Genomic DNA, 56,394 nt, shown 5'->3' with positions numbered 1-56,394 from the left:
CCGATCCGGCGTCGATCGATGCGGTCTTTGCCGAGGTGGAGAAGCGCTGGGGCAAGCTGGACTTCCTCGTTCACGCTGTAGCCTTTTCCGACAAGGACGAACTGACCGGCCGTTATGTCGAGACCACGCGGGAGAATTTCCTGCGCACAATGGATATTTCCGTTTATTCGCTGACCGCCGTCGCAAAGCGAGCCGAACCTCTCATGACGGATGGCGGGTCCATCATCACGCTCACCTATTATGGTGCGGAGAAGGTCATGCCGCACTACAACGTGATGGGTGTGGCGAAAGCCGCGCTTGAGGCAAGCGTCCGCTATCTGGCGGTTGACCTCGGCGGCAGCAACATTCGCGTCAATGCGATTTCGGCCGGGCCGATCAAGACACTCGCCGCCTCGGGCATCGGCGACTTCCGCTACATCCTGCGCTGGAACGAATACAATTCACCGTTGAAGCGCGTGGTGACTATCGAGGAGGTGGGCGATACCGCGCTTTACCTGCTGTCACATCTTTCGCGCGCCGTGACAGGTGAGGTGCTGCATGCCGATTCCGGTTATCACGTGGTTGGTATGAAGGCGGTGGATGCGCCCGATATCACGGTGAACGGTGACTAACGCATCGAAACCTGGGCGCTGGATTCAATAATTTACAACGCCCTTGGTGCGTTCTAAAGGACGCTCGGCGCTGTAGTCCGAATTTGGCGGGGCGCCCTATCGCGAGGGCAACTGTGCTTCCGCTGCTATATATCGTGCGTCACGGCGAGACCGATTGGAACGGCGAGGCGCGCCTGCAGGGTCAGGCGGATACGGATATCAACGAACGCGGCCGCCTCCAGGCCGACCGCAACGGCGAGCGTCTTGCGGAAATCGTGCCGAATCCCTCGTCATTCGATTTTGTTGCAAGCCCCCTCCGGCGTACCTGCGAGACCATGGAGCGCATTCGCGCCAGGCTTGGCCTTTCTCCTTCCGATTTCCGCGTCGACCCGCGCCTGATGGAAGTGCATTTCGGCGACTGGCAGGGCTTCACCTATGCCGAGCTTGAGGCGCGTTCGCCGGGCTGCACGGCGGAGCGCACGCGCAGCAAGTGGCGATTCGTGCCGCCGGGCGTGGATGCGGAAAGCTATGAGACGATGGCGCTGCGCATCCGCTCGTGGCTGGACGAGATTGAAAGACCCACGATCTGCGTGACGCATGGCGGGGTCATGCGTGCCATATTCCATTGGCTGGAAAACATGCCCGGTGATGAGGCCGCGAGGCTCGATATACCGCAGGACCGCATCCTGCGGGTGGAGAACAACAGGCTGGAGTGGCTTTAAGCCATATTCTCGCAAACGGCCGAAACAGCCAACCGTTGAGCAAATTATTCGGACAGGAACATGTCAGTGATCTGCCGCTCGCCGTTGTCGTCCACCTGATAGGCGATCACGACCTCGGCTCCATCGCTGATCGCTTCCACATCCGTTTCCGGCGGCAGCTTGTACGTGGCGCCGTCGTCCAGCGTTATCGTCATTGCCTTCGGATCGACCGAAGCGATCTTTCCTTCCGCATCCGCGGCCAGCGCAGGGGAGCCAAGGAGCCCGAGGACAAGAACTGCAATTGCGATTCGCATGATTCGAACCTCATCGAATAAGACGGGACAGAGCGTGACAGTATAAAAAGAGTATAAGTCGCAAATGTGTCCAAACTTGCGCAATGCGCGGTTTGACCGCATCGCTAAACCGACATAGAAGCATGGCCGGCCCCTTATGGGGAAGGAAGCTTTTTATGTCGCACAACACATTCGGGCATCTTTTTCGCGTCACCACATGGGGCGAGAGCCATGGCCCCGCCATCGGCTGCGTTGTGGATGGCTGCCCGCCCGGCATTCATTTCACGCAGGCCGAGATACAGGCAGATCTCGATCGCCGCAGGCCCGGCCAATCCCGCTTCGTCACTCAACGCCGCGAGCCAGACGAGGTAAAGATTCTCTCCGGCGTCATGCAGGACGGCGAAACGCTGGTGACCACCGGCACGCCCATCTCCATGCTGATCGAAAATGTCGACCAGCGCTCCAAGGATTACGGAGAAATCGCCGAACGGTACCGACCCGGTCACGCCGACTATACTTATGACGCGAAATACGGGGTCAGGGATTATCGTGGCGGCGGCCGTTCATCCGCGCGCGAAACAGCGACCCGCGTGGCGGCAGGCGCGCTCGCTCGCAAGATCGTGCCGGGCATGGTCGTTCGCGGCGCGCTCATTTCCATGGGTGAGAAGGAGATCGACCGCGCCAATTGGGATTGGGATTTCCTCCACGACCCGGAAAATCCATTCTTCACGCCCGACCCGAAATCCGTTTCCGAATTTGCTGATTATCTGGACGGTGTGCGAAAGGCGGGCTCCTCCGTAGGCGCGGTGATCGAGATCGTGGCCGAAGGAGTGCCGGCGGGCCTTGGCGCGCCCCTCTATGGCAAGCTCGATCAGGATATCTGCGCCAACCTGATGTCGATCAATGCGGTCAAGGGCGTCGAGATCGGCATCGGCTTCCAGGCTGCGCGCATCCACGGTGAGGAAAATGCCGACGAGATGCGCTCGGGCAATGATGGATATCCGCGCTTCCTCTCCAACAATGCCGGCGGGATTCTCGGCGGTATCTCGACAGGGCAGCCCATCATTGCGCGCTTCGCGGTAAAGCCGACGTCCTCGATCCTGACACCCCGCCGCTCGATCGACCGGAAAGGGGCGGAGGTCGAAGTTGTGACCAAGGGCAGGCACGATCCCTGCGTGGGCATTCGCGCCGTGCCGATTGGCGAGGCGATGGTCGCCTGCGCCATTGCCGATCATTATCTGCGCCACAGGGGGCAGACGGGGAAAGGATGAGCGAACGGGGAGGAGTAACCTTGCCGGACTTTCCATTCGCTGCTCCCTATTCGCTACTTGCTCAGAACGGAAACCTATATGCCTTATGATCAGAAACATGTCGTCGAGGCCCTGCGTGCTTTCGAGCGCGGCGAGATCGTCGTCGTCATGGACGATGATGGACGCGAGAATGAAGGCGACCTGATCGTTTCCGCGGTGCACTGCACGCCCGAGAAGATGGCCTTCATCGTCCGCCACACCTCCGGCATCGTCTGCGCGCCCATGCCGCGCGAGGAAGCACGCCGGCTGAACCTGGCGCCCATGGTTGCCGAGAACGATGCGCCTCATCAGACCGCCTTCACCGTCAGCGTTGACTTCAGGCACGGCACGACAACGGGCATTTCCGCGGAGGACCGGACGCTCACCGTGCGGAATCTCGCAAACCCCAATGTCGGCGCGCAGGATTTTGTGCGGCCGGGCCATATCTTCCCGCTGGTGGCGCGGGAGGGCGGCGTACTCATGCGCTCCGGCCATACGGAAGCGGCGGTGGATCTTTGCCGCCTGGCCGGTCTGCCGCCGGTCGGTGTCATCTGCGAGTTGGTGAACGACGACGGCACGGTGATGCGCGGCCCTCAGGTAACGGCCTTCGCCGAAAAGCACGGGCTCAAGCAGGTTTCCGTCGCCGATCTCATAGCCTATCGCCAGCGGAAGGAGACGCTTGTCGAGCGTGTAGCGTCTTTCCCGGTCAGCACTGCCGCGGGCCAGGCGACGGCCTATGCCTACACCCTGCCTTGGGAGGTGATGCAGCATCTGGCGATCGTCTTCGGCGACATCCGCGACGGGCAGGATGTGCCGGTCCGGCTGCATACCGAGAATGTCGTCCAGGATGTCTTCGGCATGGAAAGACGGTTGCAGCAGATCATGGAGCGCATGGGAAGCCGCGGAGTCCTGGTCTATTTGCGGGCGGGATCGGTTGGCGTGGCCCATCAGCAGCGCCGGCTGGCTGGCGGGGAAGATCACGAAGAGGCAGTGCGGCGTGAGAACGAATGGCGTGAAATTGGCCTGGGCGCCCAGATCCTGAAGGATCTCGGTATCACGTCGATCCGGCTGCTCGCTTCCCGTGAACGCCACTATGTGGGCCTCGAGGGTTTTGGGATCGAGATCGCATCCACCGAAATCCTCTGATGAGCCACGTGTCTGTCTAACGGTGCGGCTCGTCAGTTGATGGACGTACGGCGCTGCAGGCTCTTGAGGGCGCTTTGCTCAGCGTGGCCAAGCGCCGCTTAAGTACCTATATCGGGCTATGCCAACTAGATTATACACCCACCCCATTTTTCTGGAGCACTTGGTGCCGCCCGGCCATCCGGAGCGGCCGGATCGGCTGCGCGCGATTGAAAAAGTCCTCGCTCACGATGTCTTCAATCCGCTCGACCGCGTGTCGGCGCCCATGGCGGATTCGTCGGCCGCCCTTCTCGCGCATATGGACGCTTATATCCGCCGCATGGAGCGTGAGATTCCGGCCGAGGGCATGGTCCGCATCGATGTGGACACGGTGGTGAGTCCGATTAGCTGGGATGCGGCGCTTACGGCCGTTGGCGGGGCCCTTGCTGCGGTCGATGACGTCTTTACCGGCCGCGCGGACAACGCCTTCGTCGCCGCTCGCCCGCCTGGCCATCACGCGGAGAGGAACAGGGCGATGGGCTTCTGCCTGTTCAACAATGCGGCGATTGCGGCCCGCCACGCTCAGAAGGCGCACGGAGCCGAGCGTGTCGCCATCGTGGATTGGGATGTGCACCATGGCAACGGCACTCAGGACATATTCTGGGACGATCCTTCGGTTCTTTATTGCTCCACGCATCAGATGCCGCTCTATCCCGGTACGGGAACTGAATCCGAAACGGGAGCAGGCAACATCGTCAACGTTCCGCTCGCACCGGGCGCGGACGGTGGGGATTTTCGGGAAGCGCTGGAGGCGGTGATCCTTCCCCGCATCAACGAATTTCAGCCGGACCTCATCATCATTTCGGCGGGTTTCGATGCCCATTACCGCGATCCGCTGGCCCAGCTCAATTTCGACGAGCGGGATTTCGGCTGGGCAACCGCCATGCTGATGGAGCGCGCCGGGCGCTGGTCGTCCAACCGGCTTGTCAGCCTGCTGGAAGGCGGCTACGACCTGGAAGGGCTGGGCCTATCGGTAGCCGCTCATGTGGGACGCTTGATGAAAGGGTAAAGCATGACAACCGGAAACGACACCGCCGGGACGAATGACGACATCAAGGCCATGAGCTTCGAGCAGGCGCTGGAGGCACTTGAAAGCATCGTGAACGACCTGGAGCGGGGCGATGTGCCTCTGGAGCAATCGATCCGCATTTATGAGCGTGGAGAGGCTTTGAAGGCCCATTGCGACCGGCTGCTGAAAGCGGCCGAGGACAAGGTGGAAAAAATCCGGCTGTCCCGCGAAGGGGCGCCGGTCGGCACCGAGCCGCTTGACCCCAAGTGATCTTGATTCTCTGAAAAGTGGCTGTTCCGCTCCCCGGAAGAGGTCTAAGCTCCGCTGGCTCCCGGCGCGAGGTGTGTCCATGAGTTTCTTTCCCGGCAGGGATCCCGAAGCGGGCGATGCCTTTGCTTGCGACGCGATCGAGACCCTCATCGTTCCGCGCTCGGCCGATGTCGGCGAGTTTCAGGTGCGCCGTGCCTTGCCATCGGCCCGGCGGCGGCTGGTCGGGCCGTTCATCTTCTTCGATCGCATGGGGCCGGCCGTCCTGCGGCCTGGCCAGGCCGTGGATGTGAGGCCGCATCCGCATATCGGGCTTGCCACCGTCACCTATCTTTTCGACGGCTTCATCCGGCACCGCGACTCACTTGGAACGGAAATGGTCATCGAGCCGGGCGACCTGAACCTGATGACCGCGGGTCGAGGCATCGTCCATTCGGAGCGCAGCCCTGAAGAGATGCGCGGCGGTCCGCTGTCGATATCGGGCTTGCAGACATGGCTGGCGCTGCCGGATGGCGGCGAGGAGGTGGAGCCCGATTTTTCGCATGTCCTGCGGGGGGATCTTCCCCTGCTGGATGCGCAGGGTGTCTCCGGCCGTCTGATTATTGGCGCGCTTCATGGACTTCGCTCGCCGGTCAAGACCGCCGCGGAAACGCTCTATGCCGATATCAGGCTCGCGCCCGGCGCCGCCTTTCAAATTCCTGCGGATACCGAGGAACGCGCCATTTATGTTCTGGAAGGAACGGTCGAGATTTCGGGCGACAAGTTTCCCTCCGATCGGCTGTTGGTCTTCCGCCCCGGCGATGAAATTGTAGTGAGGGCGGAAACGGGAGCACATTTTATGCTGGTGGGTGGTGCGGCACTCGGCTCGCGGCGCTATATCTGGTGGAATTTCGTTTCTTCCTCTAAGGAACGCATTGAACAGGCGAAGGAGGAATGGCGCACGGGCCGCTTCGACACCGTTCCCGGTGACGAAGAGGAGTTCACCCCCTTGCCGGAGAAGTAAGGCAGAGCAAATAACGCGCCACGGCCGCACGCAGCGAACGAGATCTTATGTCCAAGATAAAAAACGATAAGCGAGAAACGGGCCATTTGAAGTCGCCGCCCGAAACGCCTCTGTTAAACCGTGTCCGGTTCCCTTCGGATCTGAAGCAGATTCCCGAGGAGGATCTGCCGCAGCTCGCCGAGGAGTTGCGGGCGGAGATGATCGATGCGGTTTCGCAGACGGGCGGGCATCTGGGCGCTGGCCTGGGCGTCGTCGAGCTTACGGTCGCGCTGCACTACATTTTTGATACGCCGCATGACCGGCTGATCTGGGATGTCGGCCATCAGGCCTACCCGCACAAGATTCTCACCGGCCGGCGCGACCGCATCCGCACCCTGCGTCAGGAGGACGGGCTTTCCGGCTTCACCAAGCGTTCGGAGAGCGAATACGATCCTTTCGGCGCAGCCCATTCCTCCACGTCGATCTCCGCCGGGCTCGGCATGGCCGTGGCGAGGGAGCTTTCCGGCGGCCAGCGCCACGTGATCGCCGTCATCGGCGATGGAGCGCTTTCGGCGGGCATGGCCTATGAGGCCATGAACAATGCCGGCGCGCTTGATGCGCGGCTGATCGTCATCCTGAACGACAACGATATGTCCATTGCGCCGCCCACGGGTGCGATGAGCACTTATCTGGCGCGCCTTGCCTCAGGCCGCGCTTATCGGGGAATCCGTGACGTCGGCAAAAAACTCACCTCCCATTTGGGCAAGTCGTTTGACCGCGCCATCACCCGCGCCGTGGAGCACGCGCGCGGTTTTGTGACGGGCGGCACTCTGTTCGAGGAGATGGGCTTCTTCCACATCGGCCCGATCGACGGCCACGATCTGGAGGCGCTCGTGCCGGTGCTCCGCAATGTGCGCGACAATGGCACGGGCCCGGTGCTGATCCACGTGGTTACCCAAAAGGGCAAGGGCTATCCGCCGGCGGAAGCTGCGGCGGATAAGTATCACGGCGTCGCAAAGTTCGACGTGATCACCGGCGCTCAGGCCAAATCACCTGCGGGCGCGCCGAGCTACACGAAAGTGTTCGCCCAGGCGCTTGTCCAGGAGGCGCGGGAGGATAAACGGATCGTGGCCATCACGGCGGCCATGCCCTCGGGCACGGGTCTTGATCTGTTCGAAAAGGAGTTTCCGGACCGCAGCTTCGATGTCGGCATTGCCGAGCAGCACGCGGTGACCTTCGCCGCCGGCCTCGCCACCGAGGGCTATCGGCCCTTTGCGGCGATCTATTCCACCTTTTTGCAGCGCGCCTATGACCAGGTGGTGCATGACGTGGCGATCCAAAACCTGCCCGTCCGCTTCGCCATCGATCGCGCGGGCTTCGTCGGCGCCGATGGCGCCACCCATTGCGGTGCTTTCGATGTCGCCTATCTCGCCACACTGCCCAATATGGTCGTCATGGCGGCCGCGGATGAGGCCGAGCTGAAGCACATGGTTCGCACCGCTGCTGACCATGACGAAGGTCCCATCGCATTCCGTTATCCCCGCGGAGAGGGCACAGGCGTTCCGCTGCCTCAGCGCGGCGAGATCCTGAAAATCGGCAAGGGCCGTATCGTCCGCGAGGGCAGCAAGATCGCGCTCCTCTCGCTCGGCACACGCCTTGCTGACTGCATGATTGCGGCCGAAGAGCTTGAGGCGGCGGGTCTTTCCACCACCGTTGCCGATGCTCGCTTTGCAAAGCCGCTCGATGCGGACCTTATCCGCCGGCTTGCGCGCGAGCATGAGGTTCTTGTCACCGTCGAGGAAGGCTCCATCGGCGGCTTCGGTGCGCATGTGCTGCACTTCCTGGCGCATGAGGGCCTTCTCGAAAATGGGCTCAAGGTTCGCCCGCTCGTAATGCCGGACATCTTCATGGATCAGGCGAAGCCGGAAAAGATGTATGCCAAGGCTGGGCTCGACGCGGCGGGCATCGTGAAGACGGTTTTCGCCGCGCTCGGCCAGGCGGAGCAGGCGGCAAGGGCTTGAGTGGGTTTGAATTGGCGGGATTAGGTGCCCTTTCGCGCCCTCCCTTTGGCCTCCCGGCCAGAGGGGGGGGCGTGAAGGGGCGCGGCATTTCCGGTTTCGTCCTTATAGATGCATTTAACAGAGCCGACGCTTGCCACGCCGCCCCTCATCCTTCACTGATCACCCATGACTGCCCAAGCCGTCCATGCCCGCCTTCGCCTAGACCAGCTTCTGGTGGAGCGCGGCTTTTTTGAAAGCCGTGCGCGCGCCCGCGATGCCGTACTGCGCGGTACGGTTCAGGTGGCAGGGCAGACAGTGAAAAAGCCTGGCCAGCTTTTCCCGGCCGATGCGCAGATCACGGTCGAGGACCCGGCCCGCCGCTATGTCTCGCGGGCGGCGCTGAAGCTCGTCCATGGGCTGGATGCGTTCGGCCTCGATCCCCACGGCGCCCTTGCGCTCGACATCGGCTCCTCGACCGGCGGCTTCACGCAGGTGCTTCTGGAGCGCGGTGCCGCCCATGTGACGGCGATCGACGTGGGCACCGGCCAGATGGACGCGAGGCTGCGAGAGGATCCGCGAGTCGCCTGCCTCGAAGGCATCAATGCCCGCTACCTAACACTCGGGATGATCGGCGGCCGCAGGCCGAATTTCCTCGTCTCCGATGTCAGCTTCATCTCGCTGAAACTCGCACTGCCGCCCGCGCTCGAAATGGCGGAGAAGGGCGCTTGGGGCCTTTTCCTCGTTAAGCCGCAATTCGAGGCGGGGCGCGAGGCGATCGGAAAGGGTGGCTTGTTGCGCGAGCCTGATAAGGCTGAAGAGATTGCCCGCAATATCGCGGAATGGCTCAGCATGAATGAAGGGTGGCGGGTGATTGGCCTTGAGCCATCGCCTATCGAAGGCGGCGACGGCGCACGCGAATTCCTGCTGGCGGGGCGGAAAGAATGAGCGAGCGGCTCACCATCGTTGAACTGGGCGCGCAAGGCGACGGCATCGCGCACACGCCGGCCGGGCCGGTCTATGTTCCTTTCGCGCTGCCCGGTGAGGAGGTCACCGCCCGCGTGGAGAAGCAGCGCGCGACGCTGCTGTCGGTGGAAAAGCCGTCTCCGCTGCGCGTCGAGCCGGCGAGTCCTTATTTTGGCATTTGCGGTGGCTGCTCTGTTCAGCACCTGGCGCCCCTGGCCTATGCGGAATGGAAGCGGGATAAGGTGGTGCGCGCGCTTCGGAGTCGCGGGCTGGAGGCGGAAGTCGCCCCCCTTGTCCTGTGTCCACCCGCGTCCCGCCGCCGCGTGACCCTGACGGCGCGCTCGGCGGGCGGCCGCACGCTGCTCGGCTTCAACGCCGCGCAATCGCACCAGATCGTCGAGATAGAAGAGTGCGCGATCGCCGTCCCGCAGATCGTTGCCGCACTCCCCGATCTGCGCTTGCTCGTCGGCCTGATCGCGGCGGGATCCAAGCCGTTCCACATCACCGTCACCGCCACCCGCACGGGGCTCGATATCGCCGCCGAGGAATCGGGCAGGCTGGGCGAGCAGAAACGCCAGAAAGCCCTGCAGTTCGCACTGGCCAAGGGTTTCGCGCGGCTCTCGGTCGGCGGCGAGGTGCTTGTGGAGCGGGAAAAGCCGGTGGTGATGTTCGGCGACGTGCCGGTGGCCATTCCACCGGGTGGTTTTCTCCAGGCGACCGAGCAGGCGGAAGAGGCCATGGCGGGCCTCGTGACCGCGCATTTTAAGGGTGCCAAGCATGTCGCGGATCTCTTTGCCGGCAGCGGCACGTTTGCGTTGCGACTAGCCCGCCAAGCCCGTGTACACGCGGTAGAAAGTGAGGGGGCGGCGCTTGCCGCGCTGGAAGATGCAGCCAAGGGCGCCTCGGGCCTGAAGCCGGTCTCCGTGGAACGGCGCGACCTGTTCAACCGCCCGATCCTGGCGAAAGAGCTTGCGCAATATGATGGGCTCGTCTTCGACCCCCCTCGGGTCGGCGCGGAGGCTCAATGCCGGCAGCTTGCCCGCTCGACGGTCAACCGGGTCGCCGCCGTCTCCTGCAATCCCGGCACGCTCGCCCGCGATCTCTCGATCCTGGTGGAAGGCGGTTACCGCATAGCGAAGGTCACGCCAATCGACCAGTTCCTCTGGTCGCCGCATGTGGAGGTGGTGGCGCTGTTGGAGCGGCCTGGTAAGCGAGGCTGAGGCCCCGCTACCAAACCGCTCCCCCCGACCTTAGGAAGCGAGCCGGTGCATTTCCTGCGCTCCCACAGGTTGGTTCAAGGCGGCACGCCCCGGAAAGAGCTCCTTTTGATGATAGTTCAGGCCGGCGGCGCGCCAGCGGGCAAGGAACTCGTCGATCACATCGTAATGGCTGCCAAGATGCAGCCGCACATAAGGCGCCGGGGCGGCCTGATTGAAGAGAGACGCACAGAGCAGGGTGCCGGTGGCATAGAATAAATCGTCACGGAATCGGTCGATTCCCGCCTCAGGCGTCTGGTAAATGGCTGGAACTTCAAAAAGCATGTAGGAAGTCGAGGGACCGACGCACACGCTTTCGCGAGGCCAGCCCATCGTTTCCACCAATTGCTGGCGCACATAGGCTTTCTGCCGTGCGTAAAAAAGACCTGTCTCCAAGGTCCACTCGGCGGCTTCCTTGGTTGCAAGCCAAGCGCACATCAGTTCGGCGTTATGCGTATTGCAATGGTAGCGATTGATCCACGATTCCCGTGCAAGCTGCCGCAGGAGCTTCGGCGAGGTGGTGATCGCGGCCACGCCCATTGTGTTGCTGCTGAACTGCTTGCCGAATGGGCGCGTCGCCATCCAGCGATCGAAGGCGCCTGAACGCACCAGAGCATTATTGCCGTTCAGCTCATCGAATCGGCCGAGAATGCCTTTGAGGTGATTGACAAGCGGCACGCGCGGATCATGCACCTTGTAATAGGCATCGTCGAGCAGCAGATATCCCGACGTCTCTGCGCAAAGTTCCAGCAGGAAGGTCGTGATCTCGATCGGCCACTGCATTCCGGTTGGATTGTGCTGCGGGTTGCTTACGGCGACGGCGATATGAACCCCGTCCTGATCCTGGAGCCCTTGGACAATGAATTTCCACTCGTCGATATCGGGCTGCCAGCCATTGTCGGGCCGAATCGGAAGATAAACGACTTCGAAGCCCACATCCTTAAAGATGCCGCGGTAATCCCAGCCCGGAGTGGGAACAAGAGCAACGGGCTTCCTGCCCGGAAAGACCTGGCGCGAATGTTTGATGGCCACCTTGGCCATGTCGTACATGGCCATGCGCGTCGTCATCGCAAGGCAGCCGACATCGATGTCCAGGCTTCCAGGCGCTGTACGGCCCTGCAAATCGTGCTCGCGCAAGATCAAATCACGCATGAAGTCACGGTGGCGCTGGATGCCATATCCGCATTCGGAATAGCCCATGACTTCGCGTGAAAAGCGGAATTCATTTACGAATTCCAGGAACTTTGGACTCACTCCGTTCCAGTGCTCACCCTTGACCGCATAGAGAGCCGGTCCGTGCGGCGAGCCGGCATCGACATATTCTTTATAAAGAACTTGTTCCGGGGAGCATTGACGCAGTTCCTCTGAATCATTGGCGAGATGGTCCGCCGCGCCGCGTATATGGCTCTGCAAAAATGACGAAGAAACGGTGTGTTTTGATTGAGTAAATGGATACTCGTTCATGATGCCCTCCTACATGACAAATGAAGGACTAATCAATGTTAATAACGGTTCTATTAATTTATTATATAGAATTCGTGAAATTGAAGTATTTGTGATGTTGTTTTTGGATATCCCGCAATCTTTGATTGTGAGAAAAATACAGTTTTAAAGACAAAAACATGGCTTTTTCTACTCCGCGTAGTCTAGTGCGGAGTAGATGCCTACCCATGGTTGGAGATTGATCCGCTTAACTTTCCAGAGGCAGAAGGCTCAGGCCTGCGTGCCGCCCACGGTCATCTGGTCCATTCTCAAATGCGGCTGGCCGACGCCGACGGGAACGCCTTGCCCCGCCTTGCCACACATGCCGATGCCCGTATCGAGCTTCATGTCATTGCCGATCATGGAGACGCGCTTCATGGCCTCCGGTCCGTTGCCGATCAACGTTGCACCGCGGACCGGTCGTGTCACCTTGCCGTCCTCGATCATATAGGCCTCGGTGCAGTCGAAGACGAACTTGCCCGAGGTGATGTCCACCTGTCCGCCGCCGAAGGACACGGCATAAATGCCCTTCTTGACGGAGGCGATGATCTCCTCCGGCGTTCGGTCGCCGCCTAGCATATAGGTGTTGGTCATGCGCGGCATGGGCACATGGGCGTAGGATTCGCGGCGGCCGTTGCCGGTCGGCCGCATACCCATGAGCCGGGCATTCAACCGGTCCTGCATATAGCCCACCAGCTTGCCATCCTCGATCATCACCGTGCGGTTGGTGGGCGTGCCCTCGTCGTCGATGGTAAGCGATCCGCGCCGCTCGGCGATGGTGCCGTCATCCACGACTGTTACGCCCTTGGCGGCCACCTGGCTCCCCATCAGACCGGCAAAGGCAGAGGTTTTCTTGCGGTTGAAGTCGCCCTCGAGCCCGTGGCCCACCGCCTCGTGCAACATCACGCCGGGCCAGCCATTGGCAAGCACGATGTCGAGGGTGCCGGCCGGGGCGGGGACGGCCTCCAGATTGACAAGCGCCTGCCGCAGCGCTTCGCCCGCCGCGTGGCGCCAGGAATCTTCGGCGATGAATTCGCTGAAGCTCTTGCGCCCGCCCATCCCGTAGGAGCCGCTTTCCTGCCGGTCTCCGTCGCCGACCACCACGGAAATATGCATGCGCACCAGCGGGCGGATATCGCGCGCGATATGCCCGTCCGCGCGCAGGATTTCCACCTGCTGCCACGAAGCGGCGAGCGAGGCGGTGACCTGCCGCACACGGGGGTCCTTGGCGCGCAGCCAGCCGTCGATGTCCTGAAGGAGCTTCGCCTTTTCCTCAAAGCCGGGAGCGGCGATTGGATTGTCCTCGCCATAAAGGTGCTGATTCGTGCCGGCGGGTGGTGCGGCCAGAGTGCCCGAATAGCCGTGCTTTACGGCGGAAACCGCGTCGGCCGCGCGCAGCAGCGCCGCCTCGGACAGATCGCGAGAATGGGCATAGCCCGTCGCCTCGCCGGCAACGGCGCGCAATCCGAAACCCATGTCGGTGTTGAAGCTCGCCGTTTTCAGCCGTCCATTGTCGAAGACCAGCGCCTCGCCCTCGCGGTATTCCAGGAACAATTCGCCGTCATCCGCGCCGGAAATGGTCTGCGATACGATGGATTTGAGCTTTTCGGGCGAGGTGTCGAACGAATCGATGAGGGAACGGGACATGGGGCGGTATCCTCTTTTTCACCTCATCCATGTAGAGAGGAGCGGCGGGATGATCCAGCCCTTGCGCGGATTGCTTTGGCCCGAATTTGCCTTGCGTGGAGATGCTGAGCCCCTTCGCGCCCCCCTCTGGCCTGCCGGCCATCTCCCCCACAAGGGGGGGGATTATGCCGGCCGCCGTCTCTCCACTCTTTCTGCAACGCCAGTGATTGGCGAAAGTGCTGATGACAGCCGATCTCCCCCCTCGTGGGGGAGATGGCCGGCAGGCCAGAGGGGGGCGCGAAGAGGCAAGAACCTGTCCCATGATGCGTCCATCAAAGTTCAGGACAATTACCTGCCCCCCAACGGCGCAGTGAAATGCGGCTAGCGCGGCAGGGCGTCGAAGCCTTCGCCGAAACCGTTGAGGTCGACAGGAATGCCGATTCCTTCCTCCGGCGTCTGGAACACGATGAAAGTGGCCGACTTCCCGGTCCTGAGCGTCTGCAGAAGCTGATCTTCCAGAATAACTTCCGCATAGCAGCCGTCCTGGAAGCAGCGGACGAAATAGGCCCTGCCGATATCCTTGCCGTCCACGTTCAGCCCGAGCCCGTTGGGGAGCAACACGCCGAGCGGCGCCAGAACACGCAGGAGCTCGGCCTTGTTGTCGGCGGTGCGAAGAACGACGACAGAAAGGCCAACCTCCGGCCTGTCTTCCGCCACCACATTCTGCATCATCGCGCATTGTTCGCTGGAAGCGCCTGCCGGCGTATCGCAGACGATCGACCAGGCGCCATGGGTGGAACGCACATTGCCGCTTTGCTGAGGCTGTTGCTGTTGGGCGGCAGAAGGAAGTGCCGTGCTCAGGATCAGGGCAATCGTCGCCGCACATGCCAACAGACGCATAGGAACCTCACTACTCTCCGAATCGGGACAATTTACCCTGCCGCTCGCCAGGCGGGAAGGGCGCTGCGCAGGATCGACCGGGCGGCCATGCGTTACTCTCACATTTCCCCAGGAATCGGACAGAACTGCGGCGCGGCCTTGCACCCGCGCCTCCCATGCCTGCCATGGCGCCAGCGCAAAAATGCCGCATCTGAGGCAAGACGCCTTTCTTGCGGTTCTTATAAGAGTATGATTTGAACGCGCCCATAAGAGCCAGGAATCTCAACAGGGCTTTCCGGGGGCGCTGCATTTTGCCATAGCGCAATCGAGCAGCCGCGGTAGGCGGGTTGATCGGGAGATGACGAGGGTGATGAAGAAATTTGCAGCAGGCGTTGGGGCTCTGTCGCTTTCCGCGAGCGGTGCTTTCGCCGCACAGCCGCAGCCTTGGGAAATGCGCTTCCAGAGTGCCGCGACGGAAATTATGCGGGAAATCACCTGGTTTGAGGAATACACGCTCTGGTTTGTCGGCCCGATCGTGCTCCTCGTGATGGCGCTGCTGGCTTGGTGTATCTTCCGCTACCGCGCGAGCGCCAATCCGGTGCCCTCGCGCACCAGCCACAATACGCTGATCGAGGTGCTGTGGACCGTCGGACCCGTGGTGGTGCTCCTGTTCCTTGCGATTCCTTCCTTCCAGCTCCTGACCCATCAGTACACGCCCGATGAGGAACCCACGCTGACGGTGAAGGCGACGGGCGTGCAGTGGTACTGGGATTATGAATACCAGGATGCGGAAAACCCGCTCAGCTTCACCTCGCTTTTGCTGCAGGATGGTGACCGTGCAGGCGCCGGCAAGGAAAATGTGGCGCAGTATCCGCGCCTTCTTGCGGTCGACAACGAGGTTGTTGTGCCGGTCAACACGACGGTGCGCCTGCTGGTGACGGCGAGCGACGTCATCCACGCTTTCGCCATGCCCTCCTTCGGCATAAAGGTCGACGCCGTTCCGGGGCGCATCAATGAGACCTGGTTCAAGGCTGAGCGAGAGGGGCTTTACTACGGTCAGTGCTCGGAGCTTTGCGGCAAGGACCACGCATTCATGCCGATTGCCATTCGCGTCGTGTCGCAGGAACAGTACCAGACCTGGTATGCCGCCGCGCAGCAGGATCTTACCGGCGCCAATCGCGCTTTGATGGCGGCAATCGAAAACGGCAAGGACAAGATCGCCGCCGCCCAGTAGCGGCAGAGCGACCAAAGGATAATGGAGCGGTAGGATATGGCAGGCGCTGCAGCGATTAGCGACCACGACGACCACAAGCCGAGAGGCTGGGTCCGCTGGGTCTACTCCACCAATCATAAGGATATCGGCACGCTTTACCTGATCTTCGCGATCATTGCGGGCATCATCGGCGGCTTTCTGTCGGTGATGATGCGCTGGGAGCTCGCGGAGCCCGGAATCCAGATTTTCCATGGCCTCGCTTCAATGGTCTATGGATATGAGGGCGCGGCCGCCGTCGATGCCGGCAAGGAGATGTACAACGTCTTCACCACCGGCCACGGCCTCATCATGATCTTCTTCATGGTCATGCCGGCGCTCATCGGCGGGTTCGCCAACTGGATGGTACCGATCATGATCGGCGCGCCGGACATGGCGTTTCCGCGCATGAACAACATTTCGTTCTGGCTCCTGCCGCCAGCCTTCATTCTGCTGCTCTTGTCCATGTTCGTGCCGGGCGCTCCGGGCGGCTATGGCGCCGGCACCGGCTGGACCATCTATCCGCCTCTGTCGACCGTCGGTCACCCTGGCCCCGCCGTGGATCTTGGAATCCTGGCGCTGCACATCGCGGGTGCCTCGTCGATCCTTGGCGCCATCAACTTCATCACCACCATCTTCAACATGCGCGCGCCGGGCATGACGCTGCATAAGATGCCGCTCTTTGCCTGGTCGGTGCTCATCACGGCGTTCCTGCTGCTCCTCTCCCTGCCGGTCCTGGCGGGCGGCATCACCATGCTTCTGACCGACCGGAATTTCGGCACGACCTTCTTCGCGCCGGATGGCGGCGGTGACCCCATCCTGTTCCAGCATCTGTTCTGGTTCTTCGGTCACCCTGAGGTTTATATTCTGATCCTGCCCGGCTTCGGCATCGTCAGCCACATCGTATCGACCTTCTCGCGCAAGCCGGTCTTCGGCTACCTCGGAATGGCCTATGCGATGGTAGCCATCGGCGCGATCGGCTTCGTCGTGTGGGCGCACCACATGTACACCACCGGCCTCTCGCTAGACACGCAGCGCTACTTCGTCTTCGCCACCATGGTGATCGCGGTTCCGACGGGCGTGAAGATCTTCTCCTGGATCGCCACCATGTGGGGCGGTTCGATCTCCTTCCGCGTGCCGATGCTGTGGGCGATCGCCTTCATCTTCCTGTTCACCGTCGGCGGCGTGACCGGCGTTCAGCTCGCCAATGCCGGCCTGGACCGGGCCATGCACGACACCTACTATGTCGTGGCGCACTTCCATTACGTGCTTTCGATGGGTGCGGTGTTCGCCATCTTCGCCGCCTGGTACTACTGGTTCCCGAAGATGACGGGCTACATGTACAACTCCTTCATCGCCCGGCTGCATTTCTGGATCACCTTCATCGGCGTGAACCTGATCTTCTTCCCGCAGCATTTCCTGGGCCTTTCCGGCATGCCCCGCCGCTATATTGACTACCCGGATGCCTTCGCGGGTTGGAACCAGGTTTCTTCCTACGGTTCCTATCTGGCGGCCATTGGCGTGCTGGTATTCCTCTATGGCGTGATGGAGGCCTTCGCGAAGAAGCGTGTCGCAGGCGCCAATCCCTGGGGTGAAGGTGCAACCACGCTCGAATGGCAGCTTCCCTCGCCGCCGCCCTTCCACCAATGGGAAGAGCTGCCGAGAATCCGCTAAGGAGCATCGCGCGGCCTGGATAGATCCCGGGCCGCGCTAGTTATAGGCGACAGAAAAGCATGGCACTGGTCGAGCGCGAGCATATGAAGGAAGACGCGGGCCGCCTCTCCGAGGCGACTGCCGGCGACTTCATCGCGCTTTTGAAGCCGCGCGTCATGTCGCTCGTCGTCTTCACCGCCTTTGTGGGCATGGTGCTGGCGCCCGCAAATCCTCACCCGTTCCTCGCGCTGATTTCCATCCTGGCCATTGCCGTGGGCGCGGGGGCGTCGGGCGCGCTCAACATGTGGTACGATGCCGATATCGATGCCGTGATGGCGCGCACGGCCGGAAGACCGGTGCCCGCTGGCCGCATCGCCCCCGGCGAGGCGCTGGGCTTCGGTCTTTTTCTTTCGGCCTTCTCCGTCGGCACACTCGGGCTGATGGCCAATTGGCTCGCCGCGAGCCTGCTTGCCTTCACCATCTTCTTCTATGTGGTGATCTACACGATGTGGCTGAAGCGCTCGACGGCGCAGAACATCGTGATCGGCGGGGCCGCGGGCGCGCTGCCCCCGGTTGTCGGCTGGGCGGCCATGACCGGAAGCGTCAGTTTGGAAAGCCTGGTGCTTTTCCTGATCATCTTCCTTTGGACCCCGCCGCATTTCTGGGCGCTCGCTCTCTTCAAGGAAGGCGATTATGAGCGGGCGGGTGTCCCGATGATGCCCAATGTCGCGGGTGCCGCTTCGACGCGCAGGCAAATTTTTGCCTATTCTGTTCTGGTGGCAGTGAGCGGCGTTCTGCCCACGGCCATGGGGTTCGCGAGCCTGTCTTACGGTGCTGTTGCCGCGGCGCTCGGCGTCGCTTTTGTCTGGTATTCCTGGCGCGTGCTGGCGGCCAAGGGGCAGGACCCGGCGCTGCGGCCCGAAAAGGCGCTTTTCGGCTATTCGGTTCTCTACCTCTTCGCCATCTTCGCTGCGCTGCTGTGTGACGGCCTTGTCGAGCGGTTCGGAGCCTGAGATGCCGGACAAGGATCGCGTGAAGCCGACGGAGGCTCAGTTGAAGGCCCGACGCAGCCGGTCGATTGCGATCGCTCTTGCGCTGATCGCCTTCGTGGTCATCGTTTACCTGGGTACGGTGCTCAAGCTTGGCCCGGCCGTCTTTAGCCGGGGGATGTGAGGATAGGATGACGAGCCCTGCCAATCCTTCCGAAGTCACTCGCGACCGGCGCAACCGCGGTGTCGCGTTTGTCTGCGCCGGGGTTTTCGTGGCGATGGTGGGCATGTCCTTCGCCGCCGTGCCGCTTTACCGGCTTTTCTGCCAGGTCACTGGCTACGGAGGCACGACCCAGCGGGTGGAGCAGTATTCGGACACCATCCTCGACCGGACGATCAATGTGCGTTTCGATGCGAACACCAGCGGCGTTCCCTGGGAGTTCAAGCCCAAGCAGCGCGAGATCACGCTGCGGATCGGCGAGACGACGGAAATCGCCTATGTCGCCCGCAACAACGCCCCGACCACGACAACGGGCACGGCCACCTACAATGTCGCGCCCGCTTTGGCGGGAGCCTATTTCAACAAGATCGAATGCTTCTGCTTCACAAAACAGTCGCTGGAGCCGGGGCAAACCTATGAAATGCCGGTGCAGTTCTTTGTCGATCCAGAGATCGTGAACGTACCGGAACTGAAAAATCTGAAGACCATCACGCTTTCCTACACCTTCTACCCGAATAATCAGGAGTCGGCGGAAGGGCCGGCTGAAGGTGCGGCAAAGACCCAGAAGCTCGGGGGATAAAATGGCAGACGCCCACGCAAAAAAACACGATTACCACATCATCGATCCGAGCCCCTGGCCATTCATCGCCTCCGTCGGCGCGCTAGTCATGGCGCTGGGTGCCATCGCGTGGATGAAAGCGGCACAGGGCAGCTCGTTCCCGGTCTTCGGGATCGACCTTGCGGCATCAAGGTTCTGGCTGTTCCTGATCGGCCTCCTGATCATCCTCTACACCATGTTCTCGTGGTGGAGCGACACGATCAGGGAAGGGCAGGAAGGGCATCATACGGCTGTCGTATCGCTTCATCTGCGCTACGGCATGATCATGTTCATCGCCTCCGAGCTTATGTTCTTCGTGGCGTGGTTCTGGGCGTTTTTCGATGCAAGCCTCTTCCCTGGCGATCCATCTCAGGTAAGCCGCGCGGAGTTCACGGGCGGAACCTGGCCGCCGCACGGGGTGGAAGTGCTCGATCCTTTCCACCTGCCGCTTTACAACACGATCATCCTGCTGCTGTCGGGCACGACGGTCACCTGGGCGCACCATGCGTTGCTTGAGAACGACCGCAAGGGGCTCGTGGCCGGGCTTGCCGTCACCGTGGCGCTTGGCATCCTCTTCAGCTTCGTGCAGGCCTATGAATATATGCACGCGCCGTTTGCCTTCAGCGATTCCATCTATGGCGCTACCTTCTTCATGGCGACCGGCTTCCATGGTTTCCACGTGATCGTCGGCACCATCTTCCTTGCCGTCTGCCTTCTTCGGGCCATGGCGGGGCAGTTTACGCCGAAGCAGCACTTTGGTTTCGAGGCTGCGGCCTGGTATTGGCACTTCGTCGACGTGGTCTGGCTGTTCCTCTTCGCCTTCATCTATGTCTGGGCGTCGGCGGGTGCCACAATCGCGCATTAGGAAGAGCTTTGAATGCAAAGGGGGCGGCCGCTGGGAAGGCGGCTGCCCCTTGCTTTTTGGAATACCGCAATAGGGCGGAAAGAGTGCTTGGACCGGCCGAATGACTGTTGAGCATAATGGTGAAAGACGGCGTGTCTGGCTGCTGCTTGCCTTCAGTGTCCCCGTTCTGCTCATTCTGCTCGCGCTCGGCACCTGGCAGGTCCAGCGTCTCCACTGGAAGGAGGATCTGCTTGCCCGGATCGATGAGCGCATCGCTTCTGAGCCGGTGCCGCTCGACGAAATTTCCAGCGTTTATGAGCGGGGAGGGGATGTCGATTACCGCCCGGTCGTTCTTTCGGGCACATTCCTGCATGAGCGCGAGCGCCATTATCTTGCCACCTGGGAGGGCCAGTCCGGCTTCTTCGTGCACACCCCTCTTCGGCTCGGGAACGGCAGGTATATTTTTGTCAATCGCGGCTTCGTACCCTATGACCGCAAAGACCCCGCGGTGCGGCAGCAGGGGCAGGTGGGAGGCGAGATCGCGATCGTCGGGCTGGCGCGCGCCGCGCCGGCGCAAAAACCTTCTTTCCTGGTTCCCGACAATGATCTGGCCAAGAACATCTTCTATTGGAAGGATCTCGGCGCGATGACCGCTTCGGCGGGGCTCGACGCGTCGGAAACCTATCCCTTTTATGTGGATGCCGGCGACGCTCCCAATCCCGGCGGCTTGCCCGTGGGCGGTGTCACCCTCATAAACCTGCCCAACAACCACCTGCAATATGCGCTCACCTGGTACGGGCTGGCATTTGCTTTGGTATGCGTTTTGGTGGTCTGGTTCCGCCGCGGGCGGAACGGGGGTCGCGAACAGGCTTGACAGGGAATGCCGGCCACTCCCACTTACCGGCGGTGAAACAGAGGCATCGAATGAGCGCGGACAAGCAGAAATTGACGATAAGGCTGTGCGGCCCGCGTGGCTTTTGCGCTGGTGTTGACCGGGCGATCCAAATCGTCGTGCTCGCGCTCAAGAAATACGGGCCCCCCGTCTATGTGCGCCACGAGATCGTGCACAACCGCTACGTGGTCGAAGGTCTGCAGCAGCGCGGCGCCATCTTCATCGAGGATCTGGACGAGATCCCCGAGGAGCATCGCGAGCGCCCGGTCGTCTTTTCGGCCCACGGCGTGCCCAAATCCGTGCCGGCCGATGCCCAGGCGCGCAATCTCTTCTATCTCGATGCGACCTGCCCCCTGGTTTCGAAGGTGCACAAGCAGGCCATGCGGCACCAGCGCCTCGGCCGCCACGTGCTTCTGATCGGCCATGCCGGCCACCCGGAAGTGATCGGCACCATGGGCCAGTTGCCTCACGGTGCCGTCACACTGATCGAGACGGTGGAGGATGCACTTCACTTCCCTCCGCCTGCGGGCGTCGAGCTTGGCTATGTAAGTCAAACCACGCTTTCGCTGGAAGATACGGCGGAAATTATCAGTGCGCTGGAGCGCAGATTCGATAACATCCATGCTCCGGCTGCGGAATCCATCTGCTATGCGACGACCAACCGGCAGAACGCCGTGAAGGCAGCCGCGCCGGGTTCGGATCTTTTCCTGGTCGTTGGCGCGCCCAATTCCTCCAATTCCCGCCGCCTGGTCGAAGTGGCGGAACGGGCAGGGGCCAGGCGTGCGCTCCTGGTGCAGCGGGCCTCGGAAATTCCGTGGGAAGAAATCGCCGACCTTTCGGTGCTCGGGCTTTCTGCGGGGGCTTCGGCGCCGGAAATCATCGTGGACGAGATAATCGCCGCCTTTGCCGACAGTTATGACGTATCGGTGGAACTCGCCATCACGGCGGAGGAACCGGAGAATTTTCCCGTTATGCGGGCACTGCGCGACGTGGAGCTGACCAAGGCGGACATGGCCTTCGTCAATGGCGTGGGATAGGACGAATGGCTCATTCGGCTGAGTGGAGAAGGATGGCGCTTATTCACACCCCCCTCTGGCCTGCCGGCCATCTCCCCCTCAGGGGGGGAGATTACGCCGACCGCTTGCTTCAGCATGGACACAGCAACGGTGAAACTCGGCGAAAGCAATCGTGGCAGCCGATCTCCCCCCTTGAGGGGGAGATGGCCGGCAGGCCAGAGGGGGGTGCAGAATGGCAGAACCCTCTGCACAGATTTCTCCTGGTACATTAAATGGCCGTCTATACAGATATTTCCGAAGAGGAACTTACCGCATTCCTGCGCCATTATCCGGTTGGCAAGCTTCTGTCCTACAAGGGCATCGCGGAAGGGACGGAAAACTCCAATTATCTCCTGCACACGACGGCTGGCGCCTATATCCTGACCCTTTATGAGCGGCGGGTCGACCGGAGCGATCTGCCCTTCTTCCTCGGCTTGATGGAGCATCTGGCGAGAAAGGGCGTGTCCTGCCCGCTGCCGGTCAAACGGCTTGACGACGGCCTGATCGGCGAGCTTGCCGGCCGGCCGGCCGCGCTCATTACCTTTCTTGAAGGGATGTGGATGCGCCGGCCGACCGCCCTGCATTGCGGGCAGGTGGGCAAGGCGCTTGCGGACCTGCACCAGGCCGCGGAGGACTTCCCCTTGAAGCGTCCAAACGCGCTCGGCCCGGAAGGGTGGCGGCGGCTTTGGGAGGGCGCAAAAGCGCGCGCGGATGAGGTGGAGCCTGGCCTCGCCCGGGAGGTGGATGCCGAGTTTGCCCTCCTGGAGAGAGACTGGCCCAAGGATCTGCCTTCCGGCGTCATCCATGCTGACCTTTTCCCCGACAATGTCTTCTTCTTGGGAGGCGAGCTTTCCGGGCTGATCGATTTTTATTTTGCCTGCAACGACCTCCTGGCCTACGACCTTGCCACCTGCCTCAACGCTTGGTGTTTCGAGAAGGACATTTCCTACAATCTCACCAAGGGAGCTGCACTTTTGGCAGGCTACCAGGCGGTGCGTCCGCTGACGCGGGAGGAGATCGAGATGCTGCCTCTGCTGGCGCGCGGATCCGCGCTCCGTTTCATGCTGACGCGTCTTTATGACTGGCTGACGATCCCCGATGGCGCGCTGGTGAAAAAGCGCGATCCGCTGGAATATCTGCGCCGGCTGCGCTTTCACCGGCAGGTCAGGACCGCCTCTGAATACGGGATCGAACTGGCGTGAAGCGGATCGAGATCTTCACCGATGGCGCTTGTTCCGGCAATCCCGGTCCGGGCGGCTGGGGGGCGATTCTGCGCTACAACGGCACGGAAAAGGAACTGTACGGCGGCGAGGCGGACACCACCAACAATCGAATGGAGCTGACCGCAGCGATCGAGGCTCTGGAAGCCTTGAAGGAGCCCTGCGAGGTCGACCTTCACACGGACAGCAACTACCTGCGCGACGGCATTTCCGGTTGGATCGAGGGCTGGAAGCGCAATGGCTGGCGGACGGCCGACAGGAAGCCGGTGAAGAATGCAGAGCTTTGGCAGGCTCTGGATGAGGCTCGCCGGCGCCACAAGGTGCACTGGCACTGGGTGCGCGGCCATGCCGGGCACCCGGAGAACGAGCGCGCCGATGCCTTGGCCCGCGCCGGCATGGCCCCGTTCAAGAAGAAAAAGGGGGGCGACACGGCCTCTTCCGAGGAAGGAAGCGCGCGCCGCCGCTAGAGCATGAGGTTGATCAAAGCTGCTCCAGAATGCGGGCCGCGCCGCTCGTCACCGCCTGGCCGGGAACTTCCTCGACGTTGATCGCCTTCACGATGCCATCCTCGACGATCATCGAATAGCGCTGCGAACGCAGGCCCATGCCTCTCGCGGAAAGATCGAGATCGAGGCCGACCGCGCGCGCGAAATCGCCGCTCCCGTCCGCCAGGAAAACCAGCTTGTCCTCGGCGCCTGTGAACCTTGCCCACGCACCCATCACGAATGCATCGTTGACCGAAACGACCGCCACCGCGTCGATGCCGCGCGATACTATCGCATCGTAATTTTCGATGAAGCCGGGCAGATGACTGTTGCTGCAGGTGGGCGTGAATGCGCCCGGCACTCCGAATAGCACCACCTTGCGGCCGGCAAAGAAGTCTCTCGTGGTCGTCTCCTCGGCGCCATTGGGCGTGGCCTTTTTGATGGTGACGTTCGGCAGCCGTTCGCCAACGGAAATGGTCATGCAATATCTCCCTGGGATCAATGAGAACTTTTAAGACGCAACTCCTGATCGAAGATGCTGTTGCGGCCGGGCACCATAGGCGATCGGTCAGGGAAGAGCAATTTGCCCGGCCACCGCCTTGCCCCCCGATACCAGCGTGTATTCGATTGTCAGCGGCTCCTTGAATAGGGCGGGGTCGCCCAAGGATTTGGCGGTGAAGATGGCGCTCGTCTCCTGCCGCTCCTGAAGTTTGGGCATGGTGATCTGCACCTGCGCGGGCGGAGCCACGAAAAGGGCAGGATGCTGCGTGTCGGGAGGCAGCTTCACATGAAATTCCATGTGAGATCGTTCGCGAAGAACTTCGCTCACGCCGAAATCCTCGCGCGCCGGGCCAGGCAGCGCGGCGAATGCGGCCGCCACGGCGATCGCGTCGCCGGCATTGTCCGGATCCGTCCCCGCATCGAAAGAGAAGGGTAATTCAACCGGAATGCAGACCGTCTCGCACACGCCCAGGAAAATCTTACCTTCGATGATCCCGGCAGTGCCGGCCTTGGGAAAATCGAAGATCACCGGCAGGCTCACGGGGTGCTTGTAACCGGCCCAGCTTGCATAGGCGTCGCTGATGCGTTCGGGCGCGGGAAAGAAGAGCTCGGCGGACCGCGCGTCCGATGTCGGCGCAAGCTCGATCTCGGGCGGCACGCCGGCTTCCCCGGGAGCGCGCCAATAGGTCTTCCAACCCGGCTTCAGCCTGATCTCGACCGCACCGCGCAGCGCGCCCTTTTCGTCGCTGAGGCCGGAACTCACGATGCGGATGGCGGCCCCGTCGCTCTCCATCCATGATGTAGACGAAGCGGTTGCCGGCGCAATCAGGGCAAGAAGGATGGGCAGGGCGGCGGTCAATCTAAATTGCATGGCGCGCACAATGGCGGTGGAGCGTGATGATTGCAACGCGTGCGAGGCACTGCGCTACTCATTTTGATGTGATCATGGAAGGCAGCGCTCACTACAGCCTAGCGTCTTTCAAGCTTCGCCGAAAAAGAGTAGGTTTAAGCCATGATACAGACGATCTCCGCAGACGGAATTGGTTACGGCGCCACGCTGCAAAACCATTTCCTCATCGCCATGCCTGGCATGCGCGATGAACGCTTTGCGCGTTCGGTAATCTATATGTGCGCCCACAATGCCGAAGGCGCGATGGGCATCATCATCAATCGCGGCCAGCAGCTCGGGTTCACGGACATTCTGGTCGAGCTTGGCATTCTGGAGCGAAGCCAGTCGATCCGTCTGCCGGCGCGTGCGCGCAATATCGCCGTCCGCAGTGGCGGTCCGGTGGACCGCAGCCGCGGCTTTGTTCTGCATAGCGACGACTACGTCGTCGAATCCTCCATGGCCGTTTCCGAGAAGATTTGCCTCACGGCAACAGTGGATATTCTGCGCGCCATCTCGACGGGGCGCGGCCCGAGCCAGGCGTTGATGGCGCTCGGCTATTCGGGCTGGGGCGCGGGACAGCTGGAGGCCGAAATCGCGGACAATGGTTGGCTTGCCTGTCCCGCTTCGCCGGAACTGCTTTTCGATGCCGAGATCGATACGATCTACGATCGGATTCTCGCCGCAAACGGCATCGATCCCTTGCATCTGAGCCAGGTTGCCGGTCACGCTTGACCTCGCGTACCGACCCCGCGGCTTATGGGAACCTCAGGGAAGCCCAATAACCAGTTGCCGCTAGGGCGAAAAGCCAGAGAGCGATGATAAGTGTTGCGGCGGTTAGGCTGCGCGGTCGGTCATCGCGGGAAGAAGCCTGCTGCCGGTATTCCGACATCAGATCGCCGGGGATGAGGCTTATCGCGAGCGAGATCCCGAACGGCACGATAATGAGATCGTCCAGATATCCCAATACGGGAATGAAGTCGGGTACAAGGTCGATCGGGCTCAGCGCATAGGCCGCCACTGCTCCGGCGACGGCCTTGGCATACCAAGGCGTTCGCGCGTCCCCCGCTGCGATCCAGAGCGCCAGCACGTCGCGCTTGAGCGCCTTCGCCCAAACCCTGATTCTCTCCAGCGTGGCATTCATCACAATCCCTGTGCCGAATTTCAGGCCGGCTGAAGCCTCTCGACCTCCACCGTCAGATGCGACAGTTCATGGATATGTGCGAGCTTCTGCCGATAGAAGGAAAGGGAGCGCGGTTCTTCGGTAACGACCGACACGATCGCGGCATGATGGCCGGGGCCAATCTGCCAGACATGAAGATCCGAGATCCGGTCCCCCTCCGCCTCGATCGCCTCGCGAATTTCCTGTGGCAGTTCTTCCTCCTCCGGCAGATAGTCGAGCAGAACGGCGCCTGCCTGGCGGATAAGCCCCCAAGACCAGCGGGCAATCACCAGCGCGCCGACCACGCCCATGATCGGGTCGAGCCAGATCCAGCCGTAGAGGCTGCCAAGCGTCAGCGCGATGATTGCGAGCGCGGATGTCAGCGCATCCGCAAGAACGTGGAGATAGGCCGCGCGGATATTGTGATCGGTGCCGTGCTTCTCGTGGCCATGGTGATGATGGTGTCCGTGATGGGCAGGGCCGTGGCTGTGCGATTGATCACCACCTAAAACCCATGCGCTGACAAGGTTCACCACAAGGCCGACGACGGCCACGGCGATTGCCTGGCCGAAGGATATGGGAATGGGATCGGTCAGGCGCATGACGCTTTCGTAACCGATGAAAAGAGCGATCAGCGCCAGGATCACTGCACTCGCAAAGCCGGCAAGATCCCCGAATTTGCCGGTGCCGAAAGTAAAGCGTGGATTATGAGCATGCTTGCGCGCGTAGTAATAGGCACCTGCCGCGATCAGCATGGCCGCCGCATGGGTCGACATGTGAAAGCCATCGGCCAGCAATGCCATGGAGCCGAACATCACGCCAGCGGCGATCTCGATCAGCATCATCGCGGCGGTAAGAGCGATGACGAGCCATACGCGGCGCTCGTTGCGCCTGTGACTCTCGCCCAGAAAGACATGGTCGTGCCCGAAGGAATCGGTATCCATATACGTTTTCATCGGTCCCTCACTTCATATAGGTGCGCAGCGCCGCAATGAGCTCCGCCGCGCCTTCGGCGGAAGGGGCCTCCCCGTCCGGATCAACGACATGAAAGCGGATATGATCTTCCATGAGTTCGAGCGTAAGCCCGTTGACCGCACCGCGCACGGAAGCGACGAGATGGAGAACTTCGCCACAGGGAGCGCCGCCCTCTAATGCCCGCTCCACCGCCTCCATTTGGCCGCGCAGTCGGCGAACCCTCGCAACCAGTTTCGCATTGTTCTTCTGTAGATGTGCCATAGCATAGGGGGGTACCCTATAGGCGCGGCGATGGCAAGCGAGTGTGTTTCCTCTTCCCTTGGCGGGGAAGAGGTAGCCCCGATTGCTGGTATTTCATGAGCCTTGCGATTCCCGGCCTTGGCGGAACCAAGGCCCGTGGAATCTGCAAGCGATGCTTGGATCAGCTCGCGGTGACGGGATTTTGCTCCGTCAGGAGCTTCAGGCAGGACTCTGCATCGGAGGGCGCCCCGAGATAGAAGCTCTGTCCGTATTCGCAGCCCATCTGGCGCAACTGAGAGAGGTCATGCTCGTCGGTTACGCCCTCGGCCACCACGGAAAGTCCAAGGTCATGGGCCATGGTGATCATGGATTTGAGCAGCACGTTTCCCTTCGAGCTCGGATTGTTCAGAAAGGTCTTGTCGATCTTGATCGTATCGAAGGGGAAGCGCGTGAGATAGGAGAGGGAGGAATAGCCCGTGCCGAAATCGTCGAGGGAGAGGCCGATCCCGAGCTGTTTCAGTTTGGCCAGCACGTGGGACGATTGCTCGGGATTATCCATGACGACGGATTCGGTAAGCTCCAGCCGGAAGCAGCGCGGCTTGATGTTCGCACGCGCCACGATGGAGCGCACGTCGCCCACCAGGTCGCGGCGGATGAACTGACGGCTGGACAAGTTGACCGACATAAAGAGCGGGACGTCCCCAAGCTGCTTCTGCCATGAATAAAGGTCTTCCGCCGCCTGCTGCATCGCAAACAGGCCAAGCTGGACAATCAGGCCAGAGCTTTCGGCGATGGGGATGAAGTCCGCCGGCGGAATCGTCCCGCGTCGCGGATGGTCCCAGCGCAGCAGGGCTTCGAAGCCCGCGACGGTGCCGTCTTCAAGCCGCACGATCGGCTGATAGGCCACCCTCAATTCCTTGCGGTCCACGGCCCGGCGCAGGTCAGATTCCATCTGCAGCCGGTCTGTGCCGATGGAACGGAAGGCCGGACGGAACGGCTCGATCCTGTCGCCTCCGAAACGCTTGGCCTGGTACATGGCCAATTCCGCATCCTTGATCATTTCTTCCGCCGAAGCCTGAACCGCGGTCCAGGAAACCAGGCCGATGGAGGCGGTGAGGATGATTTCGCGCTTGGCGAAGGTGATAGGGGACCTTATGGCCAGCCGCACGGCATCCGCGATGGCGGCGATTTGTGCCGGTTCCTGCTCGGAAAGAAGCATGACCGCAAATTGGTCGCCCGCCACGCGCGAGAGCGCGTCGCCGGGTTTTAAAAGCCGGTGCAGACGCCGCGCAATCGTCAGCAGGATGGTGTCGCCTGCGGAGATGCCGAGTTCGTCATTGACGTGCTTGAACCGGTCGATGTCGATGACGAGCACGGTCGGACGGATCTTCCTTTCCTTGCCGGCCATCGCAATGGTGGCATCGAGCCGGTTCAGGAAGAGCTCGCGGTTGGGCAGGCCGGTGAGATTGTCGTGCACGGCATCGTGCAGCAGGCGCTCCTCTGCCTTCTTCTGTTCGGTGACATCGACCATAGTGCCCACGCAGCGGATCACCTCGCCGTCCGAGCCCACCACGGGGCGAGCCCGCAGGGACAGCCAGTGATAGTGTCCGTCCGCGCCGCGTAGCCGGAAATTCTGCGCAATACGCCCGCGCCGGTGCTCCAGCACCATGTCCAGCGTCGTGCGGAAAGTATCCCGGTCGTCCGAGTGAAGCAGCGGCAGCCAGCTTCGTGCGGGTCCGTGCAGCGTGTTTGCCGCAAGGCCGAGCTGTTTGCTGATATCGGGCTTGGTGGTCACGCGGTCGCGCAGCACGTCCCAGTCCCAGACAACGTCGCCGGAACCGCTGATGGCCAGCGCCTGCCTTTCCATGTCGCTGAAAAGGCCCTGGAAAATCGCGCTGCCGGAAAGAGCGTGCTGCATGACGGTGAAGCCGATCAGAAGCACGATCAGGATGAGACCGCCGCTGATGGCCGGCTGCAGGATGTCGTTGTTCAGCGTTCCCGTCACCGCCATCCATGCCCCGGTGAGCCACACCAGAACCATTAGCCAGCTGGGGACGAGCATGATCGCCCGGTCATAGCCCTGCATTCCCATATAAACGATGAGGCCAAGGCCGATGACGGCGGTGGCGGCGAGAGAGAAGCGCGCGATCCCCGCCGCAATCGGCGGGTCGAAAACCGCAACGCCGGCGATGATGACGAGGACGAGTATCCAGGCCAGTGTTCCGTAGCTGAAGTGGTTGCGCCAGCGGGCGAGGTTCAGATACGCAAAGAGGAAAACCACGAAAGTCGCTGCGAGCGCCACCTCGGTGCCCGCCCGCCAGAGCTGCTCGTTGCCGGGCGATATATCGATGATGCGTGACAGGAAGCCGAAGTCGATCGAGATATAGGCAAGGATCGCCCAGGCGAGCGCGGCCGTGGCGGGAAACATCGATGTTCCCTTGACGACGAAAAGTACGGTGAGGAACAGCGCCGGCAGACCGGCGATCCCGATCACGATGCCCCGGAACAGCGTGTAGGAGTTCACCGTATCCTTGTAGGCCGCCGGGTCCCATAGATAGATCTGCGGCAGGTTGGGGGACGAGAGCTCCGCCACGAAAGTGACCACCGTGCCTGGGTTCAAGGTAACCAGGAATTCATCCGCATCGCTGCTTGGCTGACGGTCGAGGGCAAAACCCTCCGAAGGCGTGATGGCGGCGATGCGCTGCGACCCCAGGTCCGGCCAGATAATACCGGAACCGACCAGCCGGAAATGCGGCGCTACGATGAGCCTGTCGAGCTGCTCGTCGGTGGTGTTGGCAAGCGCGAAAACGGCCCAGTCGCCTGTCGAACGGCTATCCTGAGCCTCGACCTCGATCCGCCTGACGATACCGTCCGCGCCGGGTGCTGTGGAGACCTGGAAATTCTCGCCCTGGTCGCGGTGGATCTCGACCGCCTGCGACAAGTCGAGAGCGACGTCCTCGCGCGAGATCTTGATGGGTTCGACGGCGAATGCAGGAGCTGCAACAAAAACCAGCACCAGCCATAGGAGCATGGCGATTGCACCCGACATCGGCGGTCTGGTCTTGGACTTCAGCAAACTCAACCCCGTCTTGGTAGCGGCTGATACTCCCCAGCAATCAGCGCATAAAGGTGATGGTCCTGCCAAACGCCATTGATACGCAAATAGGACCGCAATAGCCCTTCGCGCTGGAATCCGGCTTTTTCAAGCAGGCGCATCGAACGCGTATTGCCGGGAATACAGGCCGCTTCCAGCCGGTGCAAGCTCAGCCGGTCGAATGCGAAGGGGATAACCTGCTGAAGGGCATCGTGCATGAGCCCCTTGCCCGCATATCGCTCGCCCATCCAGTAGCCGATGCTCGCCGACTGAGCTACGCCATGGCGGATATTGCTGAGCGAAATCCCGCCCACGAGCCGGCCCTCAGCCGTTTCGAAAATGAAGAAAGGAACGCCGGTACCCTGCTCATATTCGTGCTTGCCGCGCCGCAGCCGGTGGCGAAAGGAGGTGTGGGAAAGCTCGTCGGAAGCCCATCGGGGCTCCCAGGGTTCGAGGAAAGCGCGGCTTTCGGCGCGCAGGGCCGCCCATTCGGCATAGTCGCGCCCCATCGGCATGCGAAGCCGCACTCTCGGGCCCTCAAGCGCCGGCAGGCCTCGGCGAGAGAAGGGAAAGTGAAACATGCGGGCGCGGGCAGTTAGACGGCGAGCTTGCGCAGCACCGGACGCGAAGTTACCAGCGTATCGCGGATGGCCTCGAAGGGTGCGAGCGACCCCACCGGCCCGATCGCCGTGACGGTCGGCTTTGAGGAGAAAAGGCGGTTGGAAAGATCCGCCAGCCGCTCGACGGTGATACCCGCAAGGCGATCCATGAGTTCTTCCGTCTCGATGGGCCTGCCATAGAGCAGAAGCTGACGCGCGACCTGCGATGCGCGGCTGGCGGGGCTCTCGCGCGACATCATGAGGCCGGCGCGATACTGCGCCCGCGCGCGGTCGAGTTCCGCCTGATCGATTCTCTCGCCGGCCTTCTGCAGTTCTCCCAGGATCACAGGCATGAGTTCGCCCAGGTCGCTCTGCCCGGTCGCGGCGTGGACGCCGAAGACGCCGGTGTCCGAAAAGCCCCAATGGAAGGCATAGACCGAGTAGCAGAGCCCCCGCTTCTCGCGGACTTCCTGGAAGAGGCGCGAGGACATGCCGCCGCCGAGGATCATCGACAGCATCTGCGAGGCATAGAAGTCGCGCACATGATAGGCGCGGCCCTCGAATCCGAGGATGATCTGGGCGTCCATCAGATCGCGGTGCTCGCGGTAGTCCCCGCCCACATAGTTGGAATATTGCGGAACGGCCGTATCCGCCTTGTCGCGGAAGCTGCCCAGCCTAGCCTCCACCTCCCGCACGAATTCGTCATGGGTCACACCACCCGCCGCGACCACGACCATGCGGTCGGCGCCGTACTGGCGCTCCATGAAGCGGCGGAGCTGTTGGGACGTGAAGGACGCCACCGTGTCCGGCGTGCCGAGGATTGAGCGGCCGATCGCCTGGTGGCGGAAAGCGGTCTCGGTGAAACGGTCGAAAACCGCATCGTCCGGCGTGTCGTGGGCGGCGCCGATTTCCTGCAGGATCACGTGCTGCTCGCGTTCGAGCTCGTGCGGATCGAATTTGGAATCGGTGAGGATGTCGGCCAAGATGTCGATGGCAAGCGACATGTCGTCCCTCAGCACCCTGGCATAGAAAGCCGTGGTTTCCACGCTGGTGGCGGCGTTTATCTCCCCGCCCACATCCTCGATGTCAGTTGCGATTTGAAGGGCCGTGCGCTTCGTTGTGCCCTTGAAGGCCATGTGCTCGAGCAGATGGGCAATGCCGTGTTCGTCTTCCCGCTCGTTCCGCGATCCGGATTTCACCCACACGCCCAAAGCAACCGATTCAAGATGCGGAAGAGTTTCGGTTGCCACCGTCAAGCCGTTCGAAAGACGGCTCACTTCTACGCCCATATGTTACTCGCTTTCTATCCTTCCGCCCTTGCGTGGCGGCTGATGTGATCTTCCACCATTTTCAGGTCCGAGGGAAGGACCGTGTAAGTCTCCGTGCTCTCCATCAAGCCGCCCAGCCACTGGGGCAGGGCGGGCGAAATCCCGCAGGCCTCTGCGACGGCTTGCGGAAACTTCGCCGGATGCGCCGTCGAAAGCACGATCATGTTTTCGTGAGGCCGCGCGTGCTCGCGCGCGACCTTGAGCGCGGTCGCCGTATGCGGATCGGCGAGATATCCGCTCTCGCGAAGCGTGCCGGCGATTGTGGCGGCGGTTTCCTCCATGCTCACACGGCCGGCGGCAAACTCGTCCCTGATCCTGGCGAGCGTGTCATTTCCCAGGGTGAAGCTTCCGGACTGTTTCAGACCATCCATATAGGCACGGATTTCTTCCGCCTTCCTTCCGGATGCCTCGAAGAGCAGCCGTTCGAAGTTCGAGGAAATCTGAATGTCCATCGATGGCGAAGTTGTGGCGATAACGGGGCGTGTCGCATATTCCCCGCCGTCGAGCGTGCGCGCGAGAATGTCGTTCTCGTTTGTGGCGATGATCAGCCGGTCGATCGGAAGGCCCATGCGCTTGGCCGCATACCCGGCGAAAATGTCTCCGAAATTTCCGGTGGGCACCGTGAAGGAGACGGAGCGGTCGGGCGCGCCGAGCGAAATCGCCGAGGTGAAGTAGTAGACGATTTGGGCCAGGATGCGCGCCCAGTTGATAGAATTGACGCCGGAGAGCGACATTCGGTCGCGGAAGGCATGGTCGTTGAAGAGGCTCTTCACCATCCCCTGGCAATCGTCGAACGTCCCTTCGATCGCAAGCGCCTGCACATTCGCCGCGCCGGAGGTGGTCATCTGCCGCTGCTGCACCGGCGACACGCGCCCGTGCGGGAAGAGGATGAAGACATCCGCCCGTTTCGATCCGGCAAATGCATGGATGGCCGCACCGCCGGTGTCCCCGGAGGTCGCGCCGACGATGGTCACGCGCTGCCCCCGCTCGGCGAGCACGTGGTCCATAATGCGGGCGAGGAACTGCATCGCCACATCCTTGAAGGCAAGGGTAGGGCCGTGAAAGAGCTCCAGGACGAACTCGCCGGGCGCGGTCTGGACGATTGGGCAGACCGCCTTGTGGCGGAAGGTGGCGTAACTCTCGTCGATGATGCGCTTCAGTTCCTGATCTGGAACTTCCCCGCCGATGAACGGCCGGATCAGGGTGAGGGCGGCTTCTTCATAGGGGCGGCCCCGCAGGGCGCGGATTTCCTCCGGCGAGAAGCGCGGCCATTCGCGGGGAACATAAAGACCGCCGTCGCGCGCAAGCCCCGCGAGAAGCACGTCCGAAAAGCCCAGCACCGGCGCCTCGCCGCGGGTACTCACATATTCCATTGCCATTCATTTACTCCGCGCGAGAGCCGCCCATGAGAAGTTATTAACAGGCAGTCGAAATTTCACCGAGCGGTTGGTATAGAACAGCTACCTTGTCTTGGAAAAGTTCGGGGGCGTTCATTTGTTGAAGAAAGTTTTTGCTGCGGGGATGGTCCTGGCCGGTTCGGCTTTGCTTGCCGGCTGCCAGTCTGGCGGGTCCGGCGCGGGTGGGACTGGCGCAGGCGCTCAACCCCAAGGGGCTGATACCGCGGTGCGCGAAAGTGAGTTGCGGGCCTATTGCCCCGCGGTCACGGTTCGCGATGGCACGGCATTCAGCACCACCTATGAGCGCGGCGGCGAGGATGACCCGAACCGGGTCATCTATCTGTCTTCGATCTCCGAGACGACCCGGTCCTGCAACTATGGGACGGGCTCTGTCACCGTCGCCATCGCGGGCAGGGTCGTGCCTGGGCCAAAGGGGCGTGCGGGCAATGTTGCCCTGCCGCTTCGCGTCGTCATGTTGAGGGGGGATCAGGTTCTCTTCTCCCAGCTTTACCGCCATCCGGTGTCGGTTAGCGACATTTCCGGCGCGACTCAATTCGTGCTGACCGTGCCCGATGTCCCGGTGCCCGGCGGCATCGACCGCGGCGTCACCCTGCAGGTCGGCTTCGACGAGGGCAACGGGCGGTAGCCGGCTGTGAAGAGCAGAGGTCTCCCTCTCAATAATGGCGACTGGCGGCAAGGGCTGACTGCCGCGTTATCTCCCCCTTGATGGGGGAGAAAGCGATTACAACGCGTTAGCCGGAGCAACGCGAAGGCTAGGTGTTAGAAAAGTGAGGGCAATGACGGCAGGTCCTCACCCCTCCTCCGACCACTCCGAAAGCGCGGCAATGGTGGACTTGAGGTCGGCCATGCGGCTGATCGTGGTTTCGGCGCCCGCCTCCATCAGCATGGAAGCGTGCCGGGGGTGGCTGTGGGAAGCGCCGGTGAAGCCGATGACGCGCATTCCGGCGGTCCTCGCCCCCATGATCCCGTGGACGGAATCCTCGATCACGATCGTCCCCGCGGGCTCCGCGCCCATCTGCTCCGCCGCATAGAGAAACACGTCCGGCGCCGGCTTCGGCCGCTTGGTGGGCGTGGCGAGCGAGGAGAAGATGACACCTTCGAAAAAGCGCGCGAGATTCGTGCGCTGGAGCATGATGGCGATTCGCTCCTCGCTCGAATTGGAGCAGACGCATTTTTTAACTGAAAGCGAGGCGGCCGCCTCCGCTACGCCCGGTATCGCCTTCACCTCCGCGCGCAGCCTCTCGTCGACCTTGGCCTCCGCTTGCTTGATCATGGAGGCCTGTAGGAGCATCTGCGCCTCCTTCTCGATATGGATCATGATGTCCTTGAAGGTAAGGCCCGAATAGCGCTCCGCAATCTCGTCCGCAGTGATGTCGTAGCCCGCCTCGCGCAGCATCTCCGCCTCGACGCGAGCGGCGACGATTTCGGAATCGACGAGCACGCCGTCGCAATCGAAAATGACGAGATCAGGTTTTGGCATTGGCTCTACATCAACGAAAGTGGAGGGGACGCGAGGCCATAACCCCGAAGCGCATACGGATCAACCGGCTCGGTGAGGGGTGAAGCCCTATCTCGGCGGTTTCTACTCTCATAAGAGCGAATTGGTTCCCCGTCTTACGGAAATATTTACCCTCCTCGGTAACCATAACGGCCGGTAAAAAGTTGCGTCGAGGTTTTGCGTATGTCCGCTGTGCGTCCGCTTGAGGAGCTTTCCCCGCTTCCCGCCAAGGCCGATTGGCTGGACGATATCCTGAAAGGCGACTGTGTCGCCGCTCTTGAGCGGCTTCCCGAAAAGTCGGTGGACGTGATCTTCGCCGATCCGCCCTACAACCTCCAGCTCGAAGGGGCGCTCCATCGTCCCGACCAGTCCCTGGTCGATGCGGTCGACGACGAGTGGGACCAGTTCGAAAGCTTCGCCGCCTATGACGCTTTCACGCGAGCATGGCTTCTGGCGGCCCGCCGCGTGCTTAAGCCGAACGGAACCGTCTGGGTCATCGGCTCCTACCACAACATCTTCCGGGTTGGCGCGATCATGCAGGATCTGGGCTTCTGGATCCTGAACGACATCGTCTGGCGCAAGACCAATCCGATGCCGAATTTCCGCGGCCGCCGCTTCCAGAACGCCCATGAGACGATGATCTGGGCCTCGCGCGACCGCAACGCGAAGGGCTACACCTTCAATTACGAGGCCATGAAAGCCGCCAATGACGACCTGCAGATGCGGTCGGACTGGCTGTTTCCGATCTGCACCGGCAAGGAGCGGCTCAAAGACGCTGACGGTAACAAGGTCCATCCGACGCAGAAGCCGGAAGCGCTGCTTGCGCGCGTGCTCCTGTCTTCAACGAAGCCAGGCGATGTGGTCCTCGACCCATTCTTCGGCTCAGGCACCACCGGGGCGGTTGCCAAGCGCCTTGGCCGCCACTTTGTCGGCATCGAGCGGGACCCGGATTATATCGCAGCGGCCCGAGAGCGCATTGCGGCGGTGGAGCCTTTGGATCAAGCCGCGCTCGCGCCGATGGCGGCAAAACGTGAGGAGCCGCGCATCGCCTTTGCGAGCCTGCTGGACTCTGGCCTCGTGAAGCCCGGTATGCAGCTTTACGACAGCAAAAGGCGCTGGGCGGCGCATGTGCGGGCCGACGGCACGCTCGCAGTTGGCCCGGAGACGGGCTCGATCCACCGGCTCGGCGCCCGCGTCCAGGGCCTGGACGCCTGCAACGGCTGGACCTTTTGGCATTATGAGGAAAAAGGGGCGCTCAAGCCCATCGACGAATTGCGGCAGGTGGCGCGCCGCGGCCTGTAGGGCTGGGGGTGTAACCGGCCCCCCCTCTTGCGTTTTCCAAGCACTTGCTCCGGGACGAGCCCGCTCGCAATTGCAGGAAAACGCTTTCTCCCCCACCAAGGGGGAGATATCCTTGGCGCTGGCCTTGCCGCCAATTCGTGAACGTTCGCGATTTGCAAGAAGCGAAAGTGCAGAGTGCCTATCTCCCCCCTTGGTGGGGGAGAAAGCGATTTCAACATCTTAGCCGAAGCAGCGCGCAGGCTAAGTGTTAGAAATCGCAAGAGAGGGGGAGCCTCGATACGCCGCCACTCTCAAACCTCCACGGCAAACCGCCTCAAATCCTTCTTTAGCTTTTCCGCGCTTTCGAACTGCACGGCCTGCCACCCGGCTGCCTCGGCCCCGGCCACATTGGCGGCGTTGTCGTCGATAAAGAGCGTCGCCGCAGGCTCCAGCCCGAAGCTTGCCGCGTGGTGCTCGTAGATTTCCAGATCCGGCTTGATCAGCCTGATATCGCCCGAGACGGTCACCCCGCGCGGCTTGTTGAGGAAGGGAAAGCGCTGCCGCGCTTCCATGAAGGTATCGCCAGCGAAATTGGTCAGCATCGTCACATCATGGCCGGCTTCGATAAGGTCTTCCAGGATCGCGACGGTATCCTCGTAAGAATGCGACACCATTTCATGCCAGCAACGCCGGAAGGCGCGGATGTTCTCCTCATGCACGGGATGAAGCGCAATCAGCATTGCTTCCGCGTCTTCCCACGTTCGGCCGCGGTCCTGCTCCAGGTTCCAGTCATGGGTGCAGACATTGTCGAAGAACCAGCGTCGCTCTTGCGCATCGGGAATGAGCCGCGAATAAGGGATCTCCGGGTCGTAATGGATCAGAACCTTGCCGATATCGAAGACGATGTGGCGGATTTCGCTCATCGGGCGTCTTGTCTCCTTGTCTTTGTCGCGCCGGGTATAGCGGCCTCGATCGCTTTTTTCATGACGGTCGGCAGCGCTTCCCCGCGCAATTCGCGCGGTGCCGACCACCAATGGCCCGAGGGCGCTTCAAAATCCGGGACTTCTGCCCGGAATACGGAAAGATTGAGGGCAAAATGGGTGAAGACATGCGTGATCGCGCCGCAGCTCGTCCAACTGCCGGGGAAGGGGGCCGCTGCCCTGGTGCTCTCTCCATCCTGCCGGGCGGTCCAGGCGCTGGTCGGCACCTCGGTCATGCCGCCGAGCAGGCCTTTTTCCGGCCGCTGCCGCAGGAGAACCGAACCGTCCGCGCGCACCGCGACGAATGCCGCGCCTTGCCGCAGCGGCTTGTCCGCCTTGGCGGCCTTGATCGGGAACCGCTCCTGCGCCTTGAGGGCGCGAGCCATACAGTGCTCGCCGACCGGGCAAAGGATGCAGGAGGGCCGGCGCGGCGTGCAGATCGTGGCGCCCAGATCCATCATCGCCTGCGCGAAATCGCCGGGCCGCGCTTGCGGCAGCAGCGCTTCCACCACGTTGCGGATCTCCGGCTTGGCGGCGGGAAGCGGCGTCTCGATTGCCTTGAGCCGGGTGACCACGCGCTCCACATTGCCGTCTACCACCGCGGCCGGGCGGTTGAAGGCGATCGCCGCGATGGCCGCCGCCGTATAGTCGCCGATGCCGGGCAAGTCCTTCAGGCCGGCTTCGGTGGCGGGAAACCGGCCGCCGTGCCGCTCCGCCACCGCCTCGGCGCATTTCTTCAGGTTGCGTGCCCGCGAATAATAGCCGAGGCCCGCCCAGGCCTTCATGACGTCGTCGGTTTCAGCGGCTGCCAGCGCCTCGACGGTCGGCCAGCGCGCAAGGAACTTTTCGAAATAGGGTTTCACCGCGCTCACGGTCGTCTGCTGCAGCATGATCTCCGACAGCCAGACGCTGTAGGGATCGGGCCGCTCCCCACCCCGGATCATTGCGGGCGGCATGCGCCAGGGAAGGCGGCGATGGTGCCGGTCATACCAGAGGAGAAGGTCTTCGGCGAATGAGGTCTCATCCGCTGCCGGCCTTCGTTCCGCCGTCATTCGCTGTGTCATATTCGGGCGCAATGCGTTAGGTTTGCGTTTCCACCGAGGTAAAGCACATGACAGGGAAGATGCGCCCAGGCAATCCCATACCGGTGAGCGATCTCGCCAGCGCCTTGCTCGACCCGGTGCTCCGCCGCCGGGCCGGCCTGTCTGTCGACCTCGTCCAGTCCTGGCCGGAAATCGTCGGCGAAAGGCTCGCCTCCCGCACCCGGCCGGAAAAGATCGCCTGGCCGCGCAGGCTTCATGAGGACGATCCCTTCGAGCCCGCCACCCTCGTCATCGCCTGCGAGGGGCCGGCAGCGCTTCACGTGCAGCACGAGACGGGCGAGATCATCTCCCGCGCCAATTCTTTCCTCGGCTTTGCGGCGATCGGCCGCGTAAAGATCGTGCAGAAGCCGGTTTCTCCAGCCACGCCTAGCAGGAAGAAGGCCCTGCGGCCGTTAGCCGAGGCCGAGCGCAGGAGGATCGAAAGCCTGACGAGCGGGATTGATGATCCCGGCCTGCGGGAAAGCCTGGAAAGGCTCGGCGCCAGCATCCTGGCCTCGGCGAAGAAGCCGCCGCTCGCAAAGTCGTGAGCGCACTCTCGAAAATTATGCTTTGGCGGTGAAATCGAAATATCTTATTTCAGATCGGATCCAGCCCCATCTATGACGGCAGGGAATGCAGGAGACCAGGTGATTCGCATGATTGAAACGACGACGCGCAGGCGCTTTCTGATGTCGGTGGCCGCCATTCCGGCAGTTTCCTTGCTTGCTGCATGCAGCAACAACGAAGGGGAGCAGGCTCAGGCGGACGAGATTACCACCTCAGCCACCGCGCCGGAGCCTGAAGGCAGTGTCGATATGGCTAAGCTGCTTGAGCCGGGTGCCCTGCCGGAACAGGCGCAAGGGCCGGCCGATGCGCCGGTGACCATCGTCGAATACGCGTCGATGACCTGTCCGCACTGCGCTCATTTCCATGAAGAGACCTACCCGGCTCTCAAGGAGAAATATGTCGATACGGGCAAGGTGCGTTTTATCCTGCGGGAATTTCCCTTCGATCCCCGCGCCGAGGCAGGCTTCATGCTCGCCCGCTGCTCCGAGAGCAATTATTTTCCCATGATCGATGTGCTGTTCAAGCAGCAGCAGAGCTGGGCCGCGGTGCAAGATGCCCGCACCGCGCTCCTCAACATCGCCAAACTTGCCGGTTTTACACAGGAGTCCTTCGAGGCTTGCTTGACGAACCAGAAACTTCTGGACGATGTGAGAGCAGTGCGCGCGCGTGGCGCGGAGTTTGGCGTGGATTCGACGCCCACCTTCTTCATTAACGGGAAGAAGTATCCGGGAGCATTGTCGATTGAGCAGATGTCGGCGATTATCGATCCTCTGCTTTGATGTAGCCGATAGCGGTGGTCCGCCCGCGCGCATGGGTGCGCGGGCATGAAGTTCACGAAGCTTCGCCTTCTCGGCTTTAAATCCTTCGTCGAGCCGGGCGAGTTCGTGATCGAGCCGGGCCTGACGGGCGTCGTCGGGCCGAATGGCTGCGGAAAGTCCAATCTCGTCGAGGCGCTGCGCTGGGTGATGGGCGAAAGCTCATACAAGAATATGCGCGCCTCCGGGATGGACGATGTGATTTTCTCCGGTTCCGCCACCCGGCCCGCCCGCAACACGGCGGAAGTCACCCTTTTCCTTGATAATGCCGACCGCACCGCGCCGCCCGCCTTCAACGATGCTGACGAGCTGCAGGTTTCCCGCCGCATCGAGCGCGAGGCGGGCTCCGTCTACCGCATCAATGGCAAGGAGGCGCGCGCCCGCGACGTGCAGCTCCTCTTTGCCGACCAGTCGACCGGCGCGCGCTCGCCCTCCATGGTCGGGCAGGGGCGCATCGGCGAATTGATCCAGGCAAAGCCCCAGGCCCGCCGCGCATTGCTCGAGGAGGCGGCTGGCATTTCCGGCCTGCACACGCGCCGCCATGAGGCGGAGCTGCGGCTGCGCGGGGCGGAACAGAACCTCGAACGGCTCGATGATGTGGTGCGCGAGCTCGAAACGCAGATCGAGAGTCTGAAGCGCCAGTCCCGCCAGGCCGCCCGCTTCAAGAACATCTCGGCCGATATCCGCAAGTCGGAAGCCATTCTCCTCCATCTCCGCTGGACCCAGGCGAAGGAGCAGGAAGCGGAGGCGAAGTCTGCCCTCTCCCAGGCTACTGCGATGGTGGCCGAGCGCGCGAGCGCGCAGATGGAAGCGGCGAAGGAACAGGCGATCTCGGCCCGGCGGCTGCCGGAGCTGCGCGAGGCGGAAGCCGCCGCCGCGGCCACTCTCCAGCGCCTCACCATCGCCCGCACGCAGATGGAGGAAGAGGCCCGCCGCATTCGGGGCCGCGTGGCGGAACTGACCAAGCGCGTCGAGCAGCTCGATGCGGACGCCGCCCGCGAGGAGCAGATGATCCGCGACAATGCGGATGTCCTTGAGCGGCTGGAAGTGGAGGCGGAGAGCCTGCGCGAGGCTGAGGCCGGCGGCGAAGAGCGGGAGGCCGCGATTGCCGAAGCTGTCGCGGAGGCCGCCGCGGAACTTGCCGCCCACGAAGAATCCTTGACGACTCTTACGGCTGCCAGGGCTGAGGCCGCGGCCATCCGGTCGCAGGCCGAGCGCGCCCTCCGCGAAGGCGCCGAGCGGCGCGACCGCCTCATGCGCCAGCTGGAAGCCGCGGACCGTCAGCTTTCCGAAATCGCGGTCGAGATCGGACGGCTTCCCGACCCGGTGGAAAGACGCCTGGAACTGGAGGAGACGACAGCCGCCCAGGAGGCGGCGGAAGAGGCCGTGGCGCTCGCCGAGCAGGCGGTTGCCGATGCGCGTATGGCGGAAGCTGCCGCCCGCCCGCCGCTTGCCGAGGCACGAGCAGAGCTGCAACGCATCGAGACGGAGGCGCGCACGCTCGCCAGCATCCTGAATGCCGGCGGCAACGATCTCTTTCCCGCCGTTCTGGAGCAGGTGCAGGTGGAGCGCGGCTTCGAGACGGCGCTGGGCGCCGCTCTTGGCGAGGATCTGGACGCGCCCCTCGATCCGGCAGCGCCAGCCCATTGGGGTGACGTGGAGCCCGCCGGCGACGATCCGGCTCTGCCCGCCGGCGTTCGCGCTCTCAGCGAAGTGGTGCGCGCCCCGCGCCAGCTTGCGCGCCGGCTTGCCCAGATCGGCATTGTCGATGCGGGCGACGGCGCGCGCCTTCAAAAGGAGCTCAAGCCTGGCCAGCGTCTGGTAAGCCGCGAGGGCGTGCTGTGGCGCTGGGATGGGTTCATGGCGAGTGCTGATGCGCCTACCGCCGCCGCGCAGAGATTGGCCCAGAAGAACCGGCTTGCCGAGCTTGACAGCCAGGCCGTCGAGGCCACGCGCAAGCTTCGCGCCGTCGAGGAGGCTCTTTCCCAGGCCGAGACCTCAGTGAAGAACGGCACCGAGGCGGAGCGCGAGGCGCGGGAACGCCTGCGCGAGATCCAGCGTGCCGTCGCCGCCGCCCGGGACGCGCTCGCCGTCGCGGAAAAAGCGTCCGGAGAGCTAGCGAGCCGCCGGACGGCGCTTGAGGATGCGCGCCACCGGCTCGCGGAAGAATATGAGGAGGCGGTAAACGCAGTGGCCGAGGCCGAGGCAGCTTTCGCCACGGCGCCGGATATGGCCGATCTGCAGGCCCGGCTCGAACAGACCACCGCCGAGGTCGCTTCGGCAAGGGCGAAAGCCGCGGAGGCTCGCGCCGCCCATGAGGGGGTCAAGCGCGAGGCTGACGCCCGGCAGCGCCGGCTGGCGGGAATCGCGGAGGAGCGCAGCCGCTGGGCCGCCCGCGCCGAAAACGCGGACCGGCAGATCACGGCTCTGGGCGAGCGGCGCGCGGAGGCAGCCGCCGAGCTTGAAGCGCTCATGGAGGCGCCGGACGAGATGGAGGTGCGCGGCCGCTCGCTGCTGACGCAGATTTCGGAAGCGGAAGCCCTGCGCAAGGCCGCCGCCGACCGTTTGCAGGAAGCGGAGAACCGGCAGGCGGATCTCGACAAAAAGGCGAATGAAGCGATTCAAGCCCTTGCTTCTGCTAGAGAAAACAGGGCGCGCGCGGAAGAGCGCGAAGCGGCTGCGGAGGAGCGCCGGAGAGAGGCGGAAGCGCGCATTCAGGAGGCGCTTGGCGTGCCCCCGCATCTCGTCATCCGCCAGGCCGAGCTCAAGCCGGACGATCCGCTTCCCGACGCTGCCGAAATAGAAAAGCGGCTGGAGCGGCTGAAGATCGAGCGCGAGAGGCTGGGCGCCGTGAACCTGCGCGCCGAGGAGGAGCAGAACGAGCTTTCGGAGCGGCTGAACACCATTGTCTCGGAACGCGAGGATGTGATCGAGGCCATCCGCAAGCTGCGCCAGGCCATCCAGAACCTGAACCGCGAGGGGCGCGAGCGCCTGCTTGCCGCCTTCGACGTGGTGAATACCCAGTTCCGGCGCCTGTTCACGCATCTCTTCGGTGGCGGCACGGCGGAGCTGCAACTGATCGAGTCCGACGATCCGCTGGAAGCCGGGCTCGAAATTCTCGCCCGCCCGCCGGGCAAGCGGCCGCAGACAATGACGCTTCTTTCCGGCGGCGAGCAGGCGCTGACCGCCATGGCCCTGATCTTTGCCGTCTTCCTCACCAATCCCGCGCCGATCTGCGTTCTCGACGAGGTGGACGCGCCGCTCGATGATCACAATGTGGAGCGTTTCTGCAACTTGATGGATGAGATGGCGGCCTCGACCGAAACCCGCTTCGTCATCATCACGCACAATCCCATCACCATGGCGCGCATGAATCGCCTCTTCGGCGTCACCATGGCGGAGCAGGGGGTGAGCCAGCTCGTCTCGGTCGACCTGCAGACCGCGGAGCGCCTGCGCGAGGCTAGTTAACCCAGTGTGCCATGGCCGTAGCTGCGCACATACGCGGCGCTGTGTCGGAGAGATCAGATGAAAGCGGGTGAAGTCCTGATCTTGAGCGGACCGCCCGGCTCAGGGAAAACAACGACCGCGCAGGCACTCGCAATCCAGGCCGGCTCGCCGAAGGTGCATCTTCATGCCGACGATTTCTGGCATTACATCAAAAATGGCGCGATCGCTCCCTATCTGCCCGAGGCCCACAAACAGAATGGCGTCGTAGTCGATGTTCTCGCGAGAGTAGCGGAGGGATATGCCAGGGGCGGTTACTTCGTCGTTCTGGACGGCATCATCGGACCTTGGTTCCTGGAGCCATTCAAGGGGCTGGATGTGCCTCTTCACTATGCCGTTCTTCGACCACCGCTCGAAACCGCCATTCGGCGATGCCGCGATCGTGGCGGTGAAACTCTGACGGATCCCGAAGCAATCACGGCGCTCCATCAGCAGTTCTCATCGCTCGGTGAACTGGAGCGGCACGTCCTTTCAACCGCGGGACTTGATCGCGAGCAAATGCTAGAAGAGGTTATAGCGGCCCTTCAGCGAGGGGCGTTCCGCCTGTCACCCTGATTGGACGACCGGCTTCTGCGCTCCAAGCGCTGACCGCGGCTATTTGGCTGAAGGCCGACGCATAGTTATTTGTTGCGGCAAACGTCTCCACGACGCGCACGCGGCTGATGGCGAAAGGAGCAGAACGTGGAAGAACCAAACAGCATGGTGCCGGCGCTCGCCGGTGAGCTTTCGCTGGCCTTGAAAGCATTCCACCGTGCGCTCATCCTCGCGGAAGCGGGAGACGACCCGACGCTGCAGAATCCCTACACGCTGCTCTTTGCCGTCATCGGCGACCCGCGTTTCGCATGGACCAGCGGCCTTTCCCAGCTCATAGTGCGGCTGGATGAGATGCTGGCGGATGGCGAAATCTCATCCGTCGAGGATCTTCTGCCGTTCCGCGGCGAGGTTGCCCGCCTTCTGGGCGAGGAGGAAGGTGAGGACAGCGAATTCCGCCTACGCTACCTGATCGCGCTTCAGAACGCGCCGGATGTGGCGCTCGCCACCGGCGGCCTGCGGAAAATTCTTTCCAAGCTGCCGGAAGCGGCGCCATAGCCCTATTTCTCGCTCCAGACGGCAAGCTCGTTGCCCGCAGGATCGACAAAATGGAAGCGCCGCCCGCCGGGGAACGAGAAGATCGGCTTTACGATCCGTCCTCCGGCTTCCTCCACCCGCTTGAGCGTCTCCTCCAGCGCGTCCGAATAGAGCACCGGCAGGGGCTTGTCCGTCCCTTCCATCGGGCTGCCGTAGAAACCGCCGTCGAGCCCTTCACTGAAAGAGGAATAGCTTGGACCGTAGTCAGTGAAGGTCCAGGAAAACGCATTGGCGTAAAAGGCTTTGACATTGTCGAGCCTGCCGCCTGTCGCGGGCATTTCCAGATAATCGAGCTTGCCGGTCTCGCGCATAATGGAATCCTCCAGTCGTTCACTTTATGTTCTCATATTGTCGCGCGCGCCAGCCCCGGTCAAGGCCGCACCGGGAACAAAAAAAATCGATTGAGTAGACACAGAGCTGCCGGCGATGCCTTGCCAGATTTGCCGGTGGCCGCTACCGCTCTTGTTGCGGTGCGGTATGCCGCGAAATTCACCAGGGGGTGTCATGACCAAATGGGTCTACAGCTTTGGCGACGGTAAGGCCGAGGGCAGGGCCTCGGACAGGAATCTTCTGGGCGGCAAGGGCGCCAATCTGGCCGAGATGTGCAGTCTGGGCCTGCCGGTTCCGCCGGGCTTTACCATCACGACCGAAGTCTGCACCCATTATTATGCCAATGGCCGCGCCTATCCTGCCGAATTGGAAGCGCAGGTTAACGCGGCATTGGACGAGGTGGGCCGCATCGCCGGCCGCCGGTTCGGAGATCCCGACCGGCTGCTCCTGGTTTCCGTGCGTTCCGGCGCGCGCGCGTCCATGCCGGGCATGATGGATACCGTGCTCAATCTCGGCCTCAATGACGAGACGGTGGGGGCGCTGGCGGCTGAATCCAGTGACGAGCGCTTCGCCTATGACAGCTACCGCCGCTTCATCCAGATGTATGGCAATGTGGTGCTGGACGTGGAGCATGAGGTTTTCGAGGAAATCCTTGCCGACGAGAAAGCGCGGCGCGGCTATGACGTGGATACGGATTTTACCGCCGCGGATTGGAAGGAGGTTGTGGATCTCTACAAGGAGAAGGTTGAGAGCGAGCTTGGAAGGCCCTTTCCGCAGGACCCGCACGAGCAGCTCTGGGGTGCGATCAGCGCCGTCTTCTCGAGCTGGATGAATCCGCGCGCCATCACCTATCGCCGGCTGCACGATATTCCGGAAAGCTGGGGCACGGCGGTGAACGTCCAAGCCATGGTTTTCGGCAATATGGGCCAGACTTCCGCCACGGGCGTGGCCTTTACGCGCAATCCTTCGACGGGCGAGAAGGCGCTTTACGGCGAATTTCTTGTGAATGCCCAGGGCGAGGACGTGGTGGCCGGAATCCGCACCCCGCAATGCCTGACCGAGGCGGCGCGCCGCGAGGCGGGCTCCGATAAGCCCTCGCTCGAAAAGGTCATGCCGCAGGCATTCGCGGCTTTCGTCGATATCGCGGAAAAGCTGGAGCAGCATTACCGCGACATGCAGGACCTGGAATTCACCATCGAGCGCGGCAAGCTCTGGATGCTGCAAACCCGTTCCGGCAAGCGCACCACCAAGGCAGCGCTCAAGATCGCCGTGGACATGGCCAATGAGGGCCTGATTTCCAAGGCCGAGGCCATCTGCCGCATCGACCCGGCCTCGCTCGACCAGCTTCTTCACCCCACCATCGATCCGAGCGCCAAACGCGACGCCATCGCGGTGGGTCTGCCCGCCTCTCCCGGCGCGGCCACGGGCGAGATCGTCTTTTCCCCCGACGAGGCGGAGGAGATGGCGGGGCGGGGAAAGAAGGTGATCCTCGTCCGCGTGGAAACCAGCCCCGACGACATTCACGGCATGCACGCCGCTCAAGGGATTCTCACGACCCGCGGCGGCATGACGAGCCATGCCGCGGTGGTCGCGCGCGGCATGGGAAAGCCCTGCGTGTCCGGCGCGGGCACGCTCAGGGTCGATACGCGTGCCGGGACGATGGTCTCCATGGGCCGCAGCTTTCAGCGTGGCGACGTCATCACCATTGACGGGTCCACCGGCCAGGTGCTCGTAGGGGCGGTGCCCATGCAGCAGCCCGAGCTCTCGGGCGATTTCTCCACCCTGATGGGCTGGGCGGACGAATTGCGCCGCATGAAGGTGCGCTCCAATGCCGAGACACCCGCCGATGCGCGCACCGCGCGCTCCTTCGGTGCCGAGGGTATCGGCCTTTGCCGGACCGAGCACATGTTCTTCGACGGCGACCGCATTCTTGCCATGCGCGAGATGATCTTGTCGGACACGGAGGAGCAGAGGCGCGCGGCGCTTGCCAAGCTCTTGCCGATGCAGCGGGCGGATTTCACGGAACTGTTTGAAATCATGGCGGGCCTGCCCGTTACGATCAGGCTGCTCGATCCGCCTCTGCATGAGTTCCTTCCGCATGGTGAGGCGGAAATCGGCGAAGTCGCGGCGGCGATGGGCGTCGACCGGGAAAAGCTTCGCCAGAAGGCCGAAAGCCTGCACGAGTTCAATCCGATGCTCGGCCACCGGGGCTGCCGTCTTGCGATCTCCTATCCAGAGATTGCGGAAATGCAGGCCCGGGCCATCTTCGAGGCAGCGGTTGATGCGGCTGAGAAGAGCGGCTCGCCGGTGGTGCCGGAGATCATGGTGCCTCTCGTCGGCATCTCCTCCGAGCTCTCATTCGTGAAGGCGATCATCGATGATGTGGCCAAAAAGGTTCAGGCCGAGCGGGGCGCGGCGATCGAATATCTCGTCGGCACGATGATCGAGCTGCCGCGCGCCGCGCTAAACGCGGGCGAGATCGCGCGTGAGGCGGAGTTCTTCTCCTTCGGCACGAATGATCTGACGCAGACCACCTTCGGCATCTCGCGCGACGATGCTGCTGGCTTTCTGGAGGTCTATCGCAAGAAGGGCTTGATCGAGCACGATCCCTTCGTAACGCTCGATGTGGACGGTGTCGGCGCACTGGTGAGAATCGCTGCGGAGAAGGGTGGGGCGGCCCGCAAGGGCATCAAGCTCGGAATCTGCGGCGAACATGGCGGCGATCCAGCCTCGATCGCCTTTTGCGAAGAAGTCGGCCTGGACTACGTGTCCTGCTCGCCCTTCCGCGTGCCGATCGCGCGCCTGGCGGCGGCTCAGGCCGCCTGCCGCAAGGGGTAGGAACGGGAAGTCAGGAAAGCCTGCCGAGGCTTTTCACCAGATTAGCATAGGCGGTGGCGACACGGGCGATGGAGGTATCGCTTGTTTCGGCGTCTTCGACGCGGAGCGGACCTCCTTCCGTGCTCTGCGCAACCAGCGCAAGCTTGCGCTCCTCGTCGGAATCGAGCGCTACCGCCGCGAGCCAATCATAGCCTGCCACACCGTCCATGCGCATGCGGAAGAGAAGCTTCCCGCCCACCTGCTCGAGCGCATGGCGGACTGCGCCCTCGAAGCCGAGTTCCAGAAGATTCTGATGTCGAAGCGCCAGTTCCAGCTCAACGAGTTCCAGAGAGGGAGGGGAGAGCTTTTCTTCTTCTACAATATCCGCTGCCATAACCTACCATCGCTGCGACCGCGCCCAAAGGCCATTCAAAATGAAAGAAATACCGAAAGGTTCCGTATGCTTACGGGAATGATTCGAAAAGGCGGCTGAATTGCGGATGCACATCCAAGGCATTTCAGCCGGGCGCTTTGACCGTTTGCCGCCGAACCGGTAAGAAGCGGCGGGTTTGAGTGGGGAGGGAGTGCCATGCCGGCCATATTGCAGCGACGTGTCTCGCCGACCGCGCCGTGGGCGCGAAGGCTGGGGGCCTTCTCGGTCGTGCTCTTTCTCACCTCCGCGCTTTCTCACCGCTTCCGGCTGCTCGAAACCGTTCCATTTCTCTGGCTGCTCGGTCTTTGCTTCCTTCTGGCGGTGGCGGGTCTTCTCGTGTCCGCGCTTGCTTTCAGTCAGATGTGGAAGCGCGGGGTGGGCGGCCTTAGCGAAGCCGCGGTCGGCGCTCTGCTGTCACTCCTCCTTCTGGTGCCCTATGGCGTGTCTGCCTATCACTACTTCACAAAGCCGCCATTGGCCGACATCTCGACGGATCCAACGCGCCCGCCGCCGCTGCAATTTGCAATGTCCGCCCGTTTGCCGCCCATGAACCCGGTGACCTCCGCTGCGCAAGAGACAATTTCGCTCCAGCGAAGAGCCTATGAGGGACTGAGCGGCCGGCTTTATGAACAGCCGCGCGAGAATGTGGTGGAAAACGTGCTGAGGCTCATGCGGGACCGCGGCTGGCAGATTGTTTCGCCCGCGCGTCGGGCCGAGACGGAAGATGGCGAAAATATTGTGCTGAATGCGGTCGCCTATTCCTATCTGCTTGGCTTTCCATCGGATGTTTCGGTGCGCATAGAGGATCGCGGCGAATCCACCTATGTCGATATGCGCTCGGCTTCCCGTTACGGCCGTCACGACCTTGGCGAAAACGCCACCCGCATTGAGCGCTTTATGCGTGATCTCGACGCCCGCATGCAGGCGCCGGCGGATCCTTAACGAGGAATATAAATGGAATCGAGGGCAGGCGTCCCTTCTGTTTCCACACGCTGCTGGGCAATCAGGTCCTCGATATGGGCAAGAACGGACAAGGCGGCTGCGCCGTGCAGGCGAGGGTCCGTATCGCGGTAAATGATCCTGACGATCTCCGGGATGGTGCGGTCGCCCGCCGAAAGCCGCTCCAGGATGGCACGCTCGCGCATCTTCCGGTGCGCCTTGAGACCGCGAAGAAATTGCTGCGGCTTCAGCACGGGGCCTCCGTGGCCCGGAAGGTATAGACGGTCTTCCCGGGCCATGAGCCTGTCGAGTGAAGCCATGTATTCGGCCATTGCCCCGTCTGGCGGCGCGACAATGGTGGTCGACCACGCCATCACGTGATCGGCGGAAAAGGCGATGCCCGTGCCTTCGAGAGCGAAGACCGAATGGTTTGCGGTATGGCCTGGCGTGTGGATGGACCTGATCGCCCAGCCATCACCTTCAACCAGTTCGTTGTCGGCGAGCCTGATGTCCGGCTGAAAGGCGAGGTCGGCGCTGGCGTCCAGCCGGTCCGCCTCGCCCAATGCAAGCGGCCGCGCCGGCCGATGCGGACCTTCGGCGAGGGTCTTGGCCCCGGTGAGTGCGGCAAGCCTGGCGGCAAGCGGCGAGTGATCGCGGTGCGTGTGGCTGACGAAAATGTGGCTCACTGGCCGGCCGCCGATCGCCTTCAGCAAGGTTTCGAGATGTTCCGCGTCGTCGGGACCCGGATCGACGACCGCGAGAGCTCCACCGCCGCCCACAATATAGGAATTCGTGCCATGAAAAGTGAAAGGGCTCGGATTGCGCACCGTAACGCGCCTGATGCCCGGCGCGACCTCGACCGCTTCGCCGTAATGCGGTTCGAAACGGGTATCGAGCTCGAGCGCCATCCTGGTTGCCTCATTTTTGGAGCGTGTTGCCGCCTATCATGGAACGGACTATAGAAGAACGCGAATTCTGGTAAACCAAATCCACGGAGCCTCCATGTCGCAGGTGATCGCTTTCCGCCCGCTCGTTTCCCTCGCTATGCCCGAATCGCGCGCGGCGCGGCTGGTGACCCAGGCCTTTCTGGTTCTGGCCGGAACTCTCCTGCTTGTCATTTCCGCCAAAACGAAAGTCGTCCTTGGACCCGTCGACCTGTCGCTCCAGACCCTCGCGGTGCTCCTGGTTGGCGCGTGTTTCGGCATGCGGCTTGGCCTTGCCACGCTCCTGCTTTATCTCGCCGAAGGTGCGATGGGTTTCCCGGTCTTCCAGAGCACGCCGGAAAAGGGCCTCGGTCTTGCCTATATGGCCGGGCCCACGGGCGGTTACCTGGTCGGCTTCGCCGTGATGGCGGCTATTGCGGGTTACGCGGCCGATCGCGGGTGGGACCGCAATGTGGTGAAGCTCTTCGGCGCGATGCTGGTCGCGGAAGTCGCCATGCTCGGGCTTGGCTTTGCCTGGCTTTCCGTTCTCATCGGGGTCGATGGCGCCTGGACGTTCGGCGTCCTGCCCTTCATCCTTCCCGACCTGATCAAGGTGGCGCTGGCCGCCTGCCTGGTGCCGGCAGGCTGGTCCGCTCTTCGCGGGCTGGGGCTCCTCCGCTGATAGCGGGTCTTGCCTCGTCTCGAACGGATATGAAACAGTTATGGGCGAGGAAACTCGCCCATTCTTTTTTGAAGCTGAGGACTGAGACGTGACGGTTCTGGTAACGGGCGGCGCCGGCTATATCGGCAGCCACATGGTATGGGAACTGCTGGACCATGGCGAAGAGGTGGTGGTGCTCGACCGGCTCTCCACCGGTTTCGATTGGGCTGTGCCCGAAGCCGCCGAACTCGTCGTGGGCGATATCGGCGACCAGGCGCTGCTGGAAGAAACGATAAAGCGCCGCAACGTGGATGCGGTGATCCATTTCGCGGGCTCGATCATCGTGCCGGAATCCGTGGCCGATCCGCTGGGCTATTACCTCAACAATACCGTCAAGTCGCGGGCTCTCATCGAAAGCGCCGTCCGGTGCGGCGTCAAGCATTTCATCTTTTCCTCGACTGCGGCGGTCTACGGCACGCCGCGAAAGAACCCGGTCACCGAGGACGAACCCTTGCTGCCGGAATCGCCTTACGGCACATCCAAGCTGATGACGGAGATCATGCTGCGCGATACGGCGGCGGCCCATGATTTCGCCTATACGGCTTTGCGCTACTTCAACGTCTCGGGAGCGGACCCGAAGCGCCGGACGGGACAGTCCACGAAGGGAGCAACCCATCTCATCAAGGTGGCCTGCGAGACCGCCACGGGGAAGCGGGCCTCCATGGAGGTATTCGGTACCGATTATCCCACGCCTGACGGCACCTGCGTGCGCGATTACATCCATGTCTCGGATCTGGTGAACGCACACTATCTGGCGCTGCAGCGCCTGCGGAGCGGAGGCGGCAGCCTGGTTGCCAATTGCGGCTATGGCAGGGGTTATTCCGTGCTTGAGGTCATTGATGCGGTGAAGCAGGTTTCCGGCAAGGACTTCAAGGTGGTCGAGAGCGGCAGGCGGCCCGGCGATGCCGTCGCCATTGTGGCGAGCGCGGAGCGCTGCTTCGCCGAACTCGGCTGGCGTCCCGAGCACGACGATCTCCGGGAGATCGTCAGCGACGCTCTCCGTTGGGAAGAGATCCTGGCTAAGCGCAACCGGGTGTGAGGGCTGAAGGCCGCTGGCGATAGACATCTGTTCGCTCATGCGCCCTGCGCACCCCCCTCTGGCCTGCCGGCCATCTCCCCCACAAGGGGGGAGATCGGCTGTCGCGAGGTTTTCGCCAAGCGCCGGCGGTGCAGAACGGGCGGTGAGCAAGCGGCCAGCATGATCTCCCCCCTTGTGGGGGAGATGGCCGGCAGGCCAGAGGGGGGTGCGCAGGGCGCAAGACCCATCCGACACGCTTGGACACAGGTATCCGTATCCCTTATGACTCTCGCCAGACGGTCCTGAGCATCAGTTGCAGGTCGAGCCGCGGCGACCAGGCCCGCAGATATTCCGCGTCTGTTTCGGCAAGCAGCGCCGGCTGCGACATATCGATGCCGCGCACCTGGGCAAGCCCGGTGATGCCGGGGAGCGCTGTCAGTACCCCCAAGCGCTTGCGATGCTGGATAAGCTCATCCTGATTGGGCAGGCAGGGGCGGGGGCCGACGAGGCTCATTTCGCCCTTGAGCACGTTCCAGAGCTGCGGCAGCTCATCGAGTTTCGTATTCCGCAGGATGCGCCCGATGGGCGTTACCGCACTCTGCTGCACCTCGTGGGTGGGCACCGCAGGTGTGTCCACATACATGGTGCGCAACTTATAGCAGCGGAAAGGCGAGCCGTTCCGGCCCACGCGGGTCTGTGCCAGGATGGCAGGGCCGTTCGACGTGGCGCGAATAACGGTGCCGGCCGCCAGGATCACGGGGGCGGCGATGAGAAGGCCCGGCAATGCGATCGCCAGATCGAGCGAGCGCTTGATGCACCGGGCCCGCTGCTTCTGCGACAGCGTCGGCATGGGGTTCGACAAAGCGGCTTTCTGATCCTCGCTCACGCCCTGCGCCGTAAGTTTTCATCCGTAGGCACGGGCGGCAGTTTCGGAACAGGCGCCAGCCGGCCATTTTCGCCGATAAGCCCAAAGAGAACCTGACGCACCGCGGTCACATCGCCATGTTCGACGGCGAGTTTAAGCTGTGCGATCATTGCCGGTATCTGTTCGGTTGTTCCAAGCTGGCCGGCCCGCAGGATCTTGGGGTGGCGGGTCGTGGTCACGCCGGCGGGATCGTAGAAAAGCTCCTCGTAAAGCTTCTCCCCGTCACGCATCCCGATCGTGACGATCTCGATGTCTCCATCGGGATTGTCTTCGTTTCGAACGGTGAAGCCGGCGAGCATGATCATATCCTCGGCAAGCTGGCGGATCCTGATCGGCTCTCCCATATCGAGGAGGAGAATATCGCCGCTGCGCGAAAGCGCGCCCGCCTGCACGATCAGCCCCGCAGCCTCGCGCACCGACATGAAATAACGTGTCATGTCGTCATGCGTGAGCGTGACTGGTCCTCCCGCTGCGATCTGCTCTTTGAAGAGCGGTACGACGGAGCCACTGGACCCGATGACATTTCCGAAACGCACGGAAGAGAAGACGCGGTTCTTCTCCTTCTTGCAGGCCTCCTCGCCGACATAGCGCACGATCAGCTCCGCCCAGCGCTTGGTGGCGCCCATTACGCTTGTGGGCCGCACCGCCTTGTCCGAGGAGATGAGAATGAAGTTTCGCACATCGGCCGCGCAGGCTTCTTCCACAAGGGTCAAGGTGCCGAATACGTTGTTGCGCACGCCCTCGAGTGGATTGCATTCGACGAGAGGCACGTGCTTGTAGGCAGCGCAGTGGTAGACGGTCTGTACTCCGTGTTCGGCCAGCGTCTGCCGGACGAGGTGCGCATCGCAGACCGAACCGAGCACGGGCACGATCGGAAAAGCGCCGTATCGCCGCAGCTCCCGCTCGATCTGATAAAGGCCGGGCTCGTTCATCTCGAAAAGCACGAGTTTCGTCGGCTTCCCGCGTGCGATTGTGCGGCACACCTCTGAGCCGATCGATCCCGCAGCACCAGTCACCATTATGATGCGCTCATCGATGCTCGACCGCATCAATTCGGGATCGGCGGGCACCGGTGAGCGGCCCAGAAGGTCGTCGATATCGATGTCGCGGACATAACTTACGAGATATTTCCCCGCGGCCACGTCGGCGATGGAGGGAAGGACGCGGATTTTCACCGGGAACCGGCCCAGCCGCGTCACAAGCTCGCGGCGTCGGCGCGTGCTCGACGATGAGGCCGCGATGATGACCTCCTGCGCCTCCGTGTCGAGAACCAGGTCTTCGAGCTGTTCGGCGGGATAGACCCGGATGCCGACGATCTCCATCCCATGCAGGCCGGAATCATCGCTGACGATGCCGACGACCTGACGGTCACCGGAGGCGCTGAGCGCTTCCGCCAGCTGCATCGCCGCATCCCCAGCGCCATAAACGAGGACCCGCTTTTTATGCGCGGCATGAGAGATGCGCCCGTTGAGCAGCCATTTGATGCCGAGGCGGCTGCCGACCACGCTGACAAGACTTCCAGCCCAATAGAGGACAGCGATCGTGCGCGGAACGCCGTCCGCGCCGTAGGATAAGGTAATGAAGGCGAGCCCAACCCATGCCAGGCTGGAGAAGGTCACCGCCCGGATCATTGTCCATATCGCCTGTTCCTGCAGGTACCGCAGAACCGCCCGGTAAAGGCCCATCCGGATGAAGATGGGGATGGCAATGACCGGCGCAGCCAGGATCAAAAGCGTCTGCTCGAGATTGGGAATGAAGAACTGGTTGAAACGGAAGCAGAAGGCAAGCCAGATGATGGCCATCAGGCCAACCACGTCTGCAGACAGCAGCATGGCTCTTTTGGTCCGGCGCGAGCGCATGTGCAGCCACTCGACGACGCTTCTCAATCGCATGCTGTTTCCTCGGTCAATCTCACAACGTTTATAAACAGATAAATCAAAGCTTACCTCTATTCTTTAAAGCTTTTCTCCTAGCAGCAAATCCCTTCACCGTCGATAAATTTGCATCAGGGTGTCTGCGGCCGGGCTGGAACATATTGTGTATAGTCCACACGGTTTGAGAACGGCTCGCGTTTTTGCCCGTTGCGGCTTCCCGTTGAACGCAATATATGAGCGGTCCGTGTCGGCTTTGGCCGGTGGTGGGGCGTAGCCAAGCGGTAAGGCAGCGGTTTTTGGTACCGCCATTCCCAGGTTCGAATCCTGGCGCCCCAGCCAACAAGTCGCCCCAGGACGTGGGCGAATAGCGCGATCCTGTCTTTTCCAGCATTAACAAGACAATTCTGTCGATTTCGCCGACTCATTCTGCGTTGCTCGAAAGCAGATCTTCGAAGTTTTTTCCCGGCTCTGGCACGACCGGGCCAGCTGCCCGTTGGCGAGCCGCCATGCAATCCCCGAGATTAGCGCAGCGAAGGATTTGAACAGGCGTCGTACTGAAGCGTCCGTTCTCCCCCATATCTGCCGATCCTAATCAGTGCCTGGACGATGGTGCGCTCAGCCGAGCTTGCTGATTTGCTATTGCGATGCAGCATTCCTGAAACTAATAAGCACTCACTCGACTGGACCCGGTGAAACTCCGGGTGGCTCTTCCGGCCGCCGACCCGCCGGACAACAAACCTCATTCGTCTTTGACATTTCTCGCCGGGCCTTCTGTGCTCACGGCTTCCTATTCGCTCCGGAGTTTCATGCTTACCCTCTCCACATATCGTGAGGAATGGTTCCACAATATCCGCGGCGACCTGCTCGCAGGTCTCGTCGTGGCGCTGGCTCTCATTCCCGAAGCGATCGCCTTCTCCATCATCGCCGGGGTCGACCCAAAAGTCGGCCTTTATGCCTCGTTCTCCATCGCCGTGATCATCGCCTTCACTGGCGGACGGCCGGGCATGATCTCGGCGGCGACCGCGGCCACCGCCGTGCTGATGGTCACGCTCGTCAAGGAACATGGTCTGCAATACCTCCTGGTGGCGACCATCCTGGCGGGCGTGCTGCAGATCGTGGCAGGCCTGTTGCGTCTGGGTGACCTGATGCGCTTCGTCTCGCGCTCGGTCATCACTGGTTTCGTCAACGCCCTGGCGATCCTCATCTTTATGGCCCAGCTTCCGGAGCTCATCGGCGTCCCCTGGATGACTTATGTGATGGTCGCGGGCGGCCTGGCGATCATCTATCTCTTTCCGTATGTGACGAAAGCCGTGCCTTCTCCGCTCGTCTGCATCATCGTGCTGACGGCGATCGCGCTCTTCTTCGGCATGGATCTGCGCACGGTGGGCGACATGGGCGAACTGCCCTCCACACTTCCGGTTTTCCTGCTGCCGGATGTGCCGCTGAATTTCGAGACGTTGAGGATTGTCTTCCCCTACTCGGCAGCGGTGGCCGTGGTTGGGCTGCTGGAATCACTCATGACGGCTTCCATTGTCGATGAGCTCACCGACACGGAAAGCAACAAGAACCGCGAATGCGTCGGCCAGGGTATCGCCAATTTCGCCACCGGTTTCCTCGGCGGCATGGCCGGTT

Annotated in this window: 54 protein-coding genes, 1 tRNA gene and 1 other annotated feature (2 of these 56 running past the window's edge); of the genes, 34 read left to right on the top strand and 21 right to left on the bottom strand. The window is 62.3% G+C overall.

What is annotated here, in order from left to right; genetic code table 11:
- Together fabI and GNP00_RS04170 are read left to right on the top strand one after the other, a co-directional pair.
- Positions 1–611 carry the 3' portion of an enoyl-ACP reductase FabI gene (gene fabI / locus GNP00_RS04175; protein ID WP_011580070.1) on the top strand. It extends 208 nt beyond the left edge of the window, so the window shows 611 of its 819 coding nt (coding positions 209–819); the start codon falls outside the window, past its left edge; its stop codon occupies positions 609–611.
- Positions 612–724: 113 nt separating this feature from the next.
- Positions 725–1,312, top strand: coding sequence for a histidine phosphatase family protein (locus GNP00_RS04170; protein ID WP_011580071.1), 588 nt, complete (start codon positions 725–727; stop codon positions 1,310–1,312).
- Between the two features lie 44 nt (positions 1,313–1,356).
- Here GNP00_RS04170 and GNP00_RS04165 read toward each other — a convergent pair whose 3' ends face one another.
- Positions 1,357–1,605, bottom strand: a complete 249-nt coding sequence (locus GNP00_RS04165; protein ID WP_011580072.1) for a DUF1344 domain-containing protein — start codon at positions 1,603–1,605, stop codon at positions 1,357–1,359.
- 155 nt (positions 1,606–1,760) lie between these two features.
- Between GNP00_RS04165 and aroC the strand changes: the two genes are divergently transcribed.
- The 8 genes from aroC to GNP00_RS04125 all read left to right on the top strand — a co-directional run bounded on the left by aroC (position 1,761) and on the right by GNP00_RS04125 (position 10,496).
- Entirely contained in the window at positions 1,761–2,855 is a 1,095-nt protein-coding gene (gene aroC, locus GNP00_RS04160; RefSeq protein WP_011580073.1) for a chorismate synthase, read from the top strand.
- A gap of 78 nt (positions 2,856–2,933) precedes the next feature.
- A complete protein-coding gene (gene ribB / locus GNP00_RS04155) occupies positions 2,934–4,019 on the top strand; it encodes a 3,4-dihydroxy-2-butanone-4-phosphate synthase (RefSeq protein WP_041544495.1) in 1,086 nt (361 codons plus the stop codon).
- 118 nt (positions 4,020–4,137) lie between these two features.
- The gene (locus tag GNP00_RS04150) at positions 4,138–5,064 is read left to right on the top strand and encodes a histone deacetylase family protein (RefSeq protein WP_011580075.1); all 927 of its coding nucleotides are present in this window, start codon (positions 4,138–4,140) and stop codon (positions 5,062–5,064) included.
- A 3-nt stretch (positions 5,065–5,067) separates the two neighbouring features.
- Positions 5,068–5,334, top strand: coding sequence for an exodeoxyribonuclease VII small subunit (locus tag GNP00_RS04145; RefSeq protein WP_011580076.1), 267 nt, complete (start codon positions 5,068–5,070; stop codon positions 5,332–5,334).
- A 79-nt stretch (positions 5,335–5,413) separates the two neighbouring features.
- Positions 5,414–6,334 carry a pirin family protein gene (locus GNP00_RS04140; protein ID WP_011580077.1) on the top strand — a complete coding sequence of 307 codons (921 nt, stop codon included), beginning with the start codon at positions 5,414–5,416 and terminating at the stop codon, positions 6,332–6,334.
- 47 nt (positions 6,335–6,381) lie between these two features.
- A complete protein-coding gene (gene dxs / locus GNP00_RS04135; protein WP_011580078.1) occupies positions 6,382–8,334 on the top strand; it encodes a 1-deoxy-D-xylulose-5-phosphate synthase in 1,953 nt (650 codons plus the stop codon).
- A gap of 165 nt (positions 8,335–8,499) precedes the next feature.
- Positions 8,500–9,258 (top strand): TlyA family RNA methyltransferase, encoded by a 759-nt coding sequence (locus tag GNP00_RS04130; protein ID WP_011580079.1) that lies wholly within the window; start codon positions 8,500–8,502, stop codon positions 9,256–9,258.
- Positions 9,255–10,496: a class I SAM-dependent RNA methyltransferase gene (locus tag GNP00_RS04125; protein WP_011580080.1), complete on the top strand. Its 1,242-nt coding sequence runs from the start codon at positions 9,255–9,257 to the stop codon at positions 10,494–10,496. The genes GNP00_RS04130 and GNP00_RS04125 overlap by 4 nt, the downstream gene beginning before the upstream one ends.
- A 30-nt stretch (positions 10,497–10,526) precedes the next feature.
- On the opposite strand, the gene GNP00_RS04120 is transcribed toward GNP00_RS04125, so the two are convergent.
- The 3 genes from GNP00_RS04120 to GNP00_RS04110 all read right to left on the bottom strand — a co-directional run bounded on the left by GNP00_RS04120 (position 10,527) and on the right by GNP00_RS04110 (position 14,540).
- Entirely contained in the window at positions 10,527–11,996 is a 1,470-nt protein-coding gene (locus tag GNP00_RS04120) for an aminotransferase class I/II-fold pyridoxal phosphate-dependent enzyme (RefSeq protein WP_011580081.1), read from the bottom strand.
- A 249-nt stretch (positions 11,997–12,245) separates the two neighbouring features.
- Positions 12,246–13,661, bottom strand: coding sequence for a metalloprotease TldD (tldD, locus tag GNP00_RS04115; RefSeq protein ID WP_011580082.1), 1,416 nt, complete (start codon positions 13,659–13,661; stop codon positions 12,246–12,248).
- A gap of 360 nt (positions 13,662–14,021) precedes the next feature.
- Positions 14,022–14,540 (bottom strand): invasion associated locus B family protein, encoded by a 519-nt coding sequence (locus GNP00_RS04110; RefSeq protein WP_011580083.1) that lies wholly within the window; start codon positions 14,538–14,540, stop codon positions 14,022–14,024.
- A 349-nt stretch (positions 14,541–14,889) separates the two neighbouring features.
- Here GNP00_RS04110 and coxB point away from each other — a divergent pair, with 349 nt between their 5' ends.
- The 10 genes from coxB to rnhA all read left to right on the top strand — a co-directional run bounded on the left by coxB (position 14,890) and on the right by rnhA (position 23,706).
- Positions 14,890–15,753, top strand: a complete 864-nt coding sequence (coxB, locus tag GNP00_RS04105; protein WP_011580084.1) for a cytochrome c oxidase subunit II — start codon at positions 14,890–14,892, stop codon at positions 15,751–15,753.
- 36 nt (positions 15,754–15,789) lie between these two features.
- Positions 15,790–17,442 carry a cytochrome c oxidase subunit I gene (gene ctaD, locus GNP00_RS04100; protein ID WP_011580085.1) on the top strand — a complete coding sequence of 551 codons (1,653 nt, stop codon included), beginning with the start codon at positions 15,790–15,792 and terminating at the stop codon, positions 17,440–17,442.
- 59 nt (positions 17,443–17,501) lie between these two features.
- A complete protein-coding gene (locus GNP00_RS04095; protein ID WP_011580086.1) occupies positions 17,502–18,434 on the top strand; it encodes a heme o synthase in 933 nt (310 codons plus the stop codon).
- Between the two features lies 1 nt (position 18,435).
- Entirely contained in the window at positions 18,436–18,594 is a 159-nt protein-coding gene (locus tag GNP00_RS04090; RefSeq protein WP_011580087.1) for a hypothetical protein, read from the top strand.
- Positions 18,595–18,601: 7 nt separating this feature from the next.
- Positions 18,602–19,210 (top strand): cytochrome c oxidase assembly protein, encoded by a 609-nt coding sequence (locus GNP00_RS04085; RefSeq protein ID WP_011580088.1) that lies wholly within the window; start codon positions 18,602–18,604, stop codon positions 19,208–19,210.
- A 1-nt stretch (position 19,211) separates the two neighbouring features.
- Entirely contained in the window at positions 19,212–20,093 is an 882-nt protein-coding gene (locus tag GNP00_RS04080) for a cytochrome c oxidase subunit 3 (RefSeq protein ID WP_011580089.1), read from the top strand.
- A 100-nt stretch (positions 20,094–20,193) separates the two neighbouring features.
- Positions 20,194–20,946, top strand: coding sequence for an SURF1 family protein (locus tag GNP00_RS04075; protein ID WP_011580090.1), 753 nt, complete (start codon positions 20,194–20,196; stop codon positions 20,944–20,946).
- A gap of 50 nt (positions 20,947–20,996) precedes the next feature.
- Complete coding sequence (ispH, locus tag GNP00_RS04070) at positions 20,997–22,001, top strand: 4-hydroxy-3-methylbut-2-enyl diphosphate reductase (RefSeq protein ID WP_011580091.1); 1,005 nt, start codon at positions 20,997–20,999, stop codon at positions 21,999–22,001.
- A 251-nt stretch (positions 22,002–22,252) separates the two neighbouring features.
- Positions 22,253–23,221 (top strand): homoserine kinase, encoded by a 969-nt coding sequence (locus GNP00_RS04065; protein WP_011580092.1) that lies wholly within the window; start codon positions 22,253–22,255, stop codon positions 23,219–23,221.
- Positions 23,218–23,706, top strand: a complete 489-nt coding sequence (rnhA, locus tag GNP00_RS04060) for a ribonuclease HI (protein ID WP_011580093.1) — start codon at positions 23,218–23,220, stop codon at positions 23,704–23,706. Before GNP00_RS04065 ends, rnhA begins: the two co-directional genes overlap by 4 nt.
- Positions 23,707–23,719: 13 nt before the next feature.
- On the opposite strand, the gene GNP00_RS04055 is transcribed toward rnhA, so the two are convergent.
- Together GNP00_RS04055 and GNP00_RS04050 are read right to left on the bottom strand one after the other, a co-directional pair.
- Entirely contained in the window at positions 23,720–24,205 is a 486-nt protein-coding gene (locus GNP00_RS04055) for a peroxiredoxin (protein WP_011580094.1), read from the bottom strand.
- Between the two features lie 87 nt (positions 24,206–24,292).
- Positions 24,293–25,096 (bottom strand): protein-disulfide reductase DsbD domain-containing protein, encoded by an 804-nt coding sequence (locus tag GNP00_RS04050; protein WP_011580095.1) that lies wholly within the window; start codon positions 25,094–25,096, stop codon positions 24,293–24,295.
- A gap of 141 nt (positions 25,097–25,237) precedes the next feature.
- On the opposite strand from GNP00_RS04050, the gene GNP00_RS04045 reads away from it, so the two are divergent.
- Positions 25,238–25,846 (top strand): YqgE/AlgH family protein, encoded by a 609-nt coding sequence (locus tag GNP00_RS04045; RefSeq protein WP_011580096.1) that lies wholly within the window; start codon positions 25,238–25,240, stop codon positions 25,844–25,846.
- A gap of 22 nt (positions 25,847–25,868) precedes the next feature.
- Here the strand turns inward: GNP00_RS04045 and GNP00_RS04040 are convergent, their stop codons facing one another.
- The 7 genes from GNP00_RS04040 to thrC all read right to left on the bottom strand — a co-directional run bounded on the left by GNP00_RS04040 (position 25,869) and on the right by thrC (position 33,882).
- A complete protein-coding gene (locus tag GNP00_RS04040) occupies positions 25,869–26,255 on the bottom strand; it encodes a YkvA family protein (RefSeq protein WP_011580097.1) in 387 nt (128 codons plus the stop codon).
- A gap of 20 nt (positions 26,256–26,275) precedes the next feature.
- Positions 26,276–27,229, bottom strand: a complete 954-nt coding sequence (gene dmeF / locus GNP00_RS04035) for a CDF family Co(II)/Ni(II) efflux transporter DmeF (protein ID WP_011580098.1) — start codon at positions 27,227–27,229, stop codon at positions 26,276–26,278.
- A 7-nt stretch (positions 27,230–27,236) separates the two neighbouring features.
- Positions 27,237–27,509: a metal/formaldehyde-sensitive transcriptional repressor gene (locus tag GNP00_RS04030; RefSeq protein WP_011580099.1), complete on the bottom strand. Its 273-nt coding sequence runs from the start codon at positions 27,507–27,509 to the stop codon at positions 27,237–27,239.
- A 160-nt stretch (positions 27,510–27,669) separates the two neighbouring features.
- Positions 27,670–30,537 (bottom strand): EAL domain-containing protein, encoded by a 2,868-nt coding sequence (locus GNP00_RS04025; protein ID WP_246263702.1) that lies wholly within the window; start codon positions 30,535–30,537, stop codon positions 27,670–27,672.
- A 29-nt stretch (positions 30,538–30,566) separates the two neighbouring features.
- The gene (locus tag GNP00_RS04020; protein WP_011580101.1) at positions 30,567–31,163 is read right to left on the bottom strand and encodes a GNAT family N-acetyltransferase; all 597 of its coding nucleotides are present in this window, start codon (positions 31,161–31,163) and stop codon (positions 30,567–30,569) included.
- 14 nt (positions 31,164–31,177) lie between these two features.
- Positions 31,178–32,470 carry a M16 family metallopeptidase gene (locus tag GNP00_RS04015; protein ID WP_011580102.1) on the bottom strand — a complete coding sequence of 431 codons (1,293 nt, stop codon included), beginning with the start codon at positions 32,468–32,470 and terminating at the stop codon, positions 31,178–31,180.
- Positions 32,471–32,484: 14 nt separating this feature from the next.
- Positions 32,485–33,882 (bottom strand): threonine synthase, encoded by a 1,398-nt coding sequence (gene thrC, locus GNP00_RS04010; protein WP_011580103.1) that lies wholly within the window; start codon positions 33,880–33,882, stop codon positions 32,485–32,487.
- Between the two features lie 124 nt (positions 33,883–34,006).
- Between thrC and GNP00_RS04005 the strand changes: the two genes are divergently transcribed.
- Complete coding sequence (locus GNP00_RS04005; RefSeq protein WP_246259208.1) at positions 34,007–34,552, top strand: hypothetical protein; 546 nt, start codon at positions 34,007–34,009, stop codon at positions 34,550–34,552.
- Positions 34,553–34,717: 165 nt separating this feature from the next.
- Here the strand turns inward: GNP00_RS04005 and GNP00_RS04000 are convergent, their stop codons facing one another.
- Positions 34,718–35,407, bottom strand: coding sequence for an HAD family hydrolase (locus tag GNP00_RS04000; protein WP_011580105.1), 690 nt, complete (start codon positions 35,405–35,407; stop codon positions 34,718–34,720).
- 201 nt (positions 35,408–35,608) lie between these two features.
- On the opposite strand from GNP00_RS04000, the gene GNP00_RS03995 reads away from it, so the two are divergent.
- Positions 35,609–36,727 (top strand): site-specific DNA-methyltransferase, encoded by a 1,119-nt coding sequence (locus tag GNP00_RS03995; RefSeq protein WP_011580106.1) that lies wholly within the window; start codon positions 35,609–35,611, stop codon positions 36,725–36,727.
- Between the two features lie 290 nt (positions 36,728–37,017).
- Here the strand turns inward: GNP00_RS03995 and GNP00_RS03990 are convergent, their stop codons facing one another.
- Together GNP00_RS03990 and mutY are read right to left on the bottom strand one after the other, a co-directional pair.
- On the bottom strand, positions 37,018–37,629 hold the full coding sequence (locus GNP00_RS03990; protein ID WP_011580107.1) for an HAD-IA family hydrolase: 612 nt from the start codon (positions 37,627–37,629) through the stop codon (positions 37,018–37,020).
- On the bottom strand, positions 37,626–38,738 hold the full coding sequence (mutY, locus tag GNP00_RS03985; protein WP_041545114.1) for an A/G-specific adenine glycosylase: 1,113 nt from the start codon (positions 38,736–38,738) through the stop codon (positions 37,626–37,628). Before mutY ends, GNP00_RS03990 begins: the two co-directional genes overlap by 4 nt.
- 59 nt (positions 38,739–38,797) lie before the next feature.
- Here mutY and GNP00_RS03980 point away from each other — a divergent pair, with 59 nt between their 5' ends.
- The 5 genes from GNP00_RS03980 (at position 38,798) to GNP00_RS03960 (ending at position 44,743) form a co-directional block, all read left to right on the top strand.
- Complete coding sequence (locus tag GNP00_RS03980) at positions 38,798–39,316, top strand: DUF721 domain-containing protein (protein WP_011580109.1); 519 nt, start codon at positions 38,798–38,800, stop codon at positions 39,314–39,316.
- 108 nt (positions 39,317–39,424) lie between these two features.
- Positions 39,425–40,114, top strand: coding sequence for a DsbA family protein (locus GNP00_RS03975; protein WP_011580110.1), 690 nt, complete (start codon positions 39,425–39,427; stop codon positions 40,112–40,114).
- 45 nt (positions 40,115–40,159) lie between these two features.
- On the top strand, positions 40,160–43,618 hold the full coding sequence (gene smc / locus GNP00_RS03970) for a chromosome segregation protein SMC (RefSeq protein ID WP_011580111.1): 3,459 nt from the start codon (positions 40,160–40,162) through the stop codon (positions 43,616–43,618).
- A gap of 57 nt (positions 43,619–43,675) precedes the next feature.
- Positions 43,676–44,209: an ATP-binding protein gene (locus tag GNP00_RS03965; RefSeq protein WP_011580112.1), complete on the top strand. Its 534-nt coding sequence runs from the start codon at positions 43,676–43,678 to the stop codon at positions 44,207–44,209.
- Between the two features lie 126 nt (positions 44,210–44,335).
- Entirely contained in the window at positions 44,336–44,743 is a 408-nt protein-coding gene (locus GNP00_RS03960) for a hypothetical protein (RefSeq protein ID WP_011580113.1), read from the top strand.
- A 2-nt stretch (positions 44,744–44,745) separates the two neighbouring features.
- Here the strand turns inward: GNP00_RS03960 and GNP00_RS03955 are convergent, their stop codons facing one another.
- A complete protein-coding gene (locus tag GNP00_RS03955) occupies positions 44,746–45,093 on the bottom strand; it encodes a VOC family protein (protein WP_011580114.1) in 348 nt (115 codons plus the stop codon).
- A gap of 193 nt (positions 45,094–45,286) precedes the next feature.
- Between GNP00_RS03955 and ppdK the strand changes: the two genes are divergently transcribed.
- On the top strand, positions 45,287–47,950 hold the full coding sequence (ppdK, locus tag GNP00_RS03950; protein ID WP_011580115.1) for a pyruvate, phosphate dikinase: 2,664 nt from the start codon (positions 45,287–45,289) through the stop codon (positions 47,948–47,950).
- Between the two features lie 10 nt (positions 47,951–47,960).
- On the opposite strand, the gene GNP00_RS03945 is transcribed toward ppdK, so the two are convergent.
- Complete coding sequence (locus GNP00_RS03945; RefSeq protein WP_011580116.1) at positions 47,961–48,323, bottom strand: hypothetical protein; 363 nt, start codon at positions 48,321–48,323, stop codon at positions 47,961–47,963.
- Positions 48,324–48,518: 195 nt separating this feature from the next.
- On the opposite strand from GNP00_RS03945, the gene GNP00_RS03940 reads away from it, so the two are divergent.
- Complete coding sequence (locus GNP00_RS03940) at positions 48,519–49,304, top strand: DUF1499 domain-containing protein (protein WP_011580117.1); 786 nt, start codon at positions 48,519–48,521, stop codon at positions 49,302–49,304.
- Here the strand turns inward: GNP00_RS03940 and GNP00_RS03935 are convergent.
- A complete protein-coding gene (locus GNP00_RS03935) occupies positions 49,301–50,209 on the bottom strand; it encodes an MBL fold metallo-hydrolase (protein WP_011580118.1) in 909 nt (302 codons plus the stop codon). The genes GNP00_RS03940 and GNP00_RS03935 overlap by 4 nt on opposite strands.
- A gap of 94 nt (positions 50,210–50,303) precedes the next feature.
- Here GNP00_RS03935 and GNP00_RS03930 point away from each other — a divergent pair, with 94 nt between their 5' ends.
- Both GNP00_RS03930 and galE read left to right on the top strand, forming a co-directional pair.
- Positions 50,304–50,906 (top strand): biotin transporter BioY, encoded by a 603-nt coding sequence (locus GNP00_RS03930; protein ID WP_011580119.1) that lies wholly within the window; start codon positions 50,304–50,306, stop codon positions 50,904–50,906.
- Positions 50,907–50,994: 88 nt separating this feature from the next.
- Entirely contained in the window at positions 50,995–51,984 is a 990-nt protein-coding gene (gene galE, locus GNP00_RS03925) for a UDP-glucose 4-epimerase GalE (RefSeq protein ID WP_011580120.1), read from the top strand.
- Between the two features lie 259 nt (positions 51,985–52,243).
- Here the strand turns inward: galE and GNP00_RS03920 are convergent, their stop codons facing one another.
- Positions 52,244–52,813, bottom strand: coding sequence for a sugar transferase (locus GNP00_RS03920; RefSeq protein WP_011580121.1), 570 nt, complete (start codon positions 52,811–52,813; stop codon positions 52,244–52,246).
- A gap of 32 nt (positions 52,814–52,845) precedes the next feature.
- On the bottom strand, positions 52,846–54,780 hold the full coding sequence (locus tag GNP00_RS03915) for a polysaccharide biosynthesis protein (protein ID WP_166015726.1): 1,935 nt from the start codon (positions 54,778–54,780) through the stop codon (positions 52,846–52,848).
- A gap of 246 nt (positions 54,781–55,026) precedes the next feature.
- On the opposite strand from GNP00_RS03915, the gene GNP00_RS03910 reads away from it, so the two are divergent.
- Positions 55,027–55,101: transfer RNA gene (locus GNP00_RS03910), tRNA-Gln, on the top strand.
- Positions 55,102–55,441: 340 nt separating this feature from the next.
- Positions 55,442–55,497: a sequence feature (sul1 is cis-regulatory element that is thought to sense ions involved in sulfur or methionine metabolism; They are found in Alphaproteobacteria), on the top strand.
- 71 nt (positions 55,498–55,568) lie between these two features.
- Positions 55,569–56,394, top strand: partial view of a SulP family inorganic anion transporter gene (locus tag GNP00_RS03905; protein WP_011580123.1) — the 5' portion only. It continues 659 nt past the right edge of the window; the window shows 826 of its 1,485 coding nt (coding positions 1–826); its start codon is at positions 55,569–55,571; its stop codon lies off the right edge, out of view.

Origin of the sequence: Chelativorans multitrophicus, assembly GCF_011317445.1 — a bacterium.
In the GTDB taxonomy this organism is placed as follows: Bacteria; Pseudomonadota; Alphaproteobacteria; order Rhizobiales; family Rhizobiaceae; genus Chelativorans; species Chelativorans multitrophicus.
Note: the sequence above shows the minus strand (reverse complement) of the source record. Positions and strands in the feature narration are given on the sequence as shown.

Coding starts and splice junctions, on each gene's coding strand:
- GNP00_RS04165 (WP_011580072.1), bottom strand. CDS start 1,605: ATGCGAATCGCAATTGCAGTTCTTGTCCTCGGGCTCCTTGGCTCCCCT.
- aroC (WP_011580073.1), top strand. CDS start 1,761: ATGTCGCACAACACATTCGGGCATCTTTTTCGCGTCACCACATGGGGC.
- ribB (WP_041544495.1), top strand. CDS start 2,934: ATGCCTTATGATCAGAAACATGTCGTCGAGGCCCTGCGTGCTTTCGAG.
- GNP00_RS04150 (WP_011580075.1), top strand. CDS start 4,138: ATGCCAACTAGATTATACACCCACCCCATTTTTCTGGAGCACTTGGTG.
- GNP00_RS04145 (WP_011580076.1), top strand. CDS start 5,068: ATGACAACCGGAAACGACACCGCCGGGACGAATGACGACATCAAGGCC.
- GNP00_RS04140 (WP_011580077.1), top strand. CDS start 5,414: ATGAGTTTCTTTCCCGGCAGGGATCCCGAAGCGGGCGATGCCTTTGCT.
- dxs (WP_011580078.1), top strand. CDS start 6,382: ATGTCCAAGATAAAAAACGATAAGCGAGAAACGGGCCATTTGAAGTCG.
- GNP00_RS04130 (WP_011580079.1), top strand. CDS start 8,500: ATGACTGCCCAAGCCGTCCATGCCCGCCTTCGCCTAGACCAGCTTCTG.
- GNP00_RS04125 (WP_011580080.1), top strand. CDS start 9,255: ATGAGCGAGCGGCTCACCATCGTTGAACTGGGCGCGCAAGGCGACGGC.
- GNP00_RS04120 (WP_011580081.1), bottom strand. CDS start 11,996: ATGAACGAGTATCCATTTACTCAATCAAAACACACCGTTTCTTCGTCA.
- tldD (WP_011580082.1), bottom strand. CDS start 13,661: ATGTCCCGTTCCCTCATCGATTCGTTCGACACCTCGCCCGAAAAGCTC.
- GNP00_RS04110 (WP_011580083.1), bottom strand. CDS start 14,540: ATGCGTCTGTTGGCATGTGCGGCGACGATTGCCCTGATCCTGAGCACG.
- coxB (WP_011580084.1), top strand. CDS start 14,890: ATGAAGAAATTTGCAGCAGGCGTTGGGGCTCTGTCGCTTTCCGCGAGC.
- ctaD (WP_011580085.1), top strand. CDS start 15,790: ATGGCAGGCGCTGCAGCGATTAGCGACCACGACGACCACAAGCCGAGA.
- GNP00_RS04095 (WP_011580086.1), top strand. CDS start 17,502: ATGGCACTGGTCGAGCGCGAGCATATGAAGGAAGACGCGGGCCGCCTC.
- GNP00_RS04090 (WP_011580087.1), top strand. CDS start 18,436: ATGCCGGACAAGGATCGCGTGAAGCCGACGGAGGCTCAGTTGAAGGCC.
- GNP00_RS04085 (WP_011580088.1), top strand. CDS start 18,602: ATGACGAGCCCTGCCAATCCTTCCGAAGTCACTCGCGACCGGCGCAAC.
- GNP00_RS04080 (WP_011580089.1), top strand. CDS start 19,212: ATGGCAGACGCCCACGCAAAAAAACACGATTACCACATCATCGATCCG.
- GNP00_RS04075 (WP_011580090.1), top strand. CDS start 20,194: ATGACTGTTGAGCATAATGGTGAAAGACGGCGTGTCTGGCTGCTGCTT.
- ispH (WP_011580091.1), top strand. CDS start 20,997: ATGAGCGCGGACAAGCAGAAATTGACGATAAGGCTGTGCGGCCCGCGT.
- GNP00_RS04065 (WP_011580092.1), top strand. CDS start 22,253: ATGGCCGTCTATACAGATATTTCCGAAGAGGAACTTACCGCATTCCTG.
- GNP00_RS04055 (WP_011580094.1), bottom strand. CDS start 24,205: ATGACCATTTCCGTTGGCGAACGGCTGCCGAACGTCACCATCAAAAAG.
- GNP00_RS04050 (WP_011580095.1), bottom strand. CDS start 25,096: ATGCAATTTAGATTGACCGCCGCCCTGCCCATCCTTCTTGCCCTGATT.
- GNP00_RS04045 (WP_011580096.1), top strand. CDS start 25,238: ATGATACAGACGATCTCCGCAGACGGAATTGGTTACGGCGCCACGCTG.
- GNP00_RS04040 (WP_011580097.1), bottom strand. CDS start 26,255: ATGAATGCCACGCTGGAGAGAATCAGGGTTTGGGCGAAGGCGCTCAAG.
- dmeF (WP_011580098.1), bottom strand. CDS start 27,229: ATGAAAACGTATATGGATACCGATTCCTTCGGGCACGACCATGTCTTT.
- GNP00_RS04030 (WP_011580099.1), bottom strand. CDS start 27,509: ATGGCACATCTACAGAAGAACAATGCGAAACTGGTTGCGAGGGTTCGC.
- GNP00_RS04025 (WP_246263702.1), bottom strand. CDS start 30,537: ATGTCGGGTGCAATCGCCATGCTCCTATGGCTGGTGCTGGTTTTTGTT.
- GNP00_RS04020 (WP_011580101.1), bottom strand. CDS start 31,163: ATGTTTCACTTTCCCTTCTCTCGCCGAGGCCTGCCGGCGCTTGAGGGC.
- GNP00_RS04015 (WP_011580102.1), bottom strand. CDS start 32,470: ATGGGCGTAGAAGTGAGCCGTCTTTCGAACGGCTTGACGGTGGCAACC.
- thrC (WP_011580103.1), bottom strand. CDS start 33,882: ATGGAATATGTGAGTACCCGCGGCGAGGCGCCGGTGCTGGGCTTTTCG.
- GNP00_RS04000 (WP_011580105.1), bottom strand. CDS start 35,407: ATGCCAAAACCTGATCTCGTCATTTTCGATTGCGACGGCGTGCTCGTC.
- GNP00_RS03995 (WP_011580106.1), top strand. CDS start 35,609: ATGTCCGCTGTGCGTCCGCTTGAGGAGCTTTCCCCGCTTCCCGCCAAG.
- GNP00_RS03990 (WP_011580107.1), bottom strand. CDS start 37,629: ATGAGCGAAATCCGCCACATCGTCTTCGATATCGGCAAGGTTCTGATC.
- mutY (WP_041545114.1), bottom strand. CDS start 38,738: ATGACGGCGGAACGAAGGCCGGCAGCGGATGAGACCTCATTCGCCGAA.
- GNP00_RS03980 (WP_011580109.1), top strand. CDS start 38,798: ATGACAGGGAAGATGCGCCCAGGCAATCCCATACCGGTGAGCGATCTC.
- GNP00_RS03975 (WP_011580110.1), top strand. CDS start 39,425: ATGATTGAAACGACGACGCGCAGGCGCTTTCTGATGTCGGTGGCCGCC.
- smc (WP_011580111.1), top strand. CDS start 40,160: ATGAAGTTCACGAAGCTTCGCCTTCTCGGCTTTAAATCCTTCGTCGAG.
- GNP00_RS03965 (WP_011580112.1), top strand. CDS start 43,676: ATGAAAGCGGGTGAAGTCCTGATCTTGAGCGGACCGCCCGGCTCAGGG.
- GNP00_RS03955 (WP_011580114.1), bottom strand. CDS start 45,093: ATGCGCGAGACCGGCAAGCTCGATTATCTGGAAATGCCCGCGACAGGC.
- ppdK (WP_011580115.1), top strand. CDS start 45,287: ATGACCAAATGGGTCTACAGCTTTGGCGACGGTAAGGCCGAGGGCAGG.
- GNP00_RS03945 (WP_011580116.1), bottom strand. CDS start 48,323: ATGGCAGCGGATATTGTAGAAGAAGAAAAGCTCTCCCCTCCCTCTCTG.
- GNP00_RS03940 (WP_011580117.1), top strand. CDS start 48,519: ATGCCGGCCATATTGCAGCGACGTGTCTCGCCGACCGCGCCGTGGGCG.
- GNP00_RS03935 (WP_011580118.1), bottom strand. CDS start 50,209: ATGGCGCTCGAGCTCGATACCCGTTTCGAACCGCATTACGGCGAAGCG.
- GNP00_RS03930 (WP_011580119.1), top strand. CDS start 50,304: ATGTCGCAGGTGATCGCTTTCCGCCCGCTCGTTTCCCTCGCTATGCCC.
- GNP00_RS03920 (WP_011580121.1), bottom strand. CDS start 52,813: ATGCCGACGCTGTCGCAGAAGCAGCGGGCCCGGTGCATCAAGCGCTCG.
- GNP00_RS03915 (WP_166015726.1), bottom strand. CDS start 54,780: ATGCGATTGAGAAGCGTCGTCGAGTGGCTGCACATGCGCTCGCGCCGG.